The following is a 56,419-nucleotide window of genomic DNA, read 5'->3' on the forward strand; positions in this document are numbered from 1 at the left end:
AAGCTTTTCCAAACATGTCCGCCTTTGGCTTTTTTTGAAAAAAGTGTTATACTATAATTAAAGAAATATTGCTCGCTTTGCCCGCAACGGAAAGCCCGGTTGCGGGCAAAGCGCACGCGTTTTCCCGCGCTTTGCCGCTGACCGATCAGCGGCAAGGCGCTTTCTTACAGGCAAAAATCACACGGGCTTGAAATGCGAGGTGGAACATGTATCAAATCGGACAATACATCATTTATGGCAGCACCGGCGTATGCAAGGTGGAGAGTCTGGTGGAAAAACCGCCCCACGGGCTTTATTATGTCTTAAAGCCCCTGTATGAAAGCGGAACCATTTATACCCCGGCTGAGCATCCCAAGGTTTTCATGCGGCCGGTCATCAGCCGCGACGAGGCAGAGGCACTGATCGATCAGATCCCCCAGGTCGTCGCGCAGCCGGACCGGACCAAGAACCTGCAGGAACTGCGGGAACATTACCGCACCGCCACCTGCAGCCATAATTGCGCCGATTTGATCCGGCTTACCATGTCGATCTATGCCAAAAAGAAGGAGCAGGAGCAGCGAGGCCGCCGCTTCGGCCAGGTGGATGAACGCTTCATGAAACAGGCCGAAAGCATCCTGTTCGGGGAGTTTGCCGTGGCACTGGGCATCCCCAAAGAGGAGGTTCACGCTTATATTTCCCGCCGGGTGGAGGGCTTGCGTGCCGTGCAGGCATAAGCAATTTGTACAGCCGCATTTGCATTTTGACCAAGGGGTCGATGCAAATGCGGCTCTTTTTCTACTTTTCATAAAACATGTTCATCATTCCGCCAGAATTTTGTACAATTGTTTGTTTAATTTATCAATTGAAACAATTGCGCAAAATATTTATACTATATACTATCAAATCAACCACTGAACAACAGATTTTAGAAGGGGGTGTACGGAATGAGCGAACCTACCGCACGTGAACTGTTGGTTCAGCTGACCCAGGAGGCAGAACGTCTCCGGCTGTTGGATTTGGCAGACCGTTGCCGTTCTTTGGACGAGCTGAAGGACTGCCTGCGCGCCATGCTGAAAGGCGTTGTTTGATTTCATCTTTTTCTTTGCTCTCTATCATCTCTACATAGGGAAAGCCCCGGGCCAATCGGCCCGGGGCTTTCCTTTTCTTGTATTATTCCGCTGCCTTTGCATCTGCAGGCGGCGCTTTTTTCAGATAGCGGGAAGCGAATTCCTCCGGTGGAATGGGGCAGCTGTAGAAGAAACCCTGCCCATATTCACAACCAATGGAAGAAACGAACTCCTCATCCTGCTGCACCTCCACGCCTTCGGCCACGGTGGTGATCTGCAGGTCTTTGGCCAGCTTGACCACATTTTTCAGAGCCAGCTTGTTTCTTTCCTTCTTATCCGGCGCACTTTCCAGCAAAAAGTCCTTGTCGAACTTTACCTCGTCCACCTGGATGCCCGCCAGCACATTCAGAGAAGAATATCCGCTGCCGAAATCGTCCAGCGACAGGCGGAACCCTTTTTCATGCAGCTGGGTCAGCGTTTTGTTCATCTGTTCGATGTTCTCGATGGCCAATCCTTCCAGAATCTCCAACTGAATGAATCCGTTCGGAATGCCGTACCGCTGCAGAATCGAACACAGCCGGTCCACATAATCGGATTGATAGAACAGCAGCCGGGACTGATTCACCGAAATACAAATCGGCTCATAGCCCGCATCGATCCATTCCCGCAGCTGGCTGCAGGTCCGATCCACCATATAAAGGTCCAGCCGTGCACAAAAACCGTTCTTTTCGAACGCAGGAATAAACTCATTGGGATAGACCAGCGTTTCATCCGGGCGAATCCAGCGCACCAAGGCCTCGGCGCCATCCACCTGACCGGTCTGCAGCCGCACCTTGGGCTGCAGGAACAGCTGAAACTCCTGCTTGGCCAGCGCGCTTTGCATGCTGCTTTCAATGCTGTTCTGGAAATTTTCCTTCCGGTGCATGGCCCGGTCGTAAAATGCAAGTACGTTCTGGTATTTTTTCACCGCGTGCTTCTGGGCGAACTCCGCCTTGTGCAGCAGAAGCCGCACCTGATCCTCCGGCGGCGCATCCTCCTGCACCACCGCAGCACCGGCATACAGAATAATGGGATAGCTCACGTTCAGCTCCTGAGCAATGCCCCCAGCACGGTCCATGATCTGCTCCATCCGGGCGCGCACCTGATGTTCGTCCTTGGTATGGAGCAGAAGATAGAACTGGTCGGCACTGGAGCGACAGAAGCATTCCTTCTCCCCCACCAGATCCCGCAGAAGAACTGCCAGCTTTTTCAACACGTTGTCTGCCTGGGCCTTGCCCAGAATCTCGTTGATGTACTGGAACTGCCGGATATTCATGGTGATCAGCGAATAGGAGCTATCCTCCTCCAGGAAGTCCTCGGCACATTGGGTGAATTTTTCAAAGTTGTAGGTGCCGGTCAGCCGGTCATAATATGCCAGCTTTATCAGCTCCTTATTGCTCCCCCACATGGCCCAGCGCACATACCATAGCAGCCCCAGGCACAAGAGAATAATCATGCCGCTGAGCATATTGGCAGTGATCAAAATGGAATAAACCGGGCTTTTACCGGAATTTACAGTATCCGCATAACACAGATACCAGCCGTTCATTCCGAAGGGCTGCATATAAACCGTTTGGTCGTTATCCTCCAGATGGAAGGTAAAATGAAATGCCTCGTTGTTTTCCATCTGTTGAAGGGCCGACTGTGCGATTTCTTCATCCACGCTTGCCTGGCTGAGAAAGTTCTCCGTTCCCTGCGGCGCGAGCGGGGTATCTTCCGAGGACGCGATGATCCGTCCGCTCTGATCCACCCACACCACGTCCAGCTTGTTTTGGGACACCGATGGCTGCGTGAGGATTTTCTGGAAAGCGCTCAGATCCTTGGAGGCAGCCACCACGCCGTTCACCTGCCCGTCAGCAGACTGTACCGGCGCCGCATATATAATCAGCTGCTGCTCCATTCCCTCATCATAATAAACCTGAGAGGCTGTCTGCTTTCCCTGCAATGCATAGCTAATCAGCCGCTGCACCTCCGGCTCCAGGGCTTGCATGGGGATATTTTCCTCCAGCGTACCGTCCGCACGGACCCGGCTCTGCATGCCCGCCTGCGTATAATACCCCATACGTAAAAAGGAATTTTCCTGGCGGGCATTCTGTAGGTCTATCGCAAAACTGCGAAACTCTTCGCTGGATTTGCCCTGCATGAATTCCGCCAGAATCTGCAGAGCCTCCCGGTCGGTACTCATTCGGTTGCGCATCTCCAGCCAATATTCGTTCATGGAGGTTTGCAGCTGGGTATTATAGGATTTTCGGTTGGCTTGCTGAATCGATGCGATTCCCATGCAGGAAATAACGATCAGCGAAATGCCAATCAGCACCGTGGAAAGAGTAATCTGCACAAAGCGCTGATGCATCCGGGGACGTGACGTACGCTTTGTTTGTTTATTTCGTTTCAGGAACGCCATCTCCCGCCTCCTTTCCCGACCCATTTGACATAAATTTTCCAATGATATTATGATAGAAAACTTCTTTTATTTTACCCTATAACACACGCCTTGTGCAAGCCGATACCAGGCTTTCGGCGCAGCAAATGCACAACTGGCCTTAAATTTCTTCGCTTTTCTTCATACTCCCTTTTCTTACCTCTTATTATATAAGCGCTGTCCGTTCCGTGCAATGTGGTGCGCGCAAAAAAGATTCAATTTTTTTAAGTTTTCCCCTTGACAATTCCCGGATTCTTGCTACAATATACTTAAATAATTTTAGTTAAATAATTTTAATTAAAATTATAAAATCATTTTACGACACATTTCAACACACAAAAAAATAACCCAAAGAAAGTGAGAGTTTATCATGTTTGAGAAAGTACGCGACATTATTGTAGACACCCTGAGCTGCGACGCCGACAAGGTTACCATGGAGGCCAGCCTGGCCGACGATCTGGGCGCTGACAGCCTGGACGCTGTTGAGCTGAACATGGCTCTGGAGGACAACCTGGGCGTTGCCATCTCCGATGAGGAGCTGGCCAACATGAAGACCGTTGGCGACATTGTGAATTACCTGGAGGCCAACGCCTGATTTTTTGCGGCGTAAGGCAAAGCGTTTTTTTACCGGCGCTTTGCATCAGCTCTGGCAGGGCGGCCGGAACGCGGCGATCCGCCGCCTGTTCCGGCCGGCTTTCTGCCGGGGCTGATTTTCTTTTGGCGCAAAGGCAGCGCAGCGCGCCGCCTTCCTTCGCGCCCTGACTACGATTTATAAGGAGGTTCCCGGCATGACCTTGGAACAAATCACCAGCCTGCTGAAGGCGTTTGACGAAAGCTCCGCCAGCCGTTTGAAGTACACCTGCGGCGAGGAGCAGATCACTTTGGAAAAAGCAGTCGCCCAGAGCGCCGTTGTTTGTGCGCCGGTCGTGGAGGCTGCCCCTGTTGCTGCCGCTCAGCCCGCAGCCGCACCCGCCGCTGCTGCCCCTGCTGCCGGGGCCACCATTGATGCTCCTCTGGTGGGCACCTTCTATGTGGCCAGCGCCCCGGGCGAAGCACCCTTTGTGAAGCCCGGCGACACTGTGCACAAGGGTCAGACCATCGGTCTGATCGAAGCCATGAAGATGATCAACGAGATCCCCGCTCCCTGCGACTGCGTGATTGAAAGCCTGGTCGCGCAGGATGGCGCTCTGGTGGGCTTTGGCGATCCGCTGTTCCAGATCCGGGAGCTGTGAGCCATGTTCAAACGAATTTTAATTGCCAATCGTGGCGAAATCGCGGTGCGCATCATCCGCGCCTGCCGTGAGCTTGGCATCGAGACTGTGGCGGTGTATTCCACTGCCGACGCCAGCGCCCTGCATGTGCAGCTGGCCACCCGGGCCGTATGCATCGGCCCTGCCAAGGCGGCCCAGAGTTACTTAAATCAGACCGCCATCCTGACCGCAGCGGTGGAAAGTGGCTGTGAGGCCATCCATCCCGGCTACGGTTTCCTTTCCGAAAATGATGAATTTGCGGATCTGTGTGCCCAGTGCGGGCTCAAGTTCATCGGCCCCAGCGGCGATGTGATCCGTAAGATGGGCAACAAGGCCGCCGCCCGTGAACTGATGATCAAGGCGGGCGTACCGGTGGTGCCCGGCTCCGACGGCGTGATCGAAAGCGCCGAGGAGGCTTTAAAGGTTGCCGAGCGCATCGGCTATCCGGTGCTGCTGAAGGCCAGCGCCGGCGGCGGCGGCCGCGGCATGCGCCGGGTGTTCAGCCCGGAGGAACTGCCGGCCGCTTTCGCCTCTGCACAGGCGGAGGCTGTGGCCTGCTTTGGCAACGGCGAGATGTATCTGGAAAAGCTGGTTCTTTCCCCCCGGCACATTGAATTCCAGATCATGGCCGACCAGCAGGGCCATGTGGTTCATCTGGGTGAGCGCGACTGCTCGATTCAGCGCAAGAACCAGAAGCTGATGGAGGAATCCCCCTCCAAGGCGCTTTCCCCCGAGCTGCGCCAGGCCATGGGCCGGGATGCGGTAAAGGCCGCCCAGAGCTGCGGCTATGAGGGTGCAGGCACCATTGAGTTCGTGCTGGACCCGGACGGCAACTATTACTTTATTGAGATGAATACCCGCATTCAGGTGGAGCACCCGGTCACCGAGATGGTTACCGGGCAGGATCTGGTCAAGGAGCAGATCCGTGTGGCCGCCGGACTGCCTCTCTCCTTCACGCAGGAGGATGTGAAGCTGAACGGCCACGCCATCGAGGTGCGGATCAACGCGGAAGACCCCGCCAAGAACTTCGCCCCCATGCCCGGCAAGACCGAGTTCGTGCACTTCCCGGGCGGCTGCGGCGTTCGGGTGGATTCCGCTTTGTACAACGGCTACGAGCTGAGCCCCTTCTACGATTCCATGGTAGCCAAGCTCATCGTGCACGCCCCCACCCGCCTGGCCGCTATCCGCCGGATGCGCCGGGTGCTGGAGGAGTTCATCGTGGAGGGCTACCCCACCGGCGCGGATCTGGCTCATCTGATCCTGTACCACCCGGATTACCTGAAGGGCGACTACAACACCTCCTTCATCGAGAACAACCTGGACGAGGTGCTGAGCTGGATGGAGAAGGGTGCGCCTCTGGCCGACGAGGAGGAACGCTAAATGCTGAACGAACGATTTTCTGACCGGCGCCAGCGGCTGCTGCGCCTGAAGGTAATGCGGGAGGGCGGACGTCTGCCCTCCTCCAGCCGCATTGACGCGCCGGCCATTTTCGAGCAGTGCCCTGCCTGCGGCGAAGCCGTGAGCAAGCGGCAGTGGGCCGATCAGCTGTACGTCTGCCCCCACTGTGGCCATCACCGGCCCATCGGTGCATACCAGCGCCTGGCTCTCACGCTGGATTCCGGCACCTTCCAGGAATTGAACGACGGCCTGTGCGGCGATAACCCCCTTGATTTTGAGGGTTATGACGCCAAGCTGGAGGGCCTGCGCCGCCGCACCGGACTGTCTGAGGCGGTGGTCACCGCCAAGGGACGCATCGGCGGCTGGCCCGCTGTTGTGGCTGTAATGGATGGTCGCTTCCTGATGGGCAGCATGGGCGTTGCGGTGGGTGAAAAGGTGGCCCTGGCCGCCGACACCGCCCGCAAGGCGAAACTGCCCCTGGTGATCTTCTGCGCTTCCGGCGGTGCCCGGATGCAGGAGGGCATCCTCTCACTGATGCAGATGGCCAAGACCGCCGAGGCCATCACCCGCTTCCAGCAGGCGGGCGGGCTGTACATTGCCTGCCTGACCCACCCCACCACCGGCGGTGTGACCGCCAGCTTTGCTTCGCTGGGCGATATCACCCTGGCTGAGCCCAAGGCTCTGATCGGCTTTGCCGGCCCCCGCGTGATCGAACAGACCATCGGCCAGAAGCTGCCGGAGGGCTTCCAGCGCTCCGAGTATCTGGAGGAGCACGGCTTTGTGGACGCGGTGGTTCCCCGCGGTCAGATGAAATCCACACTGATGCAGCTGCTTCGGCTGCACGCCAAAGGAGGTGCCCGCCGTGGCTGAACTGCATACCCCTGCTGAGAAGGTGGCGCTGGCCCGGCATGCGGGCCGCCCCGGTACGGCGGATTACATCAAGGCCCTGTTCACCGATTTCTTTGAGCAGAAGGGCGATCGACTGTGCGGCGAGGACGCGGGTATTCTGGGCGGCATCGCCATGTTCCATGGCCGCCCGGTCACGGTGATCGGCCATCGCAAAGGCCGCAATCTGGAGGAAAACACCCGCTGCAACTTCGGCATGCCCAGCCCGGAGGGCTACCGCAAGGCCCAGCGTCTGATGCGCCAGGCGGACAAATTCGGCCGGCCCATCATCACCTTCATCGACACCCCCGGTGCCTACCCCGGCCTGGAGGCCGAGGCCCACGGTCAGGGCGAGGCCATTGCCCGCAGCCTGGCTGTGATGAGCGAGCTGAACGTGCCCCTGATCGCGGTGGTTACCGGCGAGGGCGGCAGCGGCGGTGCGCTGGCGCTGGCCATGGGCAACACCGTACTGATGCTGGAGAACGCCATCTATTCGGTACTTTCCCCCGAGGGCTTTGCCAGCATTCTGTGGAAGGATTCTTCTCGCAGTGCCGAGGCCTGCGATGTGATGAAGCTTACTGCCCAGGATCTGGAGCAGCTGGGCATCATCGACGGGATCATTCCCGAACCGGCGGAAGGCGCACACGCAAATCCCGCCGCAATGTTTGACGCGGTGGATGCGGCGCTGCAGAAGGCCCTGCGCCAGGCGGACCGCATTGCCGATCCTGCGGCTCACCGGCACAAAAAATTCAGAACCATGGGTTCCGCATTCCTGCAAGAGCCCGGAAAGGACCTTTTCTGATGACGGGACTGGAAATTCTGGGCACCGGGCGCTGCCTGCCGCAGCGCTGTGTGACCAACGACGATATGGCCCGCATGGTGGAAACCAGTGACGAGTGGATCTCCACCCGCACCGGCATCCGCCAGCGGTATTTCTGCGGGGAGGACGAGGGCGTTGTGAGCCTTTCCACGGGCGCAGCCCGCAAGGCACTGGAGAAGGCCGGTGTGAGCGCGGATCAGCTGGGTCTGATCCTGACCGCCACCTTCACCCCGGACAGCTTTACTCCCTCGGTGGCCTGCCAGGTTCACGAGGCGCTGGGCTGCACCGCCGCTATCCCCTGCTTTGATCTGAACGCCGCCTGCACCGGCTTCATCTACGCGCTGGAAACCGCCCGCACTCTCCTGATGGCGGGCAGCGCCGGGGAGTATGCCCTGGTCATCGGCGCGGAGTGCATCTCCCGCGTGCTGGATATGGAGGACCGCTCCACCTGCGTGCTGTTCGGCGACGGCGCGGCCGCCGCTGTGGTGCGTCTGGCCGATCTGCCCTATGCTTGCGTGCTGGGCGGCCGGGGCGAGGCTGCGGGGCTGCATGCCAACAGCCTGCTGCCCGGCCAGAACCGCACCCTGTTCATGGACGGACGGGCAATCTTCCGCTTCGCGGTGGACATCATCCCCAAGTGTCTGAACCAGCTGTTCGAGAAGAGCGGCACCAGTCTGGAGCAGGTGGACCATGTGGTCTGCCACCAGGCAAACAGCCGCATCATCGACCATGTGGTGAAGAAGCTGGGGGCACCGGCGGACAAATTCTACAAGAACATGCATCGCTACGGCAACACCTCCGCCGCCAGCATTCCCCTCGCTCTGGACGAGATGCTGGAATCCGGCGCGATCCGGCCCGGTCAGACCGTGGCCTGTGTGGGCTTTGGCGCGGGGCTGACCTGGGGCGCGGTACTGCTGCGTTTCTAAGCAAAGCCCCTCTGATAAAAAAGGAGTAACAATATGCGTTTGAACGAGATCCTCGGAACCGAATTTCCCTTCATCCAGGGCGGTATGGCCAACATCGCTACCGGCACCTTCGCCGCAGCGGTTTCCAACGCGGGTGCGCTGGGCCTGATCGGCGCAGGCGGCATGACCGCCGACATGCTGCGGGAGCAGATCCACATCTGCCGCAGCCTGACCGACAAGCCCTTCGGCGTAAACATCATGCTGATGAATCCGGACGCTGAGAAGATGGCTCACATCGTGGTGGAGGAAAAGGTTCCCGTTGTGACCACCGGTGCAGGCAACCCCGGCGCTTACGTTCCCATGTGGAAGGAAGCGGGCATCAAGGTATTCCCCGTTGTGCCTGCCGTTGTGCTGGCCCGCCGCATGGCCGGTCTGGGTGTGGACGGCATCATCGCCGAGGGCACCGAGAGCGGTGGCCATGTGGGCGAGATGACCACCATGGCTCTGGTGCCTCAGGTGGTGGACGCCATGAAGGAGTACAACCTGCCCGTAATCGCCGCCGGCGGCATCGCTGACGGCCGCCAGCTGCTGGCTGCCTTTGCGCTGGGCGCCTGCGGCGCACAGCTGGGCACCTGCCTGCTGGTGAGTGAGGAGTGCCCCATTCACGAAAACTACAAGAACGCCGTGCTCAAGGCCAAGGACAATGACACCGTGGTCACCGGCCGCATCGCCGGTACCCCCGTGCGTATCCTGAAGAACAAGATGGCCCGCAGCTACGTGGCGCAGGAAAAGGCCGGCGCCGACAAGATGGAGCTGGAAAAGTACACTCTGGGCTCTCTGCGCCGTGCTGTATTCGAGGGCGACACCGACACCGGCAGCCTGATGGCCGGTCAGGTAGCAGGCATGCTGCATGAGGTACGCCCCCTGCGCGCCATTTTCGAGGAGCTGAACAACGGCTGCGTCAGCTGGAACAGGAGTAAGCTTATGCAGGCTGTAACCATTCGCGGCCGCACGCTGCAGCTGCCCATTCTGCAGGGCGGCATGGGTGTGGGCGTGTCCCTGGGCGGGCTGGCCGGTGCCGTGGCTGCCTGCGGCGGCATGGGCACCATCAGTACCGCGGTGGCCGGTTTCAACGAGCCGGACTTCGACCGTGACCCCAATGGGGCCAACCTGCGCGCCCTGGAAAAGGAAATCAAGAAGGCCAAAGAGCTGGCCGGCGGTCTGGGCATGGTGGCCATCAATGCCATGGTCGCCACCACCCAGTATGCGGACAGCATCCGCACCGCCATCAAGGCCGGTGTGGACGCGGTGGTCTGCGGCGCGGGCCTGGCGGTGGATCTTCCCGCCATTGCCGGTGATGCGGATGTGGCGCTGGCGCCCATTGTGTCCAGCTCCCGGGCCGCTGCCACCCTGTGCAAGCTGTGGTACAAGCGCTTCGGCGTGCTGCCCGACTTCATGGTGGTGGAGGGTCCCCTGGCAGGCGGTCATCTGGGCTTTGAGGAGCAGGACGTGAAGAACGGCTCTGCTCAGTGCCTGGAGACATTGGTTCCGGCCATCACCGAGCAGCTGCGCCCCTTTGAGGAACTGGCAGGCCGTCCCATTCCGCTGTTTGCGGCGGGCGGTGTTTACACCGGCGAGGATGCGGCCCGGCTGGAACAGCTGGGTGCGGCGGGTGTGCAGCTGGCCACCCGGTTCATCGGCACCTACGAGTGCGACGCCTCCCCCGCTTACAAGCAGGCCATGCTGGACGCAAAGCCGGAGGATGTGCGCATCGTGCACAGCCCGGTGGGCATGCCCGGCCGGGCGCTGAACAGTCCGCTGATCCAGCGTCTGGCTGCAGGCGAGACCTTCCCGCCCAAACGCTGCGTAAACTGCCTGGTCCCCTGCAAAAAAGCCGATACCATCTACTGCATTGCCAATGCGCTGATTGAAGCAGTGCGCGGCAACTGGCAGGAGGGACTTTTCTTCTGCGGCGCCAATGTGGGCCGCATGACCAAACTGGTTCATGTGCGGGAGCTGATGGATGAGCTTGCCGCCGAATGGAGGAAACAGACACAATGAAACTTGCGATTTTGTATGCCGGTCAGGGCGCTCAGCACGCCGGGATGGGCAAAGATCTTTACGAGAGCGAACCCTTGTTCCGCGCCGCGCTGGATGCCGCGGACGCTTCGGTGGATTTCGACCTGAAGCAGCTGTGCTTTGAGGGCCCGGATGAGACCCTGAGCCAGACCCAGTTCACCCAGCCCTGCATGGTAGCCTTCGCCGCCGGTCTGACCGCCGTGCTGAAGGACAAGGGCATCGAGCCTGCCGCTGTGGCGGGCCTGAGCCTGGGCGAGTATTCCGCCCTGTGCTGCGCCGGTGTGTTCGACGCAGCCACTGCCGTTTCCCTGGCCGCCTTCCGCGGCAAGGCCATGGAACAGGCCGTGACCGGCCGTCCCTGCGGCATGGCCGCTATTCTGGGTCTGGACCGTGAGGCGCTGAGCGCCGCCTGCGCCCAGGCTGCCCAGGCCACCGGCGGCGTGGTGGAGATCGCCAACTACAACTGCCCCGGCCAGATGGCCATTGCGGGCGACCAGGCCGCTGTGGACGCTGCCTGTGAGGCTGCCAAGGCCGCCGGTGCAAAGCGCTGCGTGCCCCTGAAGGTCTCCGGCCCCTTCCACACCTCGCTGATGGCTCCCGCCGGTGATGCGCTGCGGGAGAAGTTCAAGGAGGTATCCTTCGGCGAGATGAGCTGCCCGGTATATTTCAACTGCCTGGGTGCTCCCAAGGCCGACAGCGACACCATCCCCGCCCTGCTGGAGAAGCAGGTACAGTCCAGCGTGTACATGGAGGACATCATCCGCCGCATGGCCGAGGACGGTGTGGACGCATTTTTGGAAGTAGGCCCCGGCAAAACGCTGGCCGGCCTTGTGAAGAAGACTGTGAAGGGCGCTGCTGTTCGCTCGGTGGAAACCGCTGAGGATCTGACCGCCGCCCTGGAATGGCTGAAAGGAGAAGCCTGATGGAAGCAAAACAGAGTGCACTGGTAACCGGCGGCAGCCGCGGTATCGGCCGGGCCATCTGCCTGGCCCTGGCCGCGCAAGGTGTGAATGTTGTCGTAAACTACGCGGGCAGCGCCGCTGCCGCCGAGGCTGTGGCCGAGGAGTGCCGCGCCCTGGGCGTGGAGGCCTTCGCCATTCAGGGCAACGTGGCCTGTGAGGCTGACGCCCAGAACCTGATCGCCCAGACCGTGGAGCGCTTCGGCCGCATCGATGTACTGGTAAACAATGCGGGCATCACCCGCGACAACCTGATGATGCGCATGAGCGAAGAGGATTTCGACGCGGTGCTCGCCACCAACCTGAAGGGTGCCTTCCACTGCATGAAGGCCGCCTGCCGCCCCATGATGAAGCAGCGCAGCGGCCGCATCGTGAACGTTTCCAGCATCGTGGGCGTGCGCGGCAACGCAGGCCAGGCCAACTATGCGGCCAGCAAGGCCGGTCTGATCGGCATGAGCAAGAGCCTGGCCAAGGAACTAGCTGCCCGCGGCGTGACCGTGAACTGCGTGGCCCCCGGCTTCATTGAGACCGATATGACCGACGTGCTGCCCCAGGCCGTGAAGGAGAAGCTGCTGAGCGAAATTCCCATGGCTCACCTGGGCAAGCCCGAAGATGTGGCCGCCGCTGTGGCGTTCCTGGCCAGCCCCGCCGCCGGTTATGTGACCGGTCAGGTGCTGTGCGTGGACGGCGGCATGGCTGTTTAAAAGCCCTGAATTGAAGGAGGAGCTTACAAATGGATAAACGACGCGTTGTAATCACCGGCATGGGCGCGGTGACTCCCCTGGGCCTGACCCTGGAGGAAAGCTGGGCCGCTGTAAAGGCTGACACCTGCGGCATTGGCCCCATTACCCAGTACGACACCACCAACCAGAAGGTAAAGCTGGCGGGCGAGGTGCGCGGCTTTAACCCCGAGCAGTACATCGACAAGCGCGAGGTTCGCAAGACCGACCGCTTTGTGCAGTTCGCTCTGGCCAGCGCCGCCCAGGCCATGGAGCACAGCGGCCTGGTGATGGAAAACGAGAACAGCCAGCGCTGCGGCGTGGTATTCGCCAGCGGCATCGGCGGTTTCTCCACCGTTCAGAATGAGTGCCTGAAGGGCAATGAGAAGGGCTACGATCGTGTAAGCCCCTACTTCATCCCCATGGCCATCTCCAACATGGCAGCAGGCAACATCGCCATCCGCTTCGGCTTCCACGGCATGTGCACCTGCCCGGTGACCGCCTGTGCCTCCGGCACCAACGCGGTGGGCGATGCCTTCCGTCAGATCCGCGACGGCTACGCCGATGTGATCCTGGCCGGCGGCAGCGAGGCCACCGTCACCTCTCTGGCGGTGGGCGGCTTTACCTCCCTGCATGCCCTGCACACCGGCAGCGACCCCAAGCGCGCTTCCATCCCCTTTGACAAGGAGCGTTCCGGCTTCGTGATGGGCGAGGGCGCGGCCGCTCTGGTACTGGAGGAGTACGAGCACGCCAAGGCCCGCGGCGCCAACATTCTGGCCGAGGTTGTGGGCTACGGCTGCACCTGTGACGCGCACCACATCACCGCTCCCCTGCCGGACGGCTCCGGCGCGGCGGGCGCCATGACCCAAGCTCTGGCCGATGCGGGTGTGGACGCTGCCAGCGTGGATTACATCAACGCTCACGGCACCTCCACCGCCATGAACGACGCGGGCGAGACCGCCGCCGTGAAGCTGGCCTTTGGCGAGCATGCCAAGGAGCTGGCCATCAGCTCCACCAAGTCCATGACCGGCCACCTGCTGGGCGCTTCCGGCGCTGTGGAGGCTGCCTTTACCGCCATGGCCCTGCACGACGGCTTCATTCCCGCTACCCTGGGCTACCAGGTGCCGGACGAAGCCTGCGATCTGGACATTGTTCCCAATCACGGCCGTGAGGCTGCCATCCGGTACGCCATGTCCAACTCTCTGGGCTTCGGCGGCCACAACGCAAGCATCCTGTTGAAGAAGTGGGAGGAGTAAACCAATGACTTTGAATTCCAACGAGATCATGGAGGTTCTGCCTCATCGCTTCCCCTTCCAGCTGGTGGACCGCATCACCGAATGCGTGCCCGGCCAGATGGCAGTGGGCCGCAAGTGCGTGACCGTAAACGAGCAGTTCTTCTGCGGCCACTTCCCCCAGAAGCATGTGATGCCCGGTGTGCTCATCATCGAAGCACTGGCTCAGGTGGGCGCGGTTGCCATTCTCACCGAAGAGGAGAACAAGGGCAAGATCGTGCTGTTCGGCGGCATCAAGAATGCCCGCTTCAAGCGTCAGGTGGTTCCCGGCGATGTGCTGGAGCTGAAATGCGAGCTGACCGCACGCCGCGGCCCGGTGGGCTTTGGCAAGGCTGTTGCCACTGTGGACGGCCAGATTGCCGCCATGGGCGAGCTGACCTTCGCCATCAGTTGATTTGCTGCAGCACCGCACAATTTTAAATGGATGTGAATTGTGCGGTGTTGCCTTAACCGACGCATCTTGGTATAATATTATCACCGCAGCAGGCATACGGTTTTTTCATACCGTCCCATGCTCTTTTGCCTGGGCCGCGCAGTCAAGGAGGATCGAACGAATGCTGGAGCAAGCATTTGCAGATGTGTATTCGAAATTTAAATTACATTTCTATCAGAAGGTATTCAGTCGGTTCCAGGCGCGGGAAGCCAGCCTGACCACTGTGGAAACCTTCTGCATGGAGATCATCCAGGCGCTGGGGAAGCCCACCATCAACGAGTTTGCCAGCTTTGTACAGATCTCCCCGCCCAATGCGGCCTACAAGGTGAACAGCCTGATCAAAAAAGGCTACCTGAAAAAGGTGCAGTCGGAAAATGACCGCCGGGAGTATTTTTTGGTGGTGACTCAGAAGTACGAGGATTACTACAACATCAGCTACAGCTATCTGTCCACCGTGATGAACCGGATTAAGGATCGGTTCTCCCCTGAGGATGTGGCCAAGATTGAGGAGATGCTTACCATCATTTCCGACGAACTGATGCCGGAGATTCCGCTGAAGTCACCCAACGCCAATCACTACGCCCCGAACGCCTGAATCCATCGATTCTCAAGCCCTTTATTGCCCGGCAGGCAACCGTCTGCCGGCAGTAAGGGCTTTTTGTGCTTGTGTGCCCACTGAAAAACAACAGGGCACCAGCGCGCGAAACCCCTGTGCACAACATTCCTATCCTGGAGGGACCCCTCATGAGCGTTACATTAAAACAGGCACTGGTACTGCCCAGCTTGCGCCAGGCCACCCTGCTGGCCGGCTTTGACAATCTGGACCGGCCCATCACCTCGGTAAACGTGCTGGAATACATCGGTACGGAACCCCTGCACCAGCAGAACGAAACAGCAGGCCGCTTCGCCGGCGGCGAGCTGGTCCTCACCTGCTTTTCTTCCATCCCCACCAACGTGAACGCCCAGTGTGAATGCCTGCGCGCTCTGGCCCAGGTGGGGCAGGCCGGTCTGGTGCTGTATTATGTGGGTACCGTAATGCCTCAGGTGGACCCTGCACTGGTAACGCTGGCTCAGGAGCTGAATTTCCCGCTGCTGGTAATGCCGCCCCGTATGGAGCTGCGCTACAGCGAGGTGATCGGCGATGTGATGGACGCCATCCTGCGGGATCAGGCGGACAACACTCATCTTCTGGGAGATATTCTGGAGCACATGACCCTGCTGCCGGAGCACCAGCGCACGGTGGACACCGTGCTTCAGCTGCTCAGTGACCGGCTGCGAGCCACCGTGCTTTTGCTGGACAGCACCGGCCAGCTGCTGGGCGCCTGCGCCTGGCCCCGGGGTTCTCAGACAGATATGACCGACCTGCTGATTCAGGCACGTCAGGGCAACGCAGACCAGTGCTGCCGCCTGACCATCGACCCCGGCGACGCGGCCCCCATGGAGCTGTGCCTGCTGAAGGCGGGCCAGCCGCTGAGCAACGAGGTGCAGCAGCAGGCCCAGGACGTGATGCAGCTGGCGCTGAATCTGTGGAGCCTGAAGCATGCCGAATTGGCCATTGAAGAGCTGGTGCGGGCTATCCTGCGGGATGAGCCCATCAAGATGCGCCGTCTGGCCGCTCTGTTCCGGCTGAATGTGGCCTCCATCCACTGCATGTGGATGCTCAGCCCGCTGGACCCGGCCTGCCGGGAGGAATTTCTACGCCGGGTGCCTACCATTGCTTCCCAGCTTCTGGAGCCCCACTGCCAGGCGGCCATTGCAGGCAGCTACCAGGACTTCGTGATTGTTCTGGCGGATAACGGCGTGTTCGGCCCCGAAGGCGAAGCGCTGGCTGCTCAGCTGGATGCACAGTTGAAGTCCGAGGGTCTGGGCGCCGGCTTTGTATGCTGTCAGGGCCTGGAAAACACCGCCCAGGTGCGGGCTGCCTTCCTGCGCAGCAGCGAGGGCCTGCCCAGCGCGCAGACCATCTGGCCCACCCGCACGGTGCATACCCTGGGTGAAATCGATTTTGCGCTGCACTGCAAAAACGACCTGGTACAGGATGAGGCCAGCGTGACCCGCTGCCGGGCGGTGCTGGCCCCGCTGCACAGCTCTTCCGAGGAGCTGCCTCTGGTGGATACGCTGGCGGTCTACCTGCTGGATGCGGACCAGAACATTGCCCGCTGTGCCCAGCAGCTGTTTTTGCACAAAAACACGGTAAAGTACCGCTACCAGCAGATCACCCACCGGCTGGGCCACACCCCGGACAAGCTGCCTGAGCTCACCGCCTTGTATGAAGCGGTGGCACTGTACCGGCTGCTGGAAAAGTAATGGAATTCAATCGCTGCGGGCGGCTTCAGGCCGCCCGTTTTTCGTGATTCTTTTGCTGCAATTCATGCAGTGGCGCTTCGTTTTTCGACACAGTGTGCTATAATGAAAACGTTCGTCGGCTCGTTTTGCTGGCTGTTTTGATTCTATATTTTGTGAGGTAACTGCCCATGCATTCTGCCCTTTCCTGGCTGCGCAAAAACCCGCATGCCTGGCTGATGGGGTACTGGGCATTCTATCTGTTCGGCTTTTTCAGCCTGGAACAGCTGGACCCGGAATACACCATCATCCATTGTTTCATCGACGATCTGATCCCTTTCAACGAGTGGTTCGTGATCCCCTATTGCCTGTGGTATCTTTGGATGCCCGGCACCATGCTGTATCTGTTCTTCAAGGACAAAACCGATTACTGCCGCCTGTGCTTCATCATGTTCGTGGGCATGACACTGGCCATGCTGACCTATCTGGTCTGGCCCAACGGCCTTGACCTGCGCGAACCGATCCAGCGGCAGAATGTTTTGTGCCAGTTGGTGGAGCTGCTGCGCAGCATCGACACCCCCACCAATGTCTGCCCTTCCATCCACATTTCCAGCACCGTCTCCATTGCTATTGTGGGGCTGCGCTGCAAGCTGTTCCGGGGCAATTTGCCGGTACATACGCTGATCTGGACCATGACCATCCTGATTACCCTGTCCACCCTGTTTTTACGCCAGCATTCCGTAATCGATGTGGTGGCCGGTGCAGCGTTGAGTCTGGTATTGATGATTCCCGCCTACCGCATCAACTGGGAAAAGATCTTTCCGGAAATTGCGCCGTCTGCCAGTAAGGTGGCCTGAGGTACGATACACAACAACTTTTTAAAAGCGAGGGCGTTCCCTCGCTTTTTCTTTGCACGCACTGCTGCAACCACGTCTCATCCCGTGCATTTTTGTGCAAATTGCCCCTTGTTTCCTTCCTATCTTACGCCTATGATAATAATAGAACAGGGTGCGAAGTATCTCGCCGCCCCACCGGAAAGGAGCGTGTTTCCAATGCACCAAACCATCGAATCTCTGCTTTTGGCCCACGGGCGCGCCATTCTGAATTCCCCTGGAATGCAGCTGGAGCAGCAGTTCATCCAGCACGGCAGCGTAACCTGCTTCGACCATTCACTGGCTGTAGCGTATCTGAGCCTGTGGATCGTTCTGCGGCTGGGCCTTCGGCTGGACCTGCGTAGCCTGGTGCGCGGCGCTTTGCTGCACGACTACTTTTTATATGACTGGCACGAAAAGGATGAAAGTCACCGCTGGCATGGCTTCCACCACGCCCGCCGGGCCCTGGACAACGCCAGCCGGGATTTTGAACTGAACTGTATTGAGCGGGATATCATTGAAAAGCACATGTTCCCGTTGAACCTCACCCCTCCCCGCTTTGCGGAAAGCGTTGTGGTGACCTGTGCAGACAAAATCTGTGCTTGCTTTGAGGTGTTTTCCATCCTGCTCTATCGCCCGGACTTTTCCCGTCTGGGCCTCGCGGCAGCCAACAACAACTAAACAGCCGCTCCGGGGGCATCAAAACTCCCGGAGCGGTTCTTTTTTCTTAATTCCTTGTACTTCCCTGTGAATTGTTTTCAATTTATTCACAATTAACCCATTGACAGAAGATGTCAAAAGGGTTACAATTTAGTTGCAAGAAAGTTACACCCCCTTTTTCATGTGTTGTGAGGCGTCTCCGGTTCATCTCCTCCTTCCGCCCCCCTAGCGGTTCTTTGATCCGGCTGAGCAGGGCGTCTCGAAATTCCTGTGGCAAGCTCCACCGCCTGTTGTTGGGCGGTGGAGTTTGTTTTTGTCTCTTTTCCCTTGTAGCACCGTGCCGTAAACGGTATGATAAAAGCAGCAAGGGGTCTTTTGCCCCAGATGAAAAGGAGCGTTTGTCATGTCTGCCGTTTTTTCCCGGCTGGCTCCGCTGCGTGTGGCAAAATATGCCCTGGGCGGGCTGCTTGCCAGCGTTTTTGCGGCTCTGCTGGGGCTTTCCTACAGCACCTCCGCCGGAGTGATCGCCATTCTGAGCATCCAGACCACCCGCAAGCAGACCCTTACACTGGTAGTCCGGCGTTTTGCCGCCTTTTTCGTTGCAATGGCATTGGCCTTCTGCTGCTTTTCTGTGCTGGGCTATCATCTGATCGCCTTCGGGCTGTTTCTGCTGTTGTTTGCCGCCTTTTGCCAGTGGTTCGGCCTGCAGGAAGCGCTGGTAATGAACACCGTGCTGGTGCTGCACCTGTATGCAGAACGTACCATCAATCTGTTCTGGCTGCGCAACGAGCTGCTTTTGCTTTTGATTGGCGCCGGCATCGGCATACTGGTCAACCTGTATATGCCGGGTGCGGCGAAGGCCATCCGCCAGAGTCAGGCTCAGGTGGAGCAGGCCTTCCGGGACATCCTGCAGCGGATGGCAGACCGACTGCTGACCCGCAGCAAGCAGGATTATACTGACGCTTGTTTCGCCCCGCTGGAACAGCAGCTGGAGGGACTCGCCCGCAAGGCCCGGGAAAATCAGGGCAATGCGCTGCTCAGTGACCAATGGTATTTTGTAAACTATGTGACTATGCGCCAGCGCCAGTTGACGGTACTGCGCCGCATTTACGATAACATTCACCGACTGGATCAGGTGCCTGAACAGGCTCTGAGCATCGCTGCTCTGCTAGAGGATATCAGCCGCTCCTTCCACGAACACAACAACGCCTCCGCACTGCTGCAGCAGCTGCACGGCATGCAAACCGCCATGCGTGACGAACCTCTCCCCCAAAGCCGCGCCGAGTTCGAAAACCGTGCACTACTTTACAGGGTACTGTATGATCTGGAGGACTTTTTGCAGTTGAAAGCAGACTTTGCCGCTACACTTACCGATCAGGAACGCAGCCGTTTCTGGGGAGACTGATCCAAAGAATTTTCGCTTTACCTTGGTAAATTTCCACCAAGATAAGTCATACTTCGGCCCGTTTTTTGACATATTGCCGGTTTTCCCGGTTCGGGGTTTGAAAAGTTTGGCGGCGGTGCATTTTGTATTTTTCGGCCAAATGTGATACACTTTTTAAAACCACCCGGCACGCAGGGTCGCAGGGCACAAGCTTTGTGCAAATTTGTGCCGCAAATGCCCGCGTTGTTCTTGTTAGAAAGGCGATTCTGCCTTATAATAAAAGGAACGAAGCGTTTTGCTGGAGAATTGTAATTGCAAAGGAGACAAGGAATATGGCTTATTATTTTGAGGAACCTTCCCGCACGTTTGGCGAGTACCTGCTGGTACCCGGTTACTCTTCCTCCGCCTGTGTACCGGACGCTGTGAGCCTGAAAACACCGCTGGTTAAGTACCGCAAGGGCGAGGAGGAATGCCCCCTCACCATGAACATCCCCATGGTAAGCGCCATCATGCAGTCGGTTTCCGGTGAGCGCCTGGCCATTGCGCTGGCAAAGCAGGGCGGCGTATCCTTTATTTACGGTTCTCAGTCTGTGGAAGACGAGGCGGCCATGGTCGCCCGCGTTAAGAGCTACAAGAAGGGCTTTGTAACCAGCGATTCCAACCTGAAGCCCACCGCTACCCTGGCGGATGTTCTGGACCTGAAGGAAAAGACCGGCCACTCCACCGTTGCCATCACTGAGGACGGCACCCCCAACGGCAAGCTGCTGGGCATCGTGGCCAGCCGCGACTACCGCGTCAGCCGTATGTCCATGGACGAGCCTGTGGCCAATTTCATGACTCCCATGGAAAAGCTGGTCTACGCTCCCGAGACCACCACTCTGAAGGAAGCCAACGACATCATCTGGGACAACAAGATCAACTCCCTGCCCCTGGTGGATGCTGAGGGCCACCTGAAATACATGGTTTTCCGCAAGGACTACGACAGCCACAAGGAAAACGTGAACGAGCTGCTGGACGCCAACAAGAGCTACGTTGTGGGCGCCGGTATCAATACTCGTGACTACGCCGAGCGTGTTCCCGCTCTGATTGAGGCCGGTGTGGATGTGCTGTGCATCGACTCCTCTGAGGGCTTCTCCGAGTGGCAGAGCCGCACCATTGCCTGGATTCGTGAGCGCTACGGCGACAAGGTAAAGGTTGGCGCCGGCAACGTGGTGGATCGTGAGGGCTTCCGTTTCCTGGCGCAGGCCGGCGCGGACTTCATCAAGGTCGGCATCGGCGGCGGCTCCATCTGCATCACCCGCGAGACCAAGGGCATCGGCCGTGGCCAGGCCACTGCCGTAATCGAGGTTGCTGCGGCTCGTGACGAGTACTACAAGGAGACCGGCATCTACATTCCCATCTGCTCCGACGGCGGCATTGTACACGACTACCACATGACCCTGGCTCTGGCCATGGGCGCTGACTTCGTGATGCTGGGCCGTTACTTCGCCCGCTTCGATGAGAGCCCGACCAACAAGCTGCGCATCAACGGCAGCTACGTGAAGGAGTACTGGGGCGAGGGTTCCAACCGCGCCCGCAACTGGCAGCGTTACGACCTGGGCGGCGCCACCAAGCTGAGCTTCGAGGAAGGCGTGGACAGCTATGTTCCCTACGCCGGCAGCCTGGCCGACGGTGTGGGCACCACCCTGTACAAGATCCGCAGCACCATGTGCAACTGCGGCGCGCTGACCATTCCTGAGCTGCAGGAGAAGGCCCGCCTGACCGTGGTTTCCTCCACCAGCATCGTGGAGGGCGGCAGCCATGACGTTATCCTGAAGAATAACCCCAACAACTAAGCTGAACAAGCGAACAGGGCACCCGCCGCGGCGGGTGCCCTGTTTTTCGTTTCTCACTTATTCCACATTCCCTATGAATTACGCATCCGAAGATGCGGTTGGCGCGTTTTTCCGGTCACGGCATAATACGCCGGGCCTCCATGTAATAACGCTTGTCCTGCGCACGGCCCATGGAAAAGGTCTTGCGGGGTAAAACGCCATCCAGCACCACGCCTCGGAACAAATCCTCCTTGCGGAATTCCGGCAGTACAAAACCAATACTCTGTGCACCGGTGCAAAGGGCGCGCAGCGTCTCTTCACCGTGGATATAATCCGGCTTTGCTCCCTGCCAATGAGGCATCCGGTCATCCAGGAATGCCTGGAGTGCCGCTACCGGAAGCGCCCAGCGTCCGCCGGGCCGGATGCATAGCCAACCGGTATTCTCCCCTGCCACCCAGCGAATAGCCCAAGGGTCTTCGCTTTCCGGCGCTTGCTCCAAAAGCTGTGCCTGCACACCCTGCGCGGAAAAATAGCTTACCGCATCCTGCAGAACTGTTTTGGGGTCTATTCCAGCTACCAGGCGGTGAATGGGTTCAATCTCCAGACTTTCGTCCTGCAGGTTCACCACCTCGGCCAGAGCCCAGCGGGCCGGATGCTCCAGCCGCTGCTGCGGGGTAAGGGTCTCTCGAATCTGCTCCCATCGGGCCCGGGCGGCTGCCATGGAATGGTTGCCGTCGCCGGTGGCAAACTGCAGAGCCGGGGCATCCGCCGGAGCGCCATAACGTTTGCTCAAGTGTTCCGGTGCAGCCAGCGCCTCCAGCGCCTGCTGGATTTTCTCGGTGAGCGCCCCCTCCGGGATAAACCAGCCGGTCAGCTGACCGCCTCCCAGCATGAGCGGTGTATCGTAGACTTGTTCCAGTTCATTGCAAACGGCCGCCACCGGCTCAATCACCGACCGTTGCGGGTCATCGATCAGAAGCAGGATGTGGGGCAACTCCAGCGTGGCCGCCTCCCGCACCGCCAGCCGGGCGGGAATACGCTCAGGCACCGTGCGCTCGGTGGGCCGAATCAGGGAGCGTGAACCCTCCCGGTAATCGTAGGCCTCCAGGTCCACCGCCATCACCAGACCCCAGCGGGGCGCGGCCACGCCTTCCATCTGACGGCGTACCAGCATCATGCCGGGCGCGGTGGGCCGGAGCAGGCCGTTTTCCTGGTATTCCTCCATGGTCTGCCCGATGGTTTTAATCCGCTCGGGCGCATCCGGCTCTTCCAACCAGATCTCCGGCAGGGTCAGCCGCAGGGTGGAGGGGGCATCCCCCACCAGATCCTGCACCTTGTGCCAGTAATCCGGCTGCGAGGTATATTGGTCGCAGGCCACCACTGCCCATTTTCCCAGGTCCACACCCGGGGCGGGCAGCAGCATGGCTGCGGGTTTTGTGCATCGCTGCATGATTTTTCTCCTTTGCTTGGGTCAGATCAGCCGTACCCGCAGCACACCGGGCTGTGCGGCAAGCTGCTCCAGCTGCTGGGGGGTGGGTTCGGTTTCCAGATCGGCCAGCAGGCAGCACCGTTCTCCCTTTTGGGCGGCGGCACGGGCCAGCACCTTCCAGGGTGCCAGCAGCTGCTCTTCCTCCAGATTTTCACCCAGCACGCAAAGCCGGGGACCTGCAGTTTTTGCGCCCAGCGTGCAATCCGGGTAGTTCACCGCATTGCGAAGGGTGCCTTCCTCCAGAAAAGCCTTCAGCTGATCCACTGCCATGCAGGCGCAATTGTCCTCCGATTCCTCGGTGGAAGCCCCCAGATGGGGAATCACCAGTGCGCCGGGCAAGTGGACCACTGCCGGGTTGGGGAAATCCGAAACATAGCGGCGCACAATCCCCTGCTCCATGGCCTGGGCCAGCGCCTCGTCGTCCACCAGTTTATCCCGGGAGAAGTTCAGCAGCACCGTACCGGGCTTCATTTTTGCGAACACCGCCCCATTGATCATCTGACGGGTGGCATCGTTCAGCGGCAGATGCAGCGTAATGTAATCGCAGCTTTCGTAGATTTCTTCCGGTCCATCCAGCAGGTGAACCTCCTGGGCCAAGCCAGGGATGGTGCCGTCGCCCTCCGGCAGGGTGTAAGCCCAGACCTCCATACCCAGAGCCAGGGCGGCGTTTGCCACCTTTACTCCGATATGGCCCAGACCAATGATTCCCAGGCGCTTGCCCAGAATTTCACCGCCGGCAAACTGCTTTTTGGCCTTTTCGGTGTCCTTGGCGATGTCCGGGTCCGCCTGGTTGGCTCGGACCCACTCCACGCCGCCCACCACGTCACGAGCGGCCAGCAGCATTCCCGCCAGCACCAATTCCTTTACGCCGTTGGCATTGGCGCCGGGGGTATTGAACACCACGGTACCCTGTTTTGCCAGCGCGTCCAACGGAATGTTATTCACACCGGCTCCCGCCCGGGCCACGGCCAGCAGCCCGGCAGGTGCTGTCATGGCGTGCATGTCGGCGCTGCGCACCAGCGCCAGCTGAGCTTCCTCCAGCGGGGCATCCAGCTGATATCCCGCGCCGAATCGTTCCAGTCCCACCTTGGCAATGGGGTTCAGGCATGTTACCTTTGTCATCGTTTCCGCCCCCCCTTAGCCGTTCTCGGTCTCAAACTGCTTCATGAAGTCCACCAGCGTCTGCACGCCTGCCAGCGGCATGGCGTTGTAGATGGAGGCGCGCATACCGCCCACGGTGCGGTGACCCTTCAGATTCACCAGGCCCTTGGCGGCCGCTTCCTTCACAAATTTTGCATCCAGATCCTTGTCGCCGGTCACAAAGGGAACGTTCATCAACGAACGATCCTTTTTGTCCACCGTGCCCCGGAACAGGCGGCTCTCGTCCAGGAAATCATACAGCAGCTTTGCCTTTTCCAGGTTGCGCTGCTGCATCCCCTCCAGGCCACCCTGGGCTTTAATCCACTGGAACACCTTTCCGCAGATATAGATGCCGTAGCAGGGAGGTGTATTGTACAAAGAATTGTTGTCCGCATGGATTTTGTACTGCAGCATGGTGGGCACAAAAGCCGGGACCTCCTCCGGGATCAGATCCTCCCGGATGATAACCACTACCACGCCCGCCGGGCCGATGTTCTTCTGCGCTCCGGCGAAGATCAGCCCGTAACGGCTCACATCCACCGGCTCGGACAAGAAGCAGGAGGACTGGTCCGCCACCAGCGGCTTACCCTTGGTGTTGGGCAGGGTCTTGTATTTGGTGCCGTAGATGGTGTTGTTCTCGCAGATATACACGTAATCTGCATCCGGCGAAACCGGCAGATCGGCACAGTCCGGAATATAGGCGAAGGTGCGGTCTTCACTGGTGGCCAGCTTGTTGGCCTTCCCATATTTCGCGCCCTCTGCATACGCCTTCTTGGCCCATTGGCCGGTAACGATGTAATCCGCCACACCGTTTTTCATCAGATTCATAGGCACCATGGCAAACTGCTGGGATGCCCCGCCCTGCAAAAACAGGACCTTGTAGTTGTCCGGCAATGCCAGCAGGTCCTTCAGATCCTGCTGAGCCTGATCCAGAATATTCTGGAAGGAACTGGATCGATGGCTCATCTCCATTACGCTCATGCCGCAGCCCTGATAGTCCAGCATTTCCGCAGAAGACTGGCGCAGCACCTCCTCGGGAAGCATCGCCGGTCCGGCGGAAAAGTTGTACACTCTGCTCATTCTCGATCCACTCCTTTTGTTTCAGATTTGCCAGCAACGTGCAGCATTCTTTTTCGCTGCATCAATTCATTGCTTTAGCTTACTAAATACATTATCACATCGGAGCAGAAATAACAACTGCCGTTTTTCACAACTTTAACGGTCGATCCTTTGGAACTGTCCGTCATATAGCCAATTTTGTTCTTGTACGAAAAACAAGATTGCGATTTTAGGATAAAATAAGAAAAAGCGCTCTCCCGCAGCACCTGACACAAGCCGTATTGGCTTTGCCTGCTTGATCTGCATGAGAACGCTTTTGGAGTTCATTTGATCAGAGGGTAAGCTCTGCCTCAAAGCAGCATTTTCCCTCGCGAGTACCGGATACATACCAGCCGTTCTGCGTGCTGCCCCGCTGAACCTGGAAGTGCTCGCCCGCCGGGACCTCATTGTGATAGCTGATGCTGATGCGGCGAACCGGATTCTGGCGCAGCTGCTCCAGCGGCAGTGCATCGCAGGCGATGTCTGCGTAGCGGGTATTGTTCAGGTGGCCGTTGATGTCGCAGAAGGTATAGTAGGCAGCCGCCTGACCCACCTGCTCCACCTCCTGGGGGCGCTCGATGGTCATGTCCAGCTGATAGTCCACATCGTCTCCAAAGGGAAGATTCTGAAAGGCCTCAGGCGGGCGGCGGATGATACGGCGGGCCTGCGGGTCCACCAGGACCCATCGGCTGTCGGTCATGCCAAGGGCATTCCCCTGCTCATCCTGCACCGTGGTCACGCGCTTATAGGTGGCTCGCTTGCAGTTTTCCGGCCTGGTGGTCAGGGTGATAACCTCGCCGCAGCGGGGAACCCGCTCCCACTGAAGGGCCATTTTCGCCATGAGAAAAATCGCATTGTTCTTTTCGTAAAATTCCTGATTCAGCCCGATTGCCTCGCAGTGATCGGTGGAAAGCTGCTGCACCATACGCAGAAATGCGCCGGGCATCAGGTATCCGTTCAGATCGCAATCGGTGTCCTTCACCCGAAAGGTCTGGGTGTAGGTAGTCAGCTCCTGCATTTTCTTTTTCGCCTTCTTTTCCATTAAAATTTCCTTTTTATTATAGCACAAATTTCCGCCGGATGGGCCGCTGTTTTTACTCGGCGGCTTGCCGTTGCTTTCCCCGCGTGCTATACTAAAGAAGACCTGTTCTGACAAACATTCGGACCCGGTTCCCGGGCCGATAAAAGGAGGCATATGCAATGGTGCAAAAGCCCTGGGGGACCGGTTCCCTGTCGGTTCCCCTCTGTCTTTTGGGTGTCCTGTTTTCCTGCAATCTTCCCGGCGGCTTCTGCCTGGGCGATGCGATCTTTTCTCTGGCGGGCCTTTCCGCCTGGTCTGCCGGCAGCAGCGGCCTGCACTATCCCCCCTACGCGGCGATTCTTCTGTTTGTACCTGCCGCGGTGCTGGGCTGGCGTTTTTCCAGCCATCGGCTGGCCGGTTGGGGCAAATGGGTCTCGACCCTGATTCTCGCCTTCCTTGCGCTCAGCCTGCTGTTCTGGGTTCTTTGAGCCCGGTTTTGTGACATGATAAAAAAGCCTGTTCCCCTTCCGGAAATCCGGAATCGGGAACAGGCTTTTTAATTAATACATCTGACGGCGCTTTTTGCGGGCACGACGGCGCCACACGTTGAACACCGTCATGGCGATGGCCACCAGCAGGAACACCGGGACCAGCCACTGGTTACCGGTATCGTCGAAGCTCTTCATCTGGCTCCAGGCCATGTCCATGGCGCTGTTCAGCTCGTCCGAGATGACGCTGGGGTATTCGCTGCGCTCAATCAGCTCGGGATCGGGATACATCAGCTCGCTGTCCCGCAGTTCAGCGGGCAGCAGATCTCGCACCGCCTCCACCGGAGAGGTATACTGCACAAACAGCGCATTCTGCAGCGCCACATCCACTTCACACATGTAGTTGATGAACATCTCCGCTGCTTCCTGGTTCTGGCTGGAAGCCGGGATGCACATGGCATCCACACACTGCAGGGTGCCCTCTTCCGGGAGGAACATGCCCAGACTGGGGTTCTCAGCGATCATAGTCAGGCCGTCGCCGGTGTAGTAGGGTGCCAGAGCGGCCTCGCCGCCCTCCATTTTATCGAACACCTCATCCATCACGTAGGCCTGCACCAGGGGCTTCTGCTCCTGCAGCTTGACCAGAGCATCGTCGATGTCCTGGGTGCTGGTGGGGTTCATGCTGCGGCCAAGGGTCTTGAGGGCCATGGCAAAGCAGTCGCGACTGTTGTTGAACTGCAGGATCTGACCGGTATAGCGAGGGTCCCACAGCAGGTTCCAGCCCTGCTCCAGATCCGCTTCGTCCACCATATCCTTGTTGTAGGTGATACCTATCATACACCACATGTAAGGCACGCTGTACACATTGCCCGGGTCATATTCCTTGTCCAGATACAGCTCGGAAATGCCTGCCAGATTGGGGATATTCTCCTTGTTCAGAGGCAGCAGCATGCCTTCGTTGGCCATCTTGCCCAGCATATAGTCACTGGGGAAGATCACATCGTAGCTGGCGCCGCCGCTTTTCAGCTTGGCGTACATGCTTTCGTTAGTGTCGAAGGTGGTGTAGTTGATCTTGATGCCGGTCAGCTCTTCGAAGGCGGAGATCACATCCACACTTTCATCCGATCCGTCCGAGATATAAAGGCCCCAGTTGTAGACGTTTAGGGAGACGTTCTGCCCCTTGAACCGGGTCCAATCGTAGTCAGCGTTGACCGAGATATCCTCGGTGACCTGAATTTTGTCCTCCGCCGCAAAGGTGGGAAGGGCAAGACTTCCGGCCGCCAGCACCAGGGTCAGCAGCAGGCTGATTACTTTTTTCATCGCTCGCATCCTCCCCTTATTCTTTGATTCGCTTTTTGCGGTAGCTGCGACTTTCCAGTGCGTTGCTCACCAGGATGATGCACAGAATGGCCACGAACATGATGGTGGACAGAGCGTTGATCTCCGGGCTGACCTTTTTGCGGGTCATGCTGTAGATGGCAATGGGCAGCGTCTGCAGCGTGCCGCAGCTGAAGTAAGAGATGATGAAATCATCGATGGAGTAGGTCAGGCTGATCAGGAAGGCGGAGAGGATTGCGGGCATCAGCTCCGGCAGGACCACCTTGAAGAAGGCCTGACGGGGATTGCAGCCCAGATCCAGCGCCGCCTCATACATGCGCACGTCCATGCGGCGCAGCTTGGGCGCCACATTGAAAATCACGTAGGGCACGCAGAAGGTGATGTGGGCGATGAGCAGAGTGCCGAAGCCGAAGATGTTTTCCGGCAGGAACTTCAGAAAGCCGGGCACCGACGGATTGGAGTTCAGCCAATGGGCGATGTTCACATACACCACAAACAGCATCATCAGCGAAACACCGGTGATGATCTCCGGGTTGACCACCGGCAGGTAGCTCACGGTATTGATCACACCCTGGGTGCGTTTTTTCATACCGCTGATACCGATGGAGGCCATCACGCCCAAAATAGTGGCCACGGTGGCGGCCAGGAAAGCCACTACCAGGCTGAGCCACAGGGCTTCCAGAATCATTTCGTTGTGCAGCAGGCTCTGGTACCACTTCAGGGTGAAGCCGGTGAACAGGGTGCGGCTTTTGCTCTCGTTGAAGCTGAACACCATCATCACCGCGATGGGCACATACAGGAACGAGAAAATCAGGCACAGATAAACCTTTTGCAGGGCGGCCAAATGTTGCTTTTTCATTACACCACGCCCTCCATATCCTCGTCGTCAAAGCCGTTGGTGAAGCTCATGCACAGCAGCACGATCACCATGAGCACCAGGCTGAGCGCACTGCCCAGGTTGTAGTTGTAGCTGTTGCCCAGGAACTGCAGCTCGATCAGGTCGCCGATCAGCATGTTGGAGCCGCCGCCCAGCATTCGGCTGATGATAAAGGTGGAAACACTGGGTACGAACACCATGGTGATGCCGGTGGCGATACCGGGGGCGGACAGAGGAATCAGTACCTTGGTCAGGGTCTTGAACATGCCCGCGCCCAGATCCTGCGCAGCCTCGATGACGCTGTTGTCGATCTTGGTCATGGCGGTGTACAGCGGCAGAATCATGTAGGGCAGGAAGTTATACACCATGCCCAGCACAACTGCACCGCTGGTATAGATCATCTGGAAGGGACCGATGCCAAAGAAGCCCAGAATCCGGTTGATGATGCCGTTGTTCTCCAGAAGGCTCATCCAGGCGTAGGTGCGCAGCAGAAAGTTCATCCACATGGGCAACATGACCAGCATGAGGAAGATCTTCTGCTTGGCCGCACGCTGGCGGGAGAGGAAATAACTGACCGGGAAACTGAGCACCAGGCAGATCACGGTGGCTTCCGCCGCCAGCAGCAGGCTGCGCACGAATACCGTGCTGTACTGCCCGATGATCATCAGGTTTTCCAGGGTAAAGTTGCCTGCCTTGTCGGTAAAGGCAAAGTAAGTGACGATGGCCAGCGGCACCAGGATGAACACAACCATCCACACCAGGTAGGGCGCGGCCAGTTTACGGTTCTTGATCATGGCCTTAACCCTCCGTGCGGGTCATAATGTGGATCTCATCCGGCCCGATGCACATGCCGATCAGCTCGCCGGGAGCGCTGGCCTGGGTGGAATGGATGATCCACTCGTAACCGGCCTGCTCCACGCGCATCTCGTAGTGAACGCCCTTGAAGATCACTTCCTTGACCACGCCGGTGAGCTGGCCCTGGATGGCGGGCACCACCTGGATGTCCTCCGGGCGGATGACCACCTGCACCAGCTCGTTGTGGGCAAAGCCCTTGTCCACGCAGGTAAACTCATTGCCGGCAAATTCCACGCAGAAGTCCCGCAGCATAATGCCGTCGATGATATTGCTCTCGCCGATGAAGGAGGCTACAAAGGCGTTCTCCGGCTCGTTGTAAATGTCGATGGGGCTGCCGATCTGCTGGATGTTGCCGTCCTTCATGACCACCACCGTATCGGACATGGTGAGTGCCTCTTCCTGGTCGTGGGTGACATAAATGAAGGTGATGTTCATGGCTTGCTGCAGCCGCTTGAGCTCCAGCTGCATCTCCTTGCGCAGCTTCAGGTCCAGCGCGCCGAGAGGCTCGTCCAGCAGCAGTACCCGGGGATGATTCACCAGGCCGCGAGCGATGGCCACACGCTGCTGCTGACCACCGGACAGATTGGTGGTGTCGCGGCGCTCGAAGCCCTTCAGGCCCACCACTTCCAGCATTTCCAGCACGCGGCTGCGGATTTCCTTCTCGTCCATCTTCTTCAGCCGCAGGCCGAAGGCCACGTTCTCGTACACATTCAGGTGCGGGAACAGGGCGTATTTCTGGAACACGGTGTTCACCTGGCGCTTGTAGGGCGGCAGATTGGTGATGTCCTGCCCGTCAAAAAAAACATTGCCGGAGCTCGGCTGGACAAACCCGCCAATGACTCGGAGGGTCGTTGTCTTGCCGCAGCCGGAAGGGCCCAGGAAGGTAACGAACTCCTTGTCGTGAATATCCAGCGAGAGACCGTTGAGCACGTTCTCCCCGTCGAAGCCAACAACAATGTTCTGCAGTGATACGATCTTACTCATTGTTTTATGATTCCCCCTTTGCGGAATTTCGCCGTGGTTTGCATACACAGGCGGCGCACATGGTACCACCCCGCAAAAGGTTTGTTACACCAGCCAAAACCCTGTTGGTTTTGGCGGTTGCAGCGGTACGTCCAGCGCCTATATGCCCGGCAAAAGAGCGCACTTCCCCCTTATAGAGTGCCGGGCACAACTGCTACTATACAAGCTGGACCTGACAATGTCAAGCAGTTTTTCAAAAAATGCAGAAAAACGCTGGATTTCCTTGCCTGCAAGCGGAAATCCAGCGTTTTATCCGTTTATTTTTGGTTTACTCTTTCATCCTTGCGTTTTCTTTTATTCACAAGGATTTTTCTCAGGTTTTACACAGGGTTCAGCCCTGCTTTTTGAAGGCCTTGCGGGCGGCGCGCTCCACCTTGGCAAGCTCCACCCCGGCCTGTGCAGCGGCTGCAGCCATATCGCCGTATTCCACCTTGCACTTTTTTACCCCGTAGCCGGTCCCCTGCTTGACGCGGACGACCCCGTACTTGGTCTTCACCGGCACCATGCGGGTGGTGAGCACGCTGCGATCCATCACGCTGGCGCGAACGCCCCAGGTGGTGGTGTGGCGCAGCATCAGCTGGGTGAGCTTATCCCGCTGGGGCGCATGACACAGGCAGCAGAGCATCACCGCCGGGCGGCTCTTTTTCATCTGGATGGGCACTGTGTACACATCCAGCGCGCCCTCTTCCAGCAGCAGCTCCGAAGCGTAGCCAATGGCCTCGCCGGTCATATCGTCCAGATTACAGTGCAGTTCCACAATCTGGTCGCTCTCCTGCTGTGCCTGGCTGGCATCGCTGCCCCAGAACACCCGCAGCACGTTGGCGGCTTGAAAATCCTTGTTGCCCACACCGATGCCCACCTTTTCGGTGACCATGACCGGCATGGGGCCAAAGGATTGAGCAAAGGTCTTGAGCAGTGCCGCGCCGGTGGGGGTGCACAGCTCCCCACGAATGGAACCGGTGTAGGCGGGAACTCCCTGCAGAATATAGGCTGTGGCAGGCGCAGGCACCGGCAGAATGCCGTGGGCGCAGCGCACCTGACCGCTGCCCAGATGTACCGGGCTGACAACAATCTTTTCCGGCGCCAGCATGTGCATCAGCAGGCAGACAGCGGTCACATCCGCCACAGCATCCAGCGCACCTACTTCGTGGAAATGAACCTGGTCCACCGGGCAGCCGTGGGCAGCGCTTTCTGCCTGCGCAATGGCGTGGTAAACCTGCAGCGCCTGCTCCTTTACCTCCGGGGGCAAAGCAGTTTGCTGAATGGTATGTTCCACCCAGGCCATGGTGGCGTGATGATGGTGCTCATGGCCATGGTCGTGTTCATGGGGATGGTCGTGACCGTGCTCGTGCATATGGTCATGACTATGCTCATGATGATCGTGGTCATGCTCATGTTCATGTTCGTGATCATGTTCATGAGGATGCTCGTGTACGTGATCGTGATCATGGGGATGCTCATGGTCATGATGGTGGTCGTGTTCATGCATATGCTCGTGGGGATGGTCATGAACGGCCGGAGCTGCATGCACCTCCGGATGAACCGGGCCATGATCGTGGCTGTGCTCCTCTTCCCCGTTCACCAGAACCTGCACATGCAGGCCCTGCACACCGCACTTCTGCGCCGGGGTTGCCTTGACCTGGACTCCGGGCAGCAACCGGTTCATCTGCTCCAGAAATGCCTGCTGCTCCTCCGGGCTCAGCAGATCCAACAGCGCAGCGGTGAGCATATCGCCCGCCGCGCCCATGGCACATTCGATGTATAAGGTTTTCATTGGTCACTGCCTCCCATATGATTGATCATGCTGGCCAGATAGCCCGCACCGAATCCATTGTCGATGTTCACCACGCTCACTCCGCTGGCACAGGAATTAAGCATGGACAAAAGTGCAGACAGGCCGTTGAAATTAGCGCCGTAACCCACACTGGTGGGGACCGCGATCACCGGGCAATCCACAAGGCCGCCCACCACACTGGCCAGCGCACCCTCCATACCTGCCACGGCAATCACCACACGGGCCTGCATCAGCACATCCAGCTTGGACAGCAGCCGGTGCAGCCCGGCCACGCCCACATCATACAGCCGCTCCACCTTATTGCCCATGGCGATGGCGGTGCGGGCAGCCTCCTCGCAGACCGCCATATCACTGGTACCTCCGGAGACCACGGCAATGTAGCCGGGTGCGGTGATTTTTCCGGTGGGGTGCACAATGCCCAACCGGGACATGGGGTCGTAGTCCATCGGATGGCGCTGCGCCACATAATCCGCCGACTGCTGATTCATGCGGGTCACGATGATGTCGGTGGCATCCCGGCTTTCCATGGCTGTGAGGATGCCGTCGATCTGCTCGGCGGTCTTGCCCGCGCCGTAGATCACCTCCTGCGCGCCCTGACGCAGGCCCCGGTGGTGGTCCACCTTGGCATAGCCCAGGTCCTGAAAGGGCTGCAGCTTCATCTGAAGCAGCGCCTGCTCGGGCGTGAGCGCTCCCTGCTGTACCTGTTCCAGCAGGGCCAGCATCTCCTGTTTTTCCATTGTTATTCCTCCCCTCGGGGTTCCAGATCCAATACGACCGCCGCAAACTGCGGCTTCAATGCCTTCACAAGCTCTTTCCGCTGCTCCAGCGCCTTGCTGAACTGGGCGGCGGGCAGCTGCAGCTTGGCCGTGTCGCCCACGCAGCGCACCCGAAAATCGGAAAAGCCCAGCCGGAACAGTTCATTTTCCGCCGCTTCCACCCGCCGCAACGCCTCGGTGGTAATGGCAGTACCGGTGGGAATGCGGGTGGCAAGGCAGGCATAGGCGGGCTTGTTCCAGGTGAACAGGCCCAGTTCCCGGGATGCCTGCCGCACCTGGGCCTTGGTCACGCCGCACAGCCGCAGCGGACTGTAGACCTGCATCTCTTCCAGTGCCCGCATGCCGGGGCGGTCGGATGCATCATCCGAGGCATTGGTTCCGTCGATAATCTCTTCGAAGCCGTCCGCTTTGGCAGCGGCCAGAATCGCTCCGAACACCTGCTTTTTGCAGTAATAGCAACGCAGCGGACCGTTCTGCCGCACGTTTTCGTCCGCCAGCGGCTGGGCGGGCAGCACCTTCAGTTCCACCCCCTGTTCTTCGCACAGGCGGCGGGCATGCTCCAGCTCAAAGCGGGGCTGAAAGGGGCTGTCCACAAAATAGGGTTGAATCCGGCAGCCACAGCGCACGGCCTCGGCCAGCAGATAGGCGGAATCCACGCCGCCGGAAAGGCCCAAAGCCAGACGGGGATGCCGGGTAAAGAACTCCTGCAGTGTCATGTGGGTGGTTTCTCCTTATTCTTTATTATACATCGTTTGAAATGGGTTTCACAGCTCGATCCGACGGGTACACACCCGGTCCAGCAGGGGGGCGGAGTGGCTTACGGCCACCAGTCCAATGCCGCGGCGTGTGGTTTCCTCCACCAGAAAGCTCCACAGCTGTGCCTGGGTTGCCAGATCCAGCATGGCGCTGAGCTCATCCGCCAGCACAAATCGGGTGGCAGGACCCAGTGCCCGGGCGATGCAGAACCGCTGCAGTTCACCGCCAGACAGCTCTGCCGGATAACGGCTGAGCCATTCCGGTTGGATGCCCAGCGCCTGAACCAGCCGCTCCTCCGGCTCACCTGCCTCCCGCAGGGTTTTGCCCAGAGTCAGCCGAGGGTCCACCACCTGCTCCGGGTGCTGCCAGATCAGCTGCACCGGGCAATACCCCCGGTAGCTGGCAAGAGACTTGCCGTCCAGCAACACCTGGCCGGACTGGGGCTTCTCGTAGCCCGCCAGCAGCTTGCACAGGGTGGTCTTACCCCGTCCACTGGGGGCGAAAATACCCACTCGCTCGCCGCCTTCCACCCGCAGGGACAGGTCTTGCAGCACGCTCCTCCCGCAGGGGTAGGTAAAGCTGAGATTCTTTGCTTCCAGCGTCATGCGTTTTCTCCTTCCGGGTGCAGGCAGCGCACATGACCTGCACCCCGTTTTTCATAGGCAACAGCACCTTTGCGGCATTCCGGCCCCGCCTTGGGGCAACGGGGCGCAAAGGCACACCCCTCCGGCAGCTGGCCCACCGGCTGGGTGCCGGGCAGCGGCACGAATCCATGGCTGGGACTGGCCTGCCAGAGGGCCTGCGTATACGGGTGCTGCAGCAGCTCCTTTGCGGCAAAGCTGGCCGCCGGAGCCTCCTCCACCGCCGCGCCCGCATAGAGCACAATCACCCGGTCCGCCACTTCCAGTGCGGCCTCCAGATCATGGGTAATCAGCAGCACACCTGCGCCTGCCTGGGCCAGCTCCTTAAAGTGGCCCAACACCCGCCGGGCCGCTTCGGGATGTAGGCCGGGGGTGGGTTCGTCCGCCACCACCAGCGACGGGGTGTGCTGCACTGCGGTGGCAATCAGCACCCGCCGGGCCATGCCGCCGGACAGCTGAAAGGGATACATTTTTTCCACCTCAGAACCAAGCCCGTAACGCCGCAGCGCCGCCGAAGCCTTTTGTGCATCGCCTTTTTCTCCCTTTACCTGCTCCCCCACCTGCATCAGCGGGTCCAGGTAGGACACATTCTGGGGAACCAGTACAATTTCATGTCCCCGCAGTTTCCCGGCCAGCCGGTCGTCCAGCGGCTGGTTCCGGTAGAGTACCTGCCCGCCCACCTGGGCATTGTGAGGCAGGATACCCAGCAGCCGATGGGCCAGCAGGCTCTTTCCGCTTCCGGAAGCACCGACCACCGCCACCAGCTCGCCTTCATCCAGCGAGAAGCTCAGATCCCGCACGCCGGGCAGCGTCACCCGCCGGAAGCCCTTTGCATACCGGGAAAAGGAAACGGTGAGCCCCTGCACCTGCAGCAGCGGGGCTTTTTGTCTGTTTTCTTCCATTATGCCGCCTCCTGTTCCGCGTTCACTGACCAAAGCGCGGCCAGGCTTTTGCCCGCCAGCTCAAACAGCAGCACCACCGCCACCAGACAGATGCCGGGCAACAGCGCCAGCCACCAGCGGCCGGTGGCTAGATACTGCATACTTTCCGAAAGAATCACGCCCACCGCGGGCTGTTCGCTGGTCAGACCGAAGCCCAGGAAGGTCACACTGGCCTCGTGGAGGATAGCGTGGGGAAACAGCAGCACCAGCCCGGTGAAGAACTGGGGCAGCACGCCGGGCAGGATATGCCGGGCCGCAATGGCTGCCGGGGATGCTCCCAGCTTGCGCGCCACCTGCACATAGCCGCTCTGCCGCAGCTGCATCACCTCACCCCGGATCAGCCGTGCAAGGCTCATCCAGTGGGTGGCCACGATGCCGATGGTCACGCCCCAGAACCCACATCCGCAGGCGCAGGAAATAAGCACCAGCAGCAGAATGTGAGGAATTCCCATAAACAGATCAATCAGCCAGGTGAGGGCGCTGTCTGCCCAGCGGCCCAGCAATGCGGCGCTCACGCCCGCCGCCAGCGCCACCACTGCGCTCACCGCAGCGGTAACCACACCGATGCGGATGCTCAAAGAAAGTCCGCTCAGGGTGCGGGTAAGCATATCCCGGCCCATCCAGTCCGTACCGAACAGATATTCGGCACAGGGCGCCAGATTCTTGCGCGTGAAATCTGTGGCAAGGGCCTGCTCCCGGCATGCCATGCCGGCGATCATAACCGCCAGCAGAATTGCAGCGGCAAAAACCAGCCGGATCAGCGCAGCGGTTCGGGGCTGGCGTAAATTGTTCAAAATCCGCTTCATGTCCTGCCTGCCCCCTTTCGGATGCGGGGGTCCACCAGACCATACAGGCAGTCCGCCACAAAATTCGCACCGAACACCATGGCACTGCAAATCACCGTGATGCCCAGAAGCAGCGGCAGATCTCCGCCCAGGCCCGCTGTCACCGTGGCCTGACCGAGACCCGGATAGGAAAACACCTCTTCCACCAGTACCGAGCTGCCCAGCAGCTCACCCAGGCTGGCAAACTGCAGGGTGATAGCAGGCAGCAGCACATGCCGCAGCACATGCCGCAGCAGGATGCCCTTTCCGCTCTCTCCCCTGGCCCGGGCAAACAGAACGAAATCCGACTCCAGCGCCTGAATGGTCTTCTGCCGGGTGTGCAGGCAGACCGATGCGGTGCCGGTGATGCTGAGAGCCAAAGCAGGAAGGATTGCATGCCGCAGCCTGTCCGCCAAGGTAACGGCGGTGGCTTCCAGTCCGATGGGTACACTGAGCCCCACCGGCAAAAGCTTGAGCCAGACGCCGAAGATCATCAACAAGAGCAGTGCCACCCAGAAGGCGGGCGTACTGGCAATGATCATGGACCAGCCCCGAATCAGCTTGTCCGGCCAGCGGCCCTGCGTCGCTCCGGCCAGTACGCCCAGGCCGAAGCCCAGCAGCCCGGAAATCACCCAGGCCAACACTAGCAGCCAGAGGGAATTTGCCAGCTTTGCGCCAATCACCGTAAGCACCGGCTGACGGTAAAGCAGCGAGACACCGAAATCTCCCTGCAGCATTCCGCTTACCCAGGCTGCGAACCGTTCCAGGGGCGGGGTATCCACACCCCAGTACGCCTGAAGGCGCTCGATTTGCTCCGCGCTCATGCTGCCCATCGCCGCCTGGCCCACATTCTGCTGCAGCGGGTCGATGGGAGACAGGCTCAGCAGCACAAAGGCTGCCAGACTGGCGCAGAAGATCAGCAGCAGCATCCGGATCAGCTGCCTGACCGCCATGCGGGCCATTCGTTTTGCCATAAAAACTTCTTCTCCTTTTTCCTAACGGGCAGCCGCACTGCTCCGTTCAAAGCAATGTGGCCGCTTTGTCTTCGGTCAGGCCTGGTTCCAGGTCCACTGGTCCACGTTGTTCACCAGCGACCAGCCGTGGCCATGGGGATGCAGCTTCTGCTGCGCCACTTCCAGATTCTGATTCACCCAGTACAGATGATCCACATTCACCATCCAGACCCAGGGCACGTCGTTCACGATCTCCTCCGACTGGGCCTGCTGCCACAGCGCGTAGGACTCTTCCAGATCGCTGCAGGCCAATGCCTGGTCCATCAGCTCATCCACCCGAGCATTGGCATAGGGAGAATACCGGGCCAGATCGCCCACCGTGTGGTAGATATTGTACATCTCCATGGGGCTGTGAGTTCCCCAGCCCCAGACCAGCGGAGTGTTCTGGGCCCGGTCATAGGCGGTATCCCAGCCCACACCCTCGGTGCTGGTCTGGATGCCCAGCTCAGCCAGCTGGTTGGCCATGTCGGCCGCAAGAGCCTGGCGGGTGGAATCGCCCATGGGGTACAGCAGGTTCAGACTGGCCGTCTGGCCGTCCTTCTCCCGCACGCCGTCACTGTTCAAGGTCCAGCCCGCTTCCTCCAGCAGGGCGGCGGCCTTCTGAGGATCGTAGGTCACCTCATCCGCCTCAGAATACCAGGGCATGCCGTCGCACACACTGTAGGCCGGGGTACCGTAGCCGTTGAGCACGTTATCGATCATTTCCTGCCGGTCAAAGCCGATGTTGATGGCCTGACGCACCCGTACATCCGCGGTGAAATCGTTGCCGATACCGTTTTCCTCCTCCACTGCAGGCAGGTTAATGCCCCGGTTGTCCACGGTCTTCACGGCCATCAATTCAAAGCCGTCAATGGTCTGGTCCGTATAGGAAGCGGCGGTGTAGGCCACATCCACCTGACCGGCCTTGGCAGCAGCAAAGGCAGCATCCTCGCTCATGAAGAGGATGACAACCTTTTTCATCTTTACTTCCTCACCGTAATAATCCGGGTTGGCTTCCAGGATCACCTGCTGGCCCTTGTCCCATTGCTTGAGGATATAGCGGCCGGAACCAATGGGGTTCTGGCCATAATCCGGGCCATAAGCGTGCTCAGGAACAATGCCTACCACCGCCATGGAATAGGGCCAGGTGGAATAGGGCCGGTTCATGTGAAACACCACTGTGGTGTCATCCACTGCCTCAGCGCTGTCCAGCATGGTGAAATCGTTCACCGTGCTCTCTGCCTTTACTGTATTATAAGTAAAGGCCACATCCGACGCGGTGAGGGGCTCGCCGTCGGTGAACTTCACGTCATCCCGGATGGTGACCGTCCAGGTCAGGCCATCCTCGCTGACCTGCATGACAGTGGCCAGGTCATAGCCAATACTCATATCCGCATTGGTGACCACCAGCGTGCTCTGGATCAGCGGCTCATGCACATGCTCGCCCGCACCCCAGCCATACGCCGGGTCAAAGCCGGATGCCGGTTCGGATTCCACGTTCATTGCCACCACCACAGTGTCGGTCTGCTGCTGGCTGGCGGTGCTGGCCGCAGCTGTGGACTGGCTGGCCGGCTGGCCGCAGCCCGCGGCACCAATCGCCAGGCACAGGGCCATGACCGCTGCAAGGATTTTCGTTTTTTTCATGCTCGTCTTTCCTTTCCTTCGCTGAACTTGCCGCGCAGGCGCATCCCGGATGGGCACAAAAAAACCACGCAGGCAAAGAGCCCCGGCCATAACGTGCCGAAGCATCATGCCTTCGTGGCATTCAATTCGCTGTTGCAGAATTTCTCGCCTCTCCTTCATAAAGAAGCAACAAAAATATATTAACATAAATCCGTGTGTATGTAAAGATGCACCAAACAAAAAAAATCGACGGGCACCCGTTTCATTCCGGTATGCCCGTCGATTTTATATCCTATGCGGCCGTATAGCCTTTCGATTATCCGTTGTCTGCCTGATCAAACTGCAGATTATCAAAGCTGGTCAGCTCCTGAGCCTGGCTGGTGCGGGGATAGTACTCCACCTTTACCTGGTCTCCCGGCTGGGTAATGGCCAGCTCAGCGGACAAACTGCCCTGCACGCTGAACAGCAGCTCGGGATGCTCGTTCAGCACCAGATAATAGGTGGAGCCGCTGCTGTTGTACTCGCTGCCGATGCGCTGCACGGTACCGGTCAGGCTGGTAAGCTCGCTGTTCACGTTGCCCACCATGGTGCTGCCGCCCGCACGCAATGCCTTTTCATAGCTCAGGCGTGCCTCGTCGATGGTGTCGCCCACGCCCACGGTCTGATAGTCCTCCACCGATACATAGGCGTATTTCTTGATCAGACCTTCGTTGTCCTTCAGGGTCATGAAGTAGGTGGGCCGGCTGTTCAGATTGACAATCAGCGGGAAGGCCGCCTGGTAGCCGTACTGCTGCACCTCGCCCTGAGCCGACTGCTGAGCCGCCGTCTCGGTGGCGCCGCTGATGCGGTACAGATGCGGCTCCTTGGTGACCATGTCCACCATTACAAAACCGATGGCGCTCTCGTCGCCGCCCACACTGGTCAGGCCGGTGAACAGATAGCAGCTGCCGTCGTTGTAAATCAGGGTTTCGCCGGGGCTGGTACGGTACTTGTCCTTATCACTGAAGTTCAGGTAGCCATGCACGTACTCGCCCTTGTTGTTCAGCTGGGTTACAATGAAATCCTCCGGCTGAACGCGATCTACCCAGTCGGGAAGCTCGCCAATGCTGTAACGCTGGCTTTCGCCGGTGGAGCAGTTGAGTACCACCGCGCCGGTGGCCTCCGGCAGCGAGAAGCCCCGCAGATACTTATAGGTAGTGATGACCCAGTAGGGCTGGCCGGAATCGTCCAGCTCAAAGCTGTAATCGGTCAGGCCGGTGAAGGGTGCGGCCGTGAAGCGGGCATAGAACATCAGGTTCTGCCACAGATAGGCGCACGGCTGGTATTTGATGGTGTAGCCGTCCACATACTGCACGTCCTGAGGATTGATGGCGGATACCACCACATAACCGGGAGTGCCTTCCAGATTGGTAAGCCATTTGAATACACCGGAATGGTAGGTGGGTACCGCCCAGACCAGCTTTCCGTTCACCTGCTGCAGGGTGGGCTCGCCCAGCACCACCTGGCTGCCCAGGCTGGGACGCTCGCCCAGTTTTTTGTCCGCCAGCTTCTGGGCCATGGCCTTATCCACAATGGGCAGCTGGCTGGTATCGGTGGTGTCGAAGTCCTCAGCAAAATCCATCTGAATCAGCTCCGGCATCTGATCCCGGAAAGCATTCACCTGAAACAGAACGCTGGATCCGGCCCATACAATAAAGTACGCGCCCCAGAGCACTGCCACCAGGATCAGCGGCCAGCGGCTGCCGTTCTGGAAGCGTTCAAAGCGCACACTGCCCGGCACGCCCTGTACCGGCCCCGGCTGTGCCACCACCCGGCCAATGCGGTCCAGAGTAAAGATGGCCACCAGCACCGTGATCAGCACACAATACATAAATGCCGATTCCGGATAAAGAGGATTCAGGTTGGGGTGCTGAAACACCACATACAGTGCGAATACCAGCAACGTGGCCAGCACTGCCTTCAATTTCCAATGTTTCATGGTTTCGGTTCCTTTCTCTCCTATGCGGCTGCATGCCGCTGTTTACTGGTATTCTATCACTGATCCTGCCTGCTGCCAAGAAAGAAACGGTTAAAATTCCCCTGCGCGTAAAAACAGCCGGGAGAATCGCTTCGCCCGGCTGCCTGCCATATTCAATTATTCACAGGGTTCCGGTTCGCAGCCGCCGCCCCGCTGATCCGGCGCGGGCTGTATCGCCTGCACCGAACCATCCTGAATCTTCTGTACCCCGCCGGGCAGGAGCATGGGATCCACCCAGGGCAGATACGCCCCAAACCCTTCGTCCGGGTCGGTCTGATGCTTTTTCCCGCCTTGTTTGCCGGGCTCGTTGCCCTGATCCACCTGCCCCACTGCGTTTTGTCCCTGATGATGAAAATTCATACCGCTTTCCATAGTTGATTTTATATCCTCCTTTTCAAGGTTTGGCGCACGGAATGATCTTGGAATCCTGTTTTTTCTCTCCGCTTTTCGCCTTTTGCAGATAGTATGACCAATCAACTGTAAAATATTTGGAAAACTTTTGTAAAAAGGAGAAAACTGAAAATTCTCCGTTGACAAAACCGGTTGCATGGGCTATAATAAACAACGTCGCCGGTGAGAACACCGGGCCAGACGTCCGGGTGTAGCGCAGTTTGGTAGCGCGCTTGAATGGGGTTCAAGAGGCCGTGAGTTCGACTCTCGCCACTCGGACCAAAGCCATCAGTCTTTTGACTGGTGGCTTTTTTGTTGTTATACCGTGGTTTTCAGGGGTTTGGGAGTGTACGAAAACCACGATTTCAGATGGTTTATTCCTGTCGTTTAAAAAGGGCATTGTAGCAGATTTTGGATGCGTTTTGCTGTAGAACGATACCTTTTCCAGCCTATTTGCTACAAGGTTTGCTACAAAAAATGAAAGAGATTTTGCTCCAAGGGGATTTTGGGGCAGTTCTGAATATAAAATTTCGGACGAAAAAACTGTGCAAAAAAGCAACACCGCACATACAATGTTTACATATTTACTTTTTTCAAATGCGTTGTCAACGATATTGGAAACCGTGTGTGTGCGTGTACGCAATCAAGAAAAGCAAAAGAGAAACCCTAAGCGACTGTGTTGCTCCACTACAAAGCCCACTTTGGGGAGAGTGATACATTTTTAGTAACAAAAAAGGGCTTGCCCCATGGCGTGTTTCGTACTGTATAACACTCTCCCCCTCTCTAAGGGAGGTAGGGAGATTTATGCTCATAGCTGATTTATGCCCCATTATTTTATGGGGCATAATAATCTTTGTAAACATAGCTGATTGTTACGAATGTTAGACATTAGGGGCACCCGTAAAACCACCGCCATAATGAGAAGCGTATTGCCAATGAACCTACTCTGCGTTAAAATATGGACAGATAGTGTTTATATGAGGAGGCTATATCGATGAAATTTAAAAGCATGATCGCTGTGTTGGCGATCTCGATGGCTGTTTTAATGACTGCCTGCGGTACAGGCGCAGACAGTTCTTCTGCCCCGGAGGCTACACCTGTTGCGAGTGCGACTCCGGCACCTACCGAAACCCCTGCACCTACTGACGAGCCGGGAACTCTCGAGTTTGACTTTGATATCTCGGTAGAGACATATAAAGTAACACAGGGCGTCACCGAAGAGGAACTCTTAGCAGACCAAACAAAGAAAGAGGGAATGTTTGAGTGGTTCTACGATGGAGCAGTCAACTATGCTCAAGCACTTATGGACAAAGACAATGGTTGTGAAAACGTCTTCCTTGACGAATATATCCAGTGGGCCGGTGACAAAGCACTAGCCGAGAATCCTGAAGCAGTCCCAACCCCTCAGCCAGAGACTGATGCAGGAGATACTAGTGGAGAATGGATACAAAATCCAGATGGTACAACAACATTTACAGGTGATCCCAGTGAGCTTGGGATGGAAACTCTAACAGATGAAGAAGCAGCAGAATGGAAGAAGCAGAGCGATGAATATTCAAAAGAAGTAGCAGACGCAATAACATCTGGTAGAGCTGATGAAATAATAAGAGAAGCTTATAAGATACTGGAAGAACAAGGGGTCAACCCATATAATGATTAACGGACGACAATTAGATAAAGAGGGGGTCAGTCAAAAATGAGATAGACTTCTGAGAACAGATTCAGTTCTTCAAGGAAGTTAAAAATAATAGCGTCCACTTTTTTAACATTACTAGCAGTCTTTAGTATTTAGATAACTGCAGTCTTTGCTGAAGACGTAGATATCGGTGGTGGTCTAAGTGGAAACGAAAACACCGGTGCAGTTGGTAATGGATTTAGAGACGTTGACGGTGGATACAGATGTTACATAGAAAATAAAGCTGGCAAAATAAAATAGCAGGTAGTAGACTTCTATTTCGATGGTTTAGATGGTAGAAGTGACACAACTCCTCCAGTATTAGAAGGAAAAACCTGTTATTTTGGCAGTAGCACAGCGTTGGGTGGGTAGGTACTGTTAAGAAGTAGAATACTAAAATATAGTGAGATAGGCGAGTTGATACCAGGTTTAAAGCCACCATTGTATCAACACGCAGCATGGGGACCAAACCTAAACGCATGGTTTGAATCAGATGATAACGCTAGTACAGTACCAGGAGCTAGTAATGCAGAGTTATTTATTGCATAGGTATTTGTAAACGATCCAAACGTTACAAATCTAGTAGCAGGATATAGACTAGGTGAGTACAGAATAGTTGTAGAGGGTGTATACTGGTACAACCTTGTAAATTAGACAGGAAATTTAATATTAACCCCAGACAATGAACGAATGTATGTGTATGGAACAGTAAGAGATTTTGCAAAATACAATTCTATAGAGTAGGTAAACAATGCAATAACTAATCATCCAGAACGTAGAGTAGGTGGCGAGTGGTTAGGAAGATACACAAACGGTGCATGTGCAACAGCTTTACTGTTAGTTGAGACAGATGAGTTTAGTGGATTTGGGCCACCAACATTGGGACCAGATTACGGTGGAGATAGATATTAGTATGAAACAATATTAGCCCCAAAACAAGGTTGGGATATGCACGTAGTTTACAAAGAACGTGCATCAGAAAAATGGGCAACTTGGGATTCCACAAAATACGGTGGATATCAAGAGGCGAGTCCAGGTGTAGCACCAAAGCAACCAGAGATACCAGGAGTAGATAATACAAAGATACACCCAGTCACGATAATCAAGTATTATGAGCTAGAAAAAGTAGAGCGAGATTCATCTGGTAAAAAGAAGACGGTTTATGAGACTGTAACAGGCCCAACACGTCAGACAAAAATATGTACAACAATAGCAGAATACTTTGTTCGAATCACTATTTCCGTATAGGGAATAGTGATTTTTTATTTAAGCCATGTGAGGTTTTCGGTTTAATTGAAATTAAAGGAACAAAGTGTAACACAAAGAAGGAGGGGTAAGCAATGGCAACGATTAAAGTTATTGGTTATAAGCGAGTAAGCACGGAACTTCAAAAAGAGGACGGGTACAGTCTGGAATATCAGCATTAGGAAATCGAAAAATACTGTGAAGAAAACAGCTTTGAGCTGGTTGGTGTTTATGCAGACGAAGGAAAATCCGGCACAAAGGTTTATGAAATGAAAGATATGGCAGATAGAAAAATCACTAGACCGGGGCTGTTTGCAATGCTAGACAGGTTAAAACAAGGTGACATTGCGTATGTAGTGGTACTGGCAACCAATCGGCTGTGGCGTTCACAAGAGGCAAATTTGTTTATCAGCAGTCGGCTGAAGAAATTGGGCGTGGGGGTGAAATAGATTACCCAGCCCATGTTTACATTGGCGTAGGGTGGCACGGTGGATGCCCTTCTGTCGGATATTCTGGTTGCTTTGGACAGTTACGAGGTTGGCGAGATTCGGGCAAAAATGCAACGTGGCAGACGAGCAAAGGCAGAAAAGGGTGGCTATGCTGGTGGAAGAGTCCCTTTTGGATATAGTTGCCAACGGCATACAAAGCAGCTGATCATCAATGAAAGCGAGGCCAAAGCAGTACGAGAATTGTTTCTCCTTGCTGTAAGCCATCCAGATATGACCTATCGAGAAATGGCCGCAATTTTGGCAGCACACGGGCACACAGGAAGAAACGGAAAACCGTTCAGCGTTTCACTGGCATATAACATATTGCAGCGAGCTGATTTCTATTTGTTTGGCCGATACTCCTATGCTGGTATTGAAGTCATTGGGAGACACCCTCCCCTATTCCCGATTCCGATGGAAACAACAAGTGAGCCGAAAAATATGAATCGAGATGTTTCGGGGAGGGATGGGGAAGGTTGATTTTGATTTCAAAAACAGAATGGGGTGTGATGTGTGCCAGACAAAGCCCAATGGGGTTAAAATTGATTTTTGGGGGTGGGGGGTATTCAGATGTTAACGAGAAGCGAAATTGATTTTCAGGGGTGTTTTTAAGGGGTTTTGGATTTGGTGATAGTTTAGAAAAATATCGAATGGAGTTGTTTGATTATGAAGAAAATGGAAAAATATGGTTATCGGGCTGTTCAGCAGAACGGGAAAATACTGGTGTTATCCAAAACAGAGCAGCCGTTATTTGCCCACAGAGTTTATGTAACTGCACCATTGTCAGTAAATGCACTTTTAACCGAAAAGCTGGCAAGTGCCTATATGTCTATGTGGAAGGATTTAAACGTATAGACGATTAAAAACAGCAAAAGTTTAAAAGGCAATATCATATGCCGAAATGTATTCGACCTATCTGGCATCCCACTGGTCAGTTATCGTTGTATGGATCGTTCAGGAAACGCTTATGCAGTATGTGGAAGATTTGAGCAGCAATGTATTCAGATATACAGTAAATATTTTGAACTAGTCCACTCGGCAGGAATTACATATTAACAAATTTATAAAGCCTTGAATCCAATATCTGAGCTACCTATAATTTACAGCCAGAAATGTATCGGAGAGATAAATTTGATATAATATTTCTTCTGAACACAAAATTTCACTATATTGTTATTGGTGTGTTTGGGAGTGAAGGAGAAAATAATTGGAAATTTCAAAAAAGAAGATAAAAATGTGAGATAAAAGAGTGATAGTTAAAAGATAATGATTTGGAAGTATGAGTATTTAGTGGCATTCTCAGCAATCAATGTTCAGTGTTTCTGCATTTATACCAATCACAGAGCATTATCTCTGGCTACTTCGTCAGCTGGAAAAACAAGAATTCAGCGTTATGATATCGATGTGGCCGAAATGGCTGTTAAAGATACTGAAATGATGGAGGACAGTAATTATGTGTATGGTGCTGCTGAATAGCAATAACTTAGGAAATCGTCAACTGTTTTGGGAATGCTTTTCGTTGGAGAAGGGGCTGCTATGTTTAACCGATTATCAGGTGAAAAACCGTTTGCAGGCAGGTGAAGTTATTCGGGGCTTTGCTCTGGACAAAGATGCCGTCAAAGTAGATCCTCGGTTGTGTAAAAACTACATGATTCGTTCCGGGGCTGGCAACTATACCCCTGCTCTCCCCTGCGATACCGATATGGGTGTATTCTATGCAGTGTTGACAGAAACCGCACCACACCAGTTTACCGTGGTGAACAGCCGTTTCCATATGGAAACCATGAGCGAGGAAAAGCTGAAACTGCTATGCGAGGTAAGCGTGGTAAATGGCGTGGAGATTGACAAATCGGGTCGGCTGATTTTGCTGCCATCTGTCACACCCCAGAAACCGACAGAGCGAAAAGAAAAACAATAATGGTGAAGGCCAGAGCGATAATGCTCTGGCCTTTTTGCTTTTGTGGAAGGCATTGGCATAAAAACGTAGAGCGTTCAGAAAATGTAATAGGCGTATAGCTTCGAATGATAGGCGTATCCATCGGTGCTCGACTTATCCTTTTGTGTGTTCGACTATGCATTCCATCCTTTTAGTATTAGGTAGTATCATCATCGAAAAACGCAATAGGCGTACAGAATCAGTGTTAGGCGTATCCATTGGTGTTCGACTATGCTTTCACCCGTTTTGATATTAGGTAATATCATCATCGGAAAACGCAATAGGCGTACAGAATCAGTGTTAGGCGTATCCATTGGTGTTCGACTATGCTTTCACCCGTTTTGATATTAGGTAGTATCATCATCGGAAAACATGATCGGCTTGCAGATTGGAGTGTCAGGCGTGTCCATCGATGTTCGACGTACCCTTTTGTGTGTTCGACTATGTTTTTACCCGTTTTTGATACTAGGTAATATCATCAAATCAAAGGAGGTCGACGTAATGTTCGAATGTATCGTATCTGAAAAAAACCATTTCTTCTTTTTGGGAGGGGCAAAAGACAAAACAGGGAGGCACACTGTTCATCTATTGTGTTACCAACACGGCAAGCTGTTGGCAACCACGACTGTGGGTTTTGGCAACTTGGAAAAGGAAATCGGAAAACTGTCCAGTTTGATTCCCGGCTTTGACTATTTAAAATGCCACACTGGAGCTCTGTTGTCGGATGTACTGTATGAGAAACTCAAAAAAGGAGAGTTCCCCGTATACGACGCTATTTCGGCGCTGGGCTGGCAGCCGAACCACAACCGTAGTTGCAGTTATGCTGGTACGCAACTGCTAGGTCCCAATGGTAATGTGCTGTTTCATGGATTGGCTCCTGATTTGCCCAAAAGCGCAGGTGAAACGAAGGCCTGGAGCCACCAGTTGGCAAAATGGGCAAAAGGGCATATACAACGACAAGCTATACTGGCTCTCAGCCTTGCAGCTCCTCTTGCAAGCAGAAATGGGAAAAACATTCTTGTTGCTCTGACTGGCGGAAGCAGCAGTGGCAAAACCACTGCCGCCCAATTGGCCATCTCTCTGTTCATGCCACCCAATTCTGACAAAGTCAGTTTTACATTCAATGCCACAGACAACGCTCTTATGCAGAGTTTGCACGAGAATGAAGGCGTACCTGTTTTGATTGACGACACAAGCTTATCTGGAATGGCGAGCTTTGAGAACATGATTTACACCTTGGCGAATGGCACCTCACGTGCACGTCTGCGAAACAAACGACTTGAGCAAACGAAGCACTGGCATACTACGATCTTCCTCACGGCAGAAAGAAGTCTGTTGGATCACCGGGCGAGAAATCTTGAGGGCGCTCTGGGGCGACTGATTGAAATGCCGATATCTGGAGCTGATTTGTTTGACAGCAGCACTCAGGCACAAAGCATAGCAAAATTTTGTCACAGCTGTTATGGCGTTGCAGGGGTTAGCTTTGTACGTTTTCTTTTGCAGACGACCACGATAGATATAAATGAGCGCTATAGGGGCTGGAAAGAGTACTTGGAGACGCAAAATCTGACACAGAACCATCTGGTCAGCCGACAGATCGAGCAAATTGCACTTGTGAGTCTTGCCGCAGAACTGGCCAATCAAATTGGTCTTACGCTCAATGCCGAGGAAATAGCAACGTATCTGCTGAGCTGTGTTCTGGATTCAATAGAGTGCGATGCTGCGGCGAAAGACGCTTCGTTGTTGGAGGAACAGATCGTTGAGGGAAAGATTCAGGAGATTTTTGCATCGGAATGCAGCGAAATATATCGGGGGCAAAAAGGCCCATTCCTTTCGGTATCTTCCGATATATGGAAGGAGTTTGTGCGTGACAGTGAACTAGGAGCCCATGAAATCAGCCGTATTCGCCAGCAGTTGGGATATACCAATGCGACGTTGAGTATCGGCGGCAAAATGCACCGTGGTTTTTATCTGAACAAGGAGGTGAATCGATGAGCCTAATTCAATTTGCACCGAAAGCGTGTATGCATGATGTATAGGCATTCAGCAGAATCGGAGCCAAAAATGGGAGGATTGGAGATGCGTTGGCTTATCTGCTCCCAGACAAAGGGGAAACATATATTGAGCCGTTTGGCGGCTCATTTGGGGTTGGAAAACGACTTGCAACCCGATACCGTACCCGTATATATAACGACCTTGAACCGTGTGCATTGGCCGTCATGCGCCAGCTGACCAGTTCACAAGCAGAAGAGTTCTACCGCAGAGCAATGCAGGAAATAGAATATCACCCGGCCTATCTGCAAAAATGTTTGGACTGTTTTGAGAACGAAAGTGATCCTTTGCAAAGAGGGATCTACGCATGGGCAATACTGACCCTTTCGTACAGCGGCAATGGTAAGTATCGCAACTTCTCGACCTCGCCTAAAGCCACAGAACGCTATTGGAAGGCGATGCGCAACCGTAAAGAAGTAATCTGTCTACTACACAATGTACAGGTTACGGAGCAAGATGCCATGGAATGTATCCGTTCGCATGATGTAGAGGGCACTGTGATCTATGCCGATCCGCCTTATGTTCTGGAACAGCAACAGGATAACAAGCTGTATTACAAAAGATGGAATATGCAGGTACAACAGAGGTTCCTTGACACGGTCTGTGCAGTACGTCATGCCGCCGTTCTTATCAGTGGGTATGACAACGAACTGTATAACAGCCGCCTGAAAGGCTGGTGGCGGTGCGATGTTGGTGAGGTTTCCAAAGCGATAGCAACAGCAAGGCACGGTGGAAAGAAGCCACGGGCACACGAGATCGTTTGGGCAAACTATCCCATTGCAGGAGGTGAAAAACTATGAAGTCATACAACGGCACTTTGTTTCGCCCAGACTGGGCAGCTGTGGATTCCAAGAAAGATACTTTAACAATGAAAAAGCAACGGATGAAATAGACGATCGAAAAACGCTATAGCCCATATTTGACTATGGCACAGGTTATGGAAATTTTACCCATTGGACGGTCGACACTTTATGAGGCAGTGCGCACAGGTCAGCTGTGCGCTAGCCATGTGGGACGACGCATCGTCGTTTCAGTTGATGATCTTGTCGAATATATACATAAATCGGATTGACCATTGAGAAATTCCATTGACACACAGGCGGGTTTAGCGTTACAATCCCGCCCATCAAAGGAGGAATATTTATGAAAAGCAAAATCGGAGAAGGGTCGCTATTTCAACGCAAAGATGGCTTCTGGAGTGCATCTGTTTGTTTAGGCAATGGAGAGCGCAAGCAGATTGTTCGTAAAACGAAAGAACAAGCACAGTCCGCCATGGCCTACTGGCTCATGCAAAATGGATACATAGAGCTCGAATTGTCCGGCGATTACCCTGCGGCTAATATCGTTAAGGAGTTTATAGAGAACTACTTAGCAGGCCTCCGAGTCAGGAGGACTCGGAACAGAAACAAAAGCGAAAAGGCAATCAGCAGCCGTACGCTTGAAAACTATGTTTATATGCTACGTCCTTTTGAAACGCGATTCGCAGATATACCACTAAGAGCTATTTCTAGCGAACAACTGAATGGCTGGCTGAGAGAGTTGGAGAACAAACGAACCTCAACAGGGCAATATAAGTATAGCCAAGTCACGCTGGATCGGATTGTTTACATCACCAACACCATGTTTCGACGGGCCTGTCGGAAAAATTGGATTGAAACCAACCCGTTTGACAGTGAGGACTTCAAATACCCCATAAGTCATAAAGAAACCCCAGAGGTAGTCGGGTTTACTGATGAGGAACTATCGGTGATCATCCCTGCTCTGCGAGGGAACCTGAAACTGTTTGCCCCTTTCACCATGCTTATTGAAACTGGTATGCGTAGTGAAGAGCTATTGGCGCTTACATGGCAGGACTATGACCCGAACACCGGGGCAGTGACCATCAATAAAGCAAAAACCTACCAGACGTTTCTGGAAAACGGGAGAGTGGTTGGCCATAAGCATGAGATTGCTGAAACGAAACAGGGGGCCGGTGACCGGGTAGTTTGGTTGAGCAAATCTGGACAGTCTGTTATGGAAGAGTGGCGACAATGGGCTCCCCGTCATACCTGTACTAAAGTAGGTCCCAGAGATTTTATGTTCGGGAACTCCCGTAATCCAAGCTGGACGCATAGTGGACTTTACTCCGCCCTCACTAATCAGATCAAAAATCTGCCCAATGCCCCAGATACCTTCCGCCTACATCGTATTCGACACCTTGTAGGCACCATGCTGGCAGAGGGAGGAGCCAATGAATACGCAGTGATGCAGCAGCTTGGCCACCAAAAAGCAGAAACGACCCAGAGGTATATAGACCAGAGCAGGCGTATCAATGCAAACAACTCCAAAATCCTTGAACGGTCACGACAAGAACGCAATCTGGGATGATAATGCAGTCTCGAAAACTGCTGCAAAAACTGCTACAATTGGGAGAAAGAAAAAGGCCAAAAGCCTTGATACACCAAGGTTTTTCGATGTTTTGCCAATTTGCATGGGGTTCAAGAGGCCGTGAGTTCGACTCTCGCCACTCGGACCAAAGCCATCAGCTGAAAAGCTGGTGGCTTTTTTGTTGCTGTAATGCGGGTTTGCGGGCGGTTCCGAAGTTCGGAACCGCCCACAAGCCCTTTCTTTTTTCCTGGCCGTTTTGCTCCTGTCCTGGGGGACATAATGAATGGATTCATTGCGCTGTGCTGGTCTTGCGATCAAAAATCCATAAAATGCGCCGCATCGCCAATACCACTGCCGATAGCACACACTTACATCGTAAAAGATGTCGCTGTCATGCTCAACATTATGCATACACCGGCATACGTGCTGGTAAAGGAAGGTCCTCCAAAACCTCATGTACTGATACGCCAATTCATATTTTTCAAAAGTCGTTTGATGACTGGCTGGAGAAGTTGCAGTTGTAGCGTAGGGCGTTAAATATTCAAAGAGCCGCCGTAGGCTCAAAGCTACGACGGCCTTCTCATATCGGTTACTTTCCAAACAAATCACTATGAGTCCCTGTACGGGTCAAAGTCAATACCAGAACATCGTCCTCAACTCGCTAGACCAAGAGCCAATCAGGCAAAATGTGACATTCTCGATGGCCGACCCAGTTGCCGGTAAGTGCGTGATCTTTATTCTTTTCTGGTAGAGATTGTCCTGCAGCCAAAAGAGCAACGATCTGTTCCAGCAATTCGATTTTCAAGCCACGCTTGATTGCCCGCTTGTAGTCCTTTCGGAATTGCGTGGTGAACTTGACCATATATTTTGTCTGGCTCATTTTTTCAAATCCGCAAACAACTCATCCATATCGGTGTATCCCTTTACAGACGGATCCTTTGCGATCCTTTCCTCCTCCAGCATGGCTGCAATCGTTTCCTTGTTGGGCTGATTTAAACTAATCTCAAAAGGAATCCCGCCCTCTCGAAGAGACTGCCGGACAAAGATGTTGAATGCGGTGGACAGGTTCATGCCGAGTTCAGCAAACAGCGCATCAGCCTGTGCTTTCAGTTCGGAATCCATACGAATACTAATATTGGTGGTAGAACCGGCCATAGAATCATCTCCTTCCTATTGGCACTTTTATTATATGCCATTTGCACGAAGAAAGCAATGCAATGCACGAAAATCTACAAACATTCTATACCGTTGCAGGAGATGCAGAAAAAGCCCTCACATCACACCTTGCGGCAAGGCAAGCAGACATTGCATCAGCACAAACAGCAGACCAAAACACAGCGTCTCCTGCGCAAAAGGTCAAAAGCAAGGACCGGAAAATGGCGCGGTGACAGAAACTCTGAATAAGCAGCTCTTCCTCAATCTCCCGTATGTGCTGAACAACTCAGAAAACACACCTGAACTTTCTATGAACAGCAAGGGAACGCAACGAAGTCAGGCGTTTGTGCTTCACTCAATCTTCTGCACTCCTCGACATATCTCACCTGCTGAAAGCACCGATAGGCGCATAAGATAAGGGACAGGCAATCTTGATGCCTGTCCCTTCCTTTTACTTGATGCCGATATACCGATTTTGCCGGACTTTACGCAAACAGCTTCTTCTTTTCTCGAATTGTATAGACCGATGGATCTGCCAGCAGTGCATACCCATCGGATCTGCATCGAATATCTTCCTGCCACTTTTGGCTCACACTCACATTATCACCTCGACAGCTGGTATGGGCCATGGGCTCTGTTTCGGCAACGATTAACTGCCATTTGCTGTTAGCCGGCAAAGTCAGTTCGATGGCACACGCCGGCACCTCCGTCTCGCTGAACTTTTCGCCAGCCTGATACCGCAGCGGATGTGGATCATGATACAGCGTACGGCTGACATGCTTCCCAATGCACATGCGATAGATTTCGCCGGGTGTGGCACCAATGGCCCCCGAACGACGCTGCTCCGACTTGTCCGCGTGGCCCATCTGCTGATACGCCTGTTTGGTATCCATGCCGCTCTCACAATATATCCAGGTACAGAAATTACGACGCAATGCATGACATGTAAGCATACTCAGCAAATAATTATCCTGGCACACCTCATCAAAACGATAAGGTCGGTTCTTCTTCAAGGCCTCCAAAATCCGCGGATCACGCAGAAGCTCTGGAATTTGCTCCGTAATATTGTTCATCGTACCGGACACCGTTTTTGCGTCTGTACAGTACTCCCCTGCCTGCACACTTCCACACATGAGCATCAAGGAAACGTTGCCATAATCCCTTTCCAGCTCCTGCTGACGCTGCATCAGGATTTCTCCCAGTTCGACCGACATCGGCACCACTCGATAGGACGACGTCGTTTTGGGAATTTCTGTTCGTGTGTTCGAACTGACGCCGAGCTGACCTGTAACACGCAAGTAATACATGGCGCCCTGCGAACCCTCCAGCCTGGCAATCGAACAAAACAGCAAACCTCCATATTCACTGATCCGTAGCCCCGTGTCCGCCAATATACCGACCTGTCCCGACAGGATAGTCTCATCGCACACCTGCTTCAACAAATGTCTCGGAATACTGCGGGCACTGTCAATATAAGACAGCAGCAGATCCTGCCGGGAAGGCTTACCCGCATAGCGCGTGGGCACGAGCGGTATATTATAGCCTTCCGTCGTCTTCAAATCCCAGATCAGCAGATACAAGAGATTCAAACGTTTTGCGGCCGATGGGGGAGCTTCTGCACCCGCCACCCAGTCAGATTTTTTGCGCGCAGTCCCCGCTGCGTTGCGGCAGATACGCTCCTGCAATGCACGATAAATTTCCGGCGTAAGAGATTCTGCCGTCGTTCCGCGCAATTCGGTAACCAGAATATCATACTGACGCCGATAGTCATCGATTGTACGTTCGGCCCACTGCTGTTGATGAATCGAGAAGAACATCTCTTTATAGGACTCCGCCGCATCTCCCAGGTCATGGGTAGGCTCATAACGATTGCCGGCCGCCAACAATCCGGCCTGATACATCGCCTGAATCAACTCATTGGCAATGGCCGGAAAATGGTGCTCCTCAATGTCTGCCGGATTTGCTCCATACACGGGTTTATCCACCGGGCAATCGCTCTCACTGGCAAAAAGCTGGCGCTTGGTAATCACTTCACCGGTTTCGGGGTTGATGGGGCTTATCAAGGCGCGGCACGGCGCCTTGGATGCTTTGCGACCCCTGGGGTAGGCCGTCCGTACACGGAAGCTTACCCCGCCATAATCAACTGTTTTTGTCATTTGATTTCCCTCCATTCCGCCTTTACGGCATAATCCGATATGATTTTCACCGTCTGTGGTCCTCCTGTGTCATTCGCTGCCTCAAAGATATAGCGATTTCCAACCGCATCTCCAAAAGATGGACACCGCCGCAGCCGCAGATAACGCGCCACAGCATACTCATCACTGAGGATATCCAGATAGGCCTCTTCATCCGTTTCAGTCCGAACAAGGCCAAACATGGCATGCAGCATCGGAAGGTCAGCACCACAGGTCTGAGCAAGGTACTGTGCATCCCGGTAGAGCAGCTTGACACCAGCAGCCTCTGCCTGCAGGTATACCGCTCCATTCTTCCGGGTACGCGGAATCGGACTTTCGGAAATTCCCGCCTTCGCCAGAAGATCACCGATCATCTCATCCAGGTCTGCGGGGCCTACAATCGCACCATCCGGTGCCAGATCAGACAACCTCATCTGAGCAATTTGATGATCGCTATAACCTTGATGCCGCAGGTAATCGATGTACTCCAGCAAAATGGTGGCCGCCCACGGATAGAGGACCACCTTGCGCAGCCGCCGCAGCGGAAAGTCATTATTTGTGGGTCCGATCTGAGAATACCGTTTATGCAATCTGCGCATAACGCTGGTGATTGTGATGACATAGCAGCTTTCGCCTCCTTCTAGAATCAGCTGCACGATGTCGCCAAAACGCTGGGCGCTGATTTCACAGGTTTCCATGCCGCAATAGATCATCGCCAGCACAAACATCAGATACTCGCGCCGCTCCACATTCTCAACTGCAAACAGTGCCGCCCTCTGATCATCGTCCAGATGTGCACTGCGTACGCTGTTTACCAATGCACTATTTTTGCCTTTGATCTTGGCAATCATATCCGCCAACTGAATGCCAGTCGCGCAATCACCGTATCCGCTGCTCTCGATTGCAGCAAACAGCCCTTTATAGGCCCGTTTTGCGTATCCGCGGTAGGATGCACTGGCCTTCTTCCGGGACAGAAGGTGGTTGACTTTGCAAATGAGCTGCGTCTGTGTGGTGCTATCCATATCACGCAAACGCATCTCCCCGATCACCGGCAGTACAAACGTACGGAGCGCCGACATCATATGATTCCGGGCATCCGCCGTTTCGCCCGAAAACAATGCGTCTCCAGCATAATGTACATACTGCTCAATTGTCACATTGCCATACTCGATGTTGGCCTTCCAATAATGTGCAAACAGCAGCGCCGCCATGCGTTCGATCCGCGGCAGCAATTCCTTCTTCGCCCGCCTGGTTGCCTCCTGTGCAGTTTTGCCGCGGCAGCGCATCTCGTACTTGGCGTCGGGGTTTTCTTTTGCTTTCCGTTCGATTGCAGCAATGTCTGCCGCAATCATCTCTGCCAGGGCCGGCTGTTCCGCCGCGCGCTCTTTAAGCGCTGCCACAATCGTCGCATTTGTGTACGGGGCTCCCGTCTTCGGGTCGATCAACTGATAGATCGCATCCTGCTGCCCCTTCTGGTCGCGCGCCGGGCGGACATAAAACCGCTTTGTCCCGCCCATGCATTCTGTGTCATTTTTTGATTTGGACATCCTCTCATCCCTTCTTTCGTTTTGTCTGTTGTGTGTAATTTAAGGTAGTAGTGATTAACGTCCCTCTTCAAGGACTATGCAGACCGCACCTGCATCCGCCTGTATTCCGCAAAAAACAAACAGTCATCCTGTATGCTCCTTTCCGGCATTGCACCGGTCGAATCACAGAATGACTGTTTATCTCACAATATTTATATTAATAGCGCCAAAAGATCCCACTTCGAGTGGGCAATTACGATTCGCCAAATTAGCACTCAGGTTGTGCTTTCTATGTCCCTATATTAACACACAGCATTTATTTTTGCAACACTTTTTATCAAATTTTTTATTTATTTTGCATTAAAAAATCTCTTAGGTTTAAATTAAAAAACGCAGAAATTTTCATTTTACGGCATTCTTCACTTCAAGCAAAAAAAGAAACAATTCATTTAATAAA

Annotated in this window: 55 protein-coding genes, 1 tRNA gene and 3 pseudogenes; 34 read left to right on the forward strand and 25 right to left on the reverse strand. The window is 55.6% G+C overall.

The window, feature by feature from the left end; all coding sequences use genetic code 11:
• Positions 1-206: 206 nt before the first annotated feature.
• Together PH256_RS08575 and PH256_RS08580 are read left to right on the forward strand one after the other, a co-directional pair.
• A complete protein-coding gene (locus tag PH256_RS08575) occupies positions 207-713 on the forward strand; it encodes a CarD family transcriptional regulator (protein WP_270913793.1) in 507 nt (168 codons plus the stop codon).
• 210 nt (positions 714-923) lie between these two features.
• On the forward strand, positions 924-1,067 hold the full coding sequence (locus PH256_RS08580; protein ID WP_156417385.1) for a hypothetical protein: 144 nt from the start codon (positions 924-926) through the stop codon (positions 1,065-1,067).
• An 82-nt stretch (positions 1,068-1,149) separates the two neighbouring features.
• Here PH256_RS08580 and PH256_RS08585 read toward each other — a convergent pair whose 3' ends face one another.
• A complete protein-coding gene (locus tag PH256_RS08585; RefSeq protein WP_270913794.1) occupies positions 1,150-3,438 on the reverse strand; it encodes a bifunctional diguanylate cyclase/phosphodiesterase in 2,289 nt (762 codons plus the stop codon).
• A gap of 439 nt (positions 3,439-3,877) precedes the next feature.
• On the opposite strand from PH256_RS08585, the gene acpP reads away from it, so the two are divergent.
• From acpP to PH256_RS08675, 18 genes and pseudogenes are all read left to right on the forward strand, one after another.
• Positions 3,878-4,102: an acyl carrier protein gene (gene acpP / locus PH256_RS08590; protein ID WP_412906082.1), complete on the forward strand. Its 225-nt coding sequence runs from the start codon at positions 3,878-3,880 to the stop codon at positions 4,100-4,102.
• Positions 4,103-4,295: 193 nt separating this feature from the next.
• Positions 4,296-4,739: an acetyl-CoA carboxylase biotin carboxyl carrier protein gene (accB, locus tag PH256_RS08595; protein ID WP_058966077.1), complete on the forward strand. Its 444-nt coding sequence runs from the start codon at positions 4,296-4,298 to the stop codon at positions 4,737-4,739.
• 3 nt (positions 4,740-4,742) lie between these two features.
• Positions 4,743-6,137: an acetyl-CoA carboxylase biotin carboxylase subunit gene (accC, locus tag PH256_RS08600; RefSeq protein WP_087184621.1), complete on the forward strand. Its 1,395-nt coding sequence runs from the start codon at positions 4,743-4,745 to the stop codon at positions 6,135-6,137.
• A complete protein-coding gene (gene accD, locus PH256_RS08605) occupies positions 6,138-7,025 on the forward strand; it encodes an acetyl-CoA carboxylase, carboxyltransferase subunit beta (RefSeq protein ID WP_333766342.1) in 888 nt (295 codons plus the stop codon).
• Positions 7,009-7,842: an acetyl-CoA carboxylase carboxyltransferase subunit alpha gene (locus PH256_RS08610; RefSeq protein ID WP_442866654.1), complete on the forward strand. Its 834-nt coding sequence runs from the start codon at positions 7,009-7,011 to the stop codon at positions 7,840-7,842. Before accD ends, PH256_RS08610 begins: the two co-directional genes overlap by 17 nt.
• Entirely contained in the window at positions 7,842-8,786 is a 945-nt protein-coding gene (locus PH256_RS08615; protein WP_270913796.1) for a beta-ketoacyl-ACP synthase III, read from the forward strand. The genes PH256_RS08610 and PH256_RS08615 overlap by 1 nt, the downstream gene beginning before the upstream one ends.
• 33 nt (positions 8,787-8,819) lie before the next feature.
• Positions 8,820-9,722: pseudogene (locus PH256_RS08620) on the forward strand (nitronate monooxygenase); the annotation flags it as partial.
• A 66-nt stretch (positions 9,723-9,788) separates the two neighbouring features.
• A pseudogene (locus PH256_RS08625) lies at positions 9,789-10,826 on the forward strand (NAD(P)H-dependent flavin oxidoreductase); the annotation flags it as partial.
• Complete coding sequence (gene fabD, locus PH256_RS08630) at positions 10,823-11,767, forward strand: ACP S-malonyltransferase (protein WP_270913797.1); 945 nt, start codon at positions 10,823-10,825, stop codon at positions 11,765-11,767. The pseudogene PH256_RS08625 and the gene fabD, both read left to right, overlap by 4 nt.
• The gene (gene fabG, locus PH256_RS08635) at positions 11,767-12,507 is read left to right on the forward strand and encodes a 3-oxoacyl-[acyl-carrier-protein] reductase (RefSeq protein WP_270913798.1); all 741 of its coding nucleotides are present in this window, start codon (positions 11,767-11,769) and stop codon (positions 12,505-12,507) included. Before fabD ends, fabG begins: the two co-directional genes overlap by 1 nt.
• A gap of 29 nt (positions 12,508-12,536) precedes the next feature.
• Positions 12,537-13,778 (forward strand): beta-ketoacyl-ACP synthase II, encoded by a 1,242-nt coding sequence (fabF, locus tag PH256_RS08640; protein ID WP_270913799.1) that lies wholly within the window; start codon positions 12,537-12,539, stop codon positions 13,776-13,778.
• A gap of 4 nt (positions 13,779-13,782) precedes the next feature.
• Positions 13,783-14,208: a 3-hydroxyacyl-ACP dehydratase FabZ gene (gene fabZ / locus PH256_RS08645; protein ID WP_058966095.1), complete on the forward strand. Its 426-nt coding sequence runs from the start codon at positions 13,783-13,785 to the stop codon at positions 14,206-14,208.
• Between the two features lie 160 nt (positions 14,209-14,368).
• Entirely contained in the window at positions 14,369-14,842 is a 474-nt protein-coding gene (locus PH256_RS08650; RefSeq protein ID WP_087182064.1) for a MarR family winged helix-turn-helix transcriptional regulator, read from the forward strand.
• A gap of 149 nt (positions 14,843-14,991) precedes the next feature.
• On the forward strand, positions 14,992-16,554 hold the full coding sequence (locus tag PH256_RS08655) for a PucR family transcriptional regulator (protein ID WP_270913800.1): 1,563 nt from the start codon (positions 14,992-14,994) through the stop codon (positions 16,552-16,554).
• Between the two features lie 167 nt (positions 16,555-16,721).
• Positions 16,722-17,387, forward strand: a complete 666-nt coding sequence (locus PH256_RS08660) for a phosphatase PAP2 family protein (RefSeq protein ID WP_270913801.1) — start codon at positions 16,722-16,724, stop codon at positions 17,385-17,387.
• 195 nt (positions 17,388-17,582) lie between these two features.
• Complete coding sequence (locus PH256_RS08665; RefSeq protein ID WP_270913802.1) at positions 17,583-18,083, forward strand: HD domain-containing protein; 501 nt, start codon at positions 17,583-17,585, stop codon at positions 18,081-18,083.
• Between the two features lie 382 nt (positions 18,084-18,465).
• Positions 18,466-19,467, forward strand: a complete 1,002-nt coding sequence (locus tag PH256_RS08670; protein WP_270913803.1) for an aromatic acid exporter family protein — start codon at positions 18,466-18,468, stop codon at positions 19,465-19,467.
• A gap of 311 nt (positions 19,468-19,778) precedes the next feature.
• Complete coding sequence (locus PH256_RS08675) at positions 19,779-21,281, forward strand: IMP dehydrogenase (RefSeq protein WP_270913804.1); 1,503 nt, start codon at positions 19,779-19,781, stop codon at positions 21,279-21,281.
• A 115-nt stretch (positions 21,282-21,396) separates the two neighbouring features.
• On the opposite strand, the gene PH256_RS08680 is transcribed toward PH256_RS08675, so the two are convergent.
• From PH256_RS08680 to PH256_RS08695, 4 genes are all read right to left on the reverse strand, one after another.
• Positions 21,397-22,710, reverse strand: coding sequence for a DUF1015 domain-containing protein (locus tag PH256_RS08680; RefSeq protein WP_270913805.1), 1,314 nt, complete (start codon positions 22,708-22,710; stop codon positions 21,397-21,399).
• A gap of 21 nt (positions 22,711-22,731) precedes the next feature.
• On the reverse strand, positions 22,732-23,871 hold the full coding sequence (locus tag PH256_RS08685; RefSeq protein WP_270913806.1) for a 3-phosphoglycerate dehydrogenase: 1,140 nt from the start codon (positions 23,869-23,871) through the stop codon (positions 22,732-22,734).
• A 15-nt stretch (positions 23,872-23,886) separates the two neighbouring features.
• Positions 23,887-24,969 (reverse strand): 3-phosphoserine/phosphohydroxythreonine transaminase, encoded by a 1,083-nt coding sequence (serC, locus tag PH256_RS08690; protein ID WP_270913808.1) that lies wholly within the window; start codon positions 24,967-24,969, stop codon positions 23,887-23,889.
• Positions 24,970-25,279: 310 nt separating this feature from the next.
• Positions 25,280-26,005 carry an acyl-[acyl-carrier-protein] thioesterase gene (locus PH256_RS08695; RefSeq protein WP_158096426.1) on the reverse strand — a complete coding sequence of 242 codons (726 nt, stop codon included), beginning with the start codon at positions 26,003-26,005 and terminating at the stop codon, positions 25,280-25,282.
• 182 nt (positions 26,006-26,187) lie between these two features.
• On the opposite strand from PH256_RS08695, the gene PH256_RS08700 reads away from it, so the two are divergent.
• Positions 26,188-26,496, forward strand: a complete 309-nt coding sequence (locus PH256_RS08700; protein ID WP_270913810.1) for a hypothetical protein — start codon at positions 26,188-26,190, stop codon at positions 26,494-26,496.
• Positions 26,497-26,568: 72 nt separating this feature from the next.
• Here PH256_RS08700 and PH256_RS08705 read toward each other — a convergent pair whose 3' ends face one another.
• The 14 genes from PH256_RS08705 to PH256_RS08770 form a co-directional block, all read right to left on the reverse strand.
• A complete protein-coding gene (locus PH256_RS08705) occupies positions 26,569-27,816 on the reverse strand; it encodes an ABC transporter substrate-binding protein (RefSeq protein WP_270913811.1) in 1,248 nt (415 codons plus the stop codon).
• 16 nt (positions 27,817-27,832) lie between these two features.
• Positions 27,833-28,693: an ABC transporter permease gene (locus PH256_RS08710; protein ID WP_058966121.1), complete on the reverse strand. Its 861-nt coding sequence runs from the start codon at positions 28,691-28,693 to the stop codon at positions 27,833-27,835.
• On the reverse strand, positions 28,693-29,505 hold the full coding sequence (locus PH256_RS08715; RefSeq protein ID WP_058966123.1) for an ABC transporter permease: 813 nt from the start codon (positions 29,503-29,505) through the stop codon (positions 28,693-28,695). The genes PH256_RS08710 and PH256_RS08715 overlap by 1 nt, the downstream gene beginning before the upstream one ends.
• 4 nt (positions 29,506-29,509) lie before the next feature.
• Entirely contained in the window at positions 29,510-30,550 is a 1,041-nt protein-coding gene (potA, locus tag PH256_RS08720; RefSeq protein WP_087184604.1) for a spermidine/putrescine ABC transporter ATP-binding protein, read from the reverse strand.
• Between the two features lie 370 nt (positions 30,551-30,920).
• Positions 30,921-32,363 carry a nickel pincer cofactor biosynthesis protein LarC gene (gene larC, locus PH256_RS08725; RefSeq protein WP_270913812.1) on the reverse strand — a complete coding sequence of 481 codons (1,443 nt, stop codon included), beginning with the start codon at positions 32,361-32,363 and terminating at the stop codon, positions 30,921-30,923.
• Complete coding sequence (gene larB / locus PH256_RS08730; protein ID WP_087182042.1) at positions 32,360-33,121, reverse strand: nickel pincer cofactor biosynthesis protein LarB; 762 nt, start codon at positions 33,119-33,121, stop codon at positions 32,360-32,362. Before larB ends, larC begins: the two co-directional genes overlap by 4 nt.
• A 2-nt stretch (positions 33,122-33,123) precedes the next feature.
• A complete protein-coding gene (gene larE / locus PH256_RS08735; protein WP_270913813.1) occupies positions 33,124-33,876 on the reverse strand; it encodes an ATP-dependent sacrificial sulfur transferase LarE in 753 nt (250 codons plus the stop codon).
• Between the two features lie 48 nt (positions 33,877-33,924).
• Entirely contained in the window at positions 33,925-34,521 is a 597-nt protein-coding gene (locus tag PH256_RS08740; RefSeq protein WP_270913814.1) for an ABC transporter ATP-binding protein, read from the reverse strand.
• A complete protein-coding gene (locus PH256_RS08745) occupies positions 34,518-35,459 on the reverse strand; it encodes an ABC transporter ATP-binding protein (protein WP_270913815.1) in 942 nt (313 codons plus the stop codon). The genes PH256_RS08740 and PH256_RS08745 overlap by 4 nt, the downstream gene beginning before the upstream one ends.
• Entirely contained in the window at positions 35,459-36,304 is an 846-nt protein-coding gene (locus PH256_RS08750) for an ABC transporter permease (protein ID WP_270913816.1), read from the reverse strand. Before PH256_RS08750 ends, PH256_RS08745 begins: the two co-directional genes overlap by 1 nt.
• Positions 36,301-37,296 (reverse strand): ABC transporter permease, encoded by a 996-nt coding sequence (locus tag PH256_RS08755; RefSeq protein ID WP_333766344.1) that lies wholly within the window; start codon positions 37,294-37,296, stop codon positions 36,301-36,303. The genes PH256_RS08750 and PH256_RS08755 overlap by 4 nt, the downstream gene beginning before the upstream one ends.
• 75 nt (positions 37,297-37,371) lie before the next feature.
• Positions 37,372-38,958: an ABC transporter substrate-binding protein gene (locus PH256_RS08760; protein WP_270913818.1), complete on the reverse strand. Its 1,587-nt coding sequence runs from the start codon at positions 38,956-38,958 to the stop codon at positions 37,372-37,374.
• Between the two features lie 295 nt (positions 38,959-39,253).
• Positions 39,254-40,915: a hypothetical protein gene (locus tag PH256_RS08765; protein ID WP_270913819.1), complete on the reverse strand. Its 1,662-nt coding sequence runs from the start codon at positions 40,913-40,915 to the stop codon at positions 39,254-39,256.
• A 156-nt stretch (positions 40,916-41,071) separates the two neighbouring features.
• The gene (locus tag PH256_RS08770; RefSeq protein WP_270913820.1) at positions 41,072-41,314 is read right to left on the reverse strand and encodes a hypothetical protein; all 243 of its coding nucleotides are present in this window, start codon (positions 41,312-41,314) and stop codon (positions 41,072-41,074) included.
• A gap of 235 nt (positions 41,315-41,549) precedes the next feature.
• Here PH256_RS08770 and PH256_RS08775 point away from each other — a divergent pair.
• Positions 41,550-41,626 (forward strand) — tRNA-Pro (locus PH256_RS08775).
• Here PH256_RS08775 and PH256_RS08780 read toward each other — a convergent pair.
• Positions 41,589-41,987 carry a hypothetical protein gene (locus PH256_RS08780; RefSeq protein ID WP_270913821.1) on the reverse strand — a complete coding sequence of 133 codons (399 nt, stop codon included), beginning with the start codon at positions 41,985-41,987 and terminating at the stop codon, positions 41,589-41,591. The genes PH256_RS08775 and PH256_RS08780 overlap by 38 nt on opposite strands.
• A 351-nt stretch (positions 41,988-42,338) precedes the next feature.
• On the opposite strand from PH256_RS08780, the gene PH256_RS08785 reads away from it, so the two are divergent.
• The 11 genes from PH256_RS08785 to PH256_RS08830 all read left to right on the forward strand — a co-directional run bounded on the left by PH256_RS08785 (position 42,339) and on the right by PH256_RS08830 (position 51,107).
• On the forward strand, positions 42,339-43,004 hold the full coding sequence (locus PH256_RS08785; RefSeq protein ID WP_270913822.1) for a hypothetical protein: 666 nt from the start codon (positions 42,339-42,341) through the stop codon (positions 43,002-43,004).
• A gap of 963 nt (positions 43,005-43,967) precedes the next feature.
• Positions 43,968-44,267 (forward strand): hypothetical protein, encoded by a 300-nt coding sequence (locus PH256_RS08790; protein ID WP_270913823.1) that lies wholly within the window; start codon positions 43,968-43,970, stop codon positions 44,265-44,267.
• A gap of 182 nt (positions 44,268-44,449) precedes the next feature.
• Positions 44,450-44,713 carry a recombinase family protein gene (locus PH256_RS08795; protein WP_270913882.1) on the forward strand — a complete coding sequence of 88 codons (264 nt, stop codon included), beginning with the start codon at positions 44,450-44,452 and terminating at the stop codon, positions 44,711-44,713.
• Between the two features lie 39 nt (positions 44,714-44,752).
• On the forward strand, positions 44,753-45,232 hold the full coding sequence (locus PH256_RS08800) for a hypothetical protein (RefSeq protein ID WP_270913825.1): 480 nt from the start codon (positions 44,753-44,755) through the stop codon (positions 45,230-45,232).
• Between the two features lie 186 nt (positions 45,233-45,418).
• The gene (locus PH256_RS08805; RefSeq protein ID WP_270913826.1) at positions 45,419-45,607 is read left to right on the forward strand and encodes a hypothetical protein; all 189 of its coding nucleotides are present in this window, start codon (positions 45,419-45,421) and stop codon (positions 45,605-45,607) included.
• Between the two features lie 411 nt (positions 45,608-46,018).
• Positions 46,019-46,228, forward strand: a complete 210-nt coding sequence (locus PH256_RS08810; RefSeq protein ID WP_270913827.1) for a hypothetical protein — start codon at positions 46,019-46,021, stop codon at positions 46,226-46,228.
• Entirely contained in the window at positions 46,212-46,670 is a 459-nt protein-coding gene (locus PH256_RS08815; protein ID WP_270913828.1) for a hypothetical protein, read from the forward strand. Before PH256_RS08810 ends, PH256_RS08815 begins: the two co-directional genes overlap by 17 nt.
• A gap of 519 nt (positions 46,671-47,189) precedes the next feature.
• Positions 47,190-48,683: a DUF927 domain-containing protein gene (locus PH256_RS08820; protein WP_270913829.1), complete on the forward strand. Its 1,494-nt coding sequence runs from the start codon at positions 47,190-47,192 to the stop codon at positions 48,681-48,683.
• Positions 48,684-48,772: 89 nt separating this feature from the next.
• Positions 48,773-49,540 carry a DNA adenine methylase gene (locus tag PH256_RS08825; RefSeq protein WP_270913830.1) on the forward strand — a complete coding sequence of 256 codons (768 nt, stop codon included), beginning with the start codon at positions 48,773-48,775 and terminating at the stop codon, positions 49,538-49,540.
• Between the two features lie 125 nt (positions 49,541-49,665).
• Complete coding sequence (locus PH256_RS15305) at positions 49,666-49,812, forward strand: helix-turn-helix domain-containing protein (protein WP_442866655.1); 147 nt, start codon at positions 49,666-49,668, stop codon at positions 49,810-49,812.
• Positions 49,813-49,883: 71 nt separating this feature from the next.
• Positions 49,884-51,107: a tyrosine-type recombinase/integrase gene (locus PH256_RS08830; RefSeq protein WP_270913831.1), complete on the forward strand. Its 1,224-nt coding sequence runs from the start codon at positions 49,884-49,886 to the stop codon at positions 51,105-51,107.
• Here the strand turns inward: PH256_RS08830 and PH256_RS08835 are convergent.
• The 3 genes and pseudogenes from PH256_RS08835 to PH256_RS08845 all read right to left on the reverse strand — a co-directional run bounded on the left by PH256_RS08835 (position 51,081) and on the right by PH256_RS08845 (position 52,262).
• Positions 51,081-51,518 carry a hypothetical protein gene (locus PH256_RS08835; RefSeq protein ID WP_270913832.1) on the reverse strand — a complete coding sequence of 146 codons (438 nt, stop codon included), beginning with the start codon at positions 51,516-51,518 and terminating at the stop codon, positions 51,081-51,083. The two genes, PH256_RS08830 and PH256_RS08835, sit on opposite strands and share 27 nt — an antisense overlap.
• Positions 51,519-51,696: 178 nt before the next feature.
• A pseudogene (locus PH256_RS08840) lies at positions 51,697-51,987 on the reverse strand (type II toxin-antitoxin system YafQ family toxin).
• Positions 51,984-52,262, reverse strand: coding sequence for a type II toxin-antitoxin system RelB/DinJ family antitoxin (locus PH256_RS08845; RefSeq protein WP_270913833.1), 279 nt, complete (start codon positions 52,260-52,262; stop codon positions 51,984-51,986). Before PH256_RS08845 ends, PH256_RS08840 begins: the two are co-directional and overlap by 4 nt.
• Before the next feature lie 62 nt (positions 52,263-52,324).
• Here PH256_RS08845 and PH256_RS08850 point away from each other — a divergent pair, with 62 nt between their 5' ends.
• Positions 52,325-52,495 carry a hypothetical protein gene (locus tag PH256_RS08850; protein WP_270913834.1) on the forward strand — a complete coding sequence of 57 codons (171 nt, stop codon included), beginning with the start codon at positions 52,325-52,327 and terminating at the stop codon, positions 52,493-52,495.
• Between the two features lie 252 nt (positions 52,496-52,747).
• On the opposite strand, the gene PH256_RS08855 is transcribed toward PH256_RS08850, so the two are convergent.
• The gene (locus PH256_RS08855; RefSeq protein WP_270913835.1) at positions 52,748-54,418 is read right to left on the reverse strand and encodes a hypothetical protein; all 1,671 of its coding nucleotides are present in this window, start codon (positions 54,416-54,418) and stop codon (positions 52,748-52,750) included.
• Positions 54,415-55,983, reverse strand: a complete 1,569-nt coding sequence (locus tag PH256_RS08860) for a hypothetical protein (RefSeq protein ID WP_270913836.1) — start codon at positions 55,981-55,983, stop codon at positions 54,415-54,417. Before PH256_RS08860 ends, PH256_RS08855 begins: the two co-directional genes overlap by 4 nt.
• Between the last annotated feature and the right edge of the window lie 436 nt (positions 55,984-56,419).

Origin of the sequence: Allofournierella sp. CML151 (assembly GCF_027853465.1) — a bacterium.
Classification (GTDB): Bacteria; Bacillota; Clostridia; order Oscillospirales; family Ruminococcaceae; genus Allofournierella.

What these genes read in the sequence shown, in the direction of transcription:
- PH256_RS08740 (WP_270913814.1), bottom strand. Translation starts at nt 34,521, where the DNA reads ATGACGCTGGAAGCAAAGAATCTCAGCTTTACCTACCCCTGCGGGAGG.
- fabF (WP_270913799.1), top strand. Translation starts at nt 12,537, where the DNA reads ATGGATAAACGACGCGTTGTAATCACCGGCATGGGCGCGGTGACTCCC.
- PH256_RS08680 (WP_270913805.1), bottom strand. Translation starts at nt 22,710, where the DNA reads ATGCAGCGATGCACAAAACCCGCAGCCATGCTGCTGCCCGCCCCGGGT.
- PH256_RS08675 (WP_270913804.1), top strand. Translation starts at nt 19,779, where the DNA reads ATGGCTTATTATTTTGAGGAACCTTCCCGCACGTTTGGCGAGTACCTG.
- PH256_RS08715 (WP_058966123.1), bottom strand. Translation starts at nt 29,505, where the DNA reads ATGATCAAGAACCGTAAACTGGCCGCGCCCTACCTGGTGTGGATGGTT.
- potA (WP_087184604.1), bottom strand. Translation starts at nt 30,550, where the DNA reads ATGAGTAAGATCGTATCACTGCAGAACATTGTTGTTGGCTTCGACGGG.
- PH256_RS08785 (WP_270913822.1), top strand. Translation starts at nt 42,339, where the DNA reads ATGAAATTTAAAAGCATGATCGCTGTGTTGGCGATCTCGATGGCTGTT.
- PH256_RS08860 (WP_270913836.1), bottom strand. Translation starts at nt 55,983, where the DNA reads ATGTCCAAATCAAAAAATGACACAGAATGCATGGGCGGGACAAAGCGG.
- PH256_RS08770 (WP_270913820.1), bottom strand. Translation starts at nt 41,314, where the DNA reads ATGAATTTTCATCATCAGGGACAAAACGCAGTGGGGCAGGTGGATCAG.
- PH256_RS08845 (WP_270913833.1), bottom strand. Translation starts at nt 52,262, where the DNA reads ATGGCCGGTTCTACCACCAATATTAGTATTCGTATGGATTCCGAACTG.
- accD (WP_333766342.1), top strand. Translation starts at nt 6,138, where the DNA reads ATGCTGAACGAACGATTTTCTGACCGGCGCCAGCGGCTGCTGCGCCTG.
- fabZ (WP_058966095.1), top strand. Translation starts at nt 13,783, where the DNA reads ATGACTTTGAATTCCAACGAGATCATGGAGGTTCTGCCTCATCGCTTC.
- PH256_RS08695 (WP_158096426.1), bottom strand. Translation starts at nt 26,005, where the DNA reads ATGCAGGAGCTGACTACCTACACCCAGACCTTTCGGGTGAAGGACACC.
- PH256_RS08655 (WP_270913800.1), top strand. Translation starts at nt 14,992, where the DNA reads ATGAGCGTTACATTAAAACAGGCACTGGTACTGCCCAGCTTGCGCCAG.
- PH256_RS08765 (WP_270913819.1), bottom strand. Translation starts at nt 40,915, where the DNA reads ATGAAACATTGGAAATTGAAGGCAGTGCTGGCCACGTTGCTGGTATTC.
- accC (WP_087184621.1), top strand. Translation starts at nt 4,743, where the DNA reads ATGTTCAAACGAATTTTAATTGCCAATCGTGGCGAAATCGCGGTGCGC.
- PH256_RS08750 (WP_270913816.1), bottom strand. Translation starts at nt 36,304, where the DNA reads ATGAAGCGGATTTTGAACAATTTACGCCAGCCCCGAACCGCTGCGCTG.
- PH256_RS08855 (WP_270913835.1), bottom strand. Translation starts at nt 54,418, where the DNA reads ATGACAAAAACAGTTGATTATGGCGGGGTAAGCTTCCGTGTACGGACG.
- PH256_RS08705 (WP_270913811.1), bottom strand. Translation starts at nt 27,816, where the DNA reads ATGAAAAAAGTAATCAGCCTGCTGCTGACCCTGGTGCTGGCGGCCGGA.
- fabD (WP_270913797.1), top strand. Translation starts at nt 10,823, where the DNA reads ATGAAACTTGCGATTTTGTATGCCGGTCAGGGCGCTCAGCACGCCGGG.
- PH256_RS08755 (WP_333766344.1), bottom strand. Translation starts at nt 37,296, where the DNA reads ATGGCAAAACGAATGGCCCGCATGGCGGTCAGGCAGCTGATCCGGATG.
- PH256_RS08835 (WP_270913832.1), bottom strand. Translation starts at nt 51,518, where the DNA reads ATGCATAATGTTGAGCATGACAGCGACATCTTTTACGATGTAAGTGTG.
- PH256_RS08580 (WP_156417385.1), top strand. Translation starts at nt 924, where the DNA reads ATGAGCGAACCTACCGCACGTGAACTGTTGGTTCAGCTGACCCAGGAG.
- PH256_RS08575 (WP_270913793.1), top strand. Translation starts at nt 207, where the DNA reads ATGTATCAAATCGGACAATACATCATTTATGGCAGCACCGGCGTATGC.
- PH256_RS08815 (WP_270913828.1), top strand. Translation starts at nt 46,212, where the DNA reads ATGGTGCTGCTGAATAGCAATAACTTAGGAAATCGTCAACTGTTTTGG.
- PH256_RS08760 (WP_270913818.1), bottom strand. Translation starts at nt 38,958, where the DNA reads ATGAAAAAAACGAAAATCCTTGCAGCGGTCATGGCCCTGTGCCTGGCG.
- acpP (WP_412906082.1), top strand. Translation starts at nt 3,878, where the DNA reads ATGTTTGAGAAAGTACGCGACATTATTGTAGACACCCTGAGCTGCGAC.
- PH256_RS08665 (WP_270913802.1), top strand. Translation starts at nt 17,583, where the DNA reads ATGCACCAAACCATCGAATCTCTGCTTTTGGCCCACGGGCGCGCCATT.
- larE (WP_270913813.1), bottom strand. Translation starts at nt 33,876, where the DNA reads ATGACACTGCAGGAGTTCTTTACCCGGCATCCCCGTCTGGCTTTGGGC.
- PH256_RS08700 (WP_270913810.1), top strand. Translation starts at nt 26,188, where the DNA reads ATGGTGCAAAAGCCCTGGGGGACCGGTTCCCTGTCGGTTCCCCTCTGT.
- PH256_RS08670 (WP_270913803.1), top strand. Translation starts at nt 18,466, where the DNA reads ATGTCTGCCGTTTTTTCCCGGCTGGCTCCGCTGCGTGTGGCAAAATAT.
- PH256_RS08585 (WP_270913794.1), bottom strand. Translation starts at nt 3,438, where the DNA reads ATGCATCAGCGCTTTGTGCAGATTACTCTTTCCACGGTGCTGATTGGC.
- PH256_RS15305 (WP_442866655.1), top strand. Translation starts at nt 49,666, where the DNA reads ATGGCACAGGTTATGGAAATTTTACCCATTGGACGGTCGACACTTTAT.
- PH256_RS08820 (WP_270913829.1), top strand. Translation starts at nt 47,190, where the DNA reads ATGTTCGAATGTATCGTATCTGAAAAAAACCATTTCTTCTTTTTGGGA.
- PH256_RS08685 (WP_270913806.1), bottom strand. Translation starts at nt 23,871, where the DNA reads ATGACAAAGGTAACATGCCTGAACCCCATTGCCAAGGTGGGACTGGAA.
- fabG (WP_270913798.1), top strand. Translation starts at nt 11,767, where the DNA reads ATGGAAGCAAAACAGAGTGCACTGGTAACCGGCGGCAGCCGCGGTATC.
- larB (WP_087182042.1), bottom strand. Translation starts at nt 33,121, where the DNA reads ATGGAAAAACAGGAGATGCTGGCCCTGCTGGAACAGGTACAGCAGGGA.
- larC (WP_270913812.1), bottom strand. Translation starts at nt 32,363, where the DNA reads ATGAAAACCTTATACATCGAATGTGCCATGGGCGCGGCGGGCGATATG.
- PH256_RS08615 (WP_270913796.1), top strand. Translation starts at nt 7,842, where the DNA reads ATGACGGGACTGGAAATTCTGGGCACCGGGCGCTGCCTGCCGCAGCGC.
- PH256_RS08660 (WP_270913801.1), top strand. Translation starts at nt 16,722, where the DNA reads ATGCATTCTGCCCTTTCCTGGCTGCGCAAAAACCCGCATGCCTGGCTG.
- PH256_RS08745 (WP_270913815.1), bottom strand. Translation starts at nt 35,459, where the DNA reads ATGGAAGAAAACAGACAAAAAGCCCCGCTGCTGCAGGTGCAGGGGCTC.
- PH256_RS08805 (WP_270913826.1), top strand. Translation starts at nt 45,419, where the DNA reads ATGAAGAAAATGGAAAAATATGGTTATCGGGCTGTTCAGCAGAACGGG.
- serC (WP_270913808.1), bottom strand. Translation starts at nt 24,969, where the DNA reads ATGAGCAGAGTGTACAACTTTTCCGCCGGACCGGCGATGCTTCCCGAG.
- PH256_RS08830 (WP_270913831.1), top strand. Translation starts at nt 49,884, where the DNA reads ATGAAAAGCAAAATCGGAGAAGGGTCGCTATTTCAACGCAAAGATGGC.
- PH256_RS08790 (WP_270913823.1), top strand. Translation starts at nt 43,968, where the DNA reads ATGCACGTAGTTTACAAAGAACGTGCATCAGAAAAATGGGCAACTTGG.
- PH256_RS08650 (WP_087182064.1), top strand. Translation starts at nt 14,369, where the DNA reads ATGCTGGAGCAAGCATTTGCAGATGTGTATTCGAAATTTAAATTACAT.
- PH256_RS08850 (WP_270913834.1), top strand. Translation starts at nt 52,325, where the DNA reads ATGCACGAAAATCTACAAACATTCTATACCGTTGCAGGAGATGCAGAA.
- PH256_RS08710 (WP_058966121.1), bottom strand. Translation starts at nt 28,693, where the DNA reads ATGAAAAAGCAACATTTGGCCGCCCTGCAAAAGGTTTATCTGTGCCTG.
- accB (WP_058966077.1), top strand. Translation starts at nt 4,296, where the DNA reads ATGACCTTGGAACAAATCACCAGCCTGCTGAAGGCGTTTGACGAAAGC.
- PH256_RS08810 (WP_270913827.1), top strand. Translation starts at nt 46,019, where the DNA reads ATGATTTGGAAGTATGAGTATTTAGTGGCATTCTCAGCAATCAATGTT.